Annotated in this window: 57 protein-coding genes (1 of these 57 cut by a window edge); 24 read left to right on the forward strand and 33 right to left on the reverse strand. The window is 62.4% G+C overall.

What is annotated here, in order from left to right; genetic code table 11:
* The 10 genes from NCR40_RS30300 to NCR40_RS30345 form a co-directional block, all read left to right on the forward strand.
* On the forward strand, positions 1–571 hold the 3' portion of the coding sequence (locus NCR40_RS30300; protein WP_244831175.1) for an aspartate/glutamate racemase family protein. It extends 164 nt beyond the left edge of the window; 571 of the gene's 735 nt are visible here — the last part of the coding sequence; its start codon lies beyond the left edge, outside the window; it ends in the stop codon at positions 569–571.
* Between the two features lie 210 nt (positions 572–781).
* On the forward strand, positions 782–2,227 hold the full coding sequence (gene hydA, locus NCR40_RS30305) for a dihydropyrimidinase (RefSeq protein WP_244831174.1): 1,446 nt from the start codon (positions 782–784) through the stop codon (positions 2,225–2,227).
* Between the two features lie 80 nt (positions 2,228–2,307).
* Positions 2,308–3,948, forward strand: coding sequence for an ABC transporter substrate-binding protein (locus tag NCR40_RS30310; protein ID WP_250511704.1), 1,641 nt, complete (start codon positions 2,308–2,310; stop codon positions 3,946–3,948).
* A gap of 73 nt (positions 3,949–4,021) precedes the next feature.
* Positions 4,022–5,062: an ABC transporter permease gene (locus NCR40_RS30315; RefSeq protein ID WP_244831172.1), complete on the forward strand. Its 1,041-nt coding sequence runs from the start codon at positions 4,022–4,024 to the stop codon at positions 5,060–5,062.
* Positions 5,059–5,910 carry an ABC transporter permease gene (locus tag NCR40_RS30320; protein WP_250511705.1) on the forward strand — a complete coding sequence of 284 codons (852 nt, stop codon included), beginning with the start codon at positions 5,059–5,061 and terminating at the stop codon, positions 5,908–5,910. Before NCR40_RS30315 ends, NCR40_RS30320 begins: the two co-directional genes overlap by 4 nt.
* Complete coding sequence (locus tag NCR40_RS30325) at positions 5,907–7,574, forward strand: ATP-binding cassette domain-containing protein (protein WP_244831170.1); 1,668 nt, start codon at positions 5,907–5,909, stop codon at positions 7,572–7,574. The genes NCR40_RS30320 and NCR40_RS30325 overlap by 4 nt, the downstream gene beginning before the upstream one ends.
* The gene (locus NCR40_RS30330) at positions 7,571–8,497 is read left to right on the forward strand and encodes an NAD-dependent epimerase/dehydratase family protein (protein WP_250511706.1); all 927 of its coding nucleotides are present in this window, start codon (positions 7,571–7,573) and stop codon (positions 8,495–8,497) included. Before NCR40_RS30325 ends, NCR40_RS30330 begins: the two co-directional genes overlap by 4 nt.
* A gap of 23 nt (positions 8,498–8,520) precedes the next feature.
* Positions 8,521–9,279: an SDR family NAD(P)-dependent oxidoreductase gene (locus NCR40_RS30335; RefSeq protein ID WP_244831168.1), complete on the forward strand. Its 759-nt coding sequence runs from the start codon at positions 8,521–8,523 to the stop codon at positions 9,277–9,279.
* A gap of 47 nt (positions 9,280–9,326) precedes the next feature.
* Positions 9,327–10,229 carry a polysaccharide deacetylase family protein gene (locus NCR40_RS30340; protein WP_250511707.1) on the forward strand — a complete coding sequence of 301 codons (903 nt, stop codon included), beginning with the start codon at positions 9,327–9,329 and terminating at the stop codon, positions 10,227–10,229.
* A gap of 71 nt (positions 10,230–10,300) precedes the next feature.
* Positions 10,301–11,020 carry a GntR family transcriptional regulator gene (locus NCR40_RS30345; protein WP_244831166.1) on the forward strand — a complete coding sequence of 240 codons (720 nt, stop codon included), beginning with the start codon at positions 10,301–10,303 and terminating at the stop codon, positions 11,018–11,020.
* On the opposite strand, the gene NCR40_RS30350 is transcribed toward NCR40_RS30345, so the two are convergent.
* The 9 genes from NCR40_RS30350 to NCR40_RS30390 form a co-directional block, all read right to left on the reverse strand.
* Positions 11,017–11,826 carry a hydroxypyruvate isomerase family protein gene (locus NCR40_RS30350; protein WP_250511708.1) on the reverse strand — a complete coding sequence of 270 codons (810 nt, stop codon included), beginning with the start codon at positions 11,824–11,826 and terminating at the stop codon, positions 11,017–11,019. The genes NCR40_RS30345 and NCR40_RS30350 overlap by 4 nt on opposite strands.
* Positions 11,826–12,245, reverse strand: a complete 420-nt coding sequence (locus tag NCR40_RS30355; RefSeq protein WP_250511709.1) for a RidA family protein — start codon at positions 12,243–12,245, stop codon at positions 11,826–11,828. The genes NCR40_RS30350 and NCR40_RS30355 overlap by 1 nt, the downstream gene beginning before the upstream one ends.
* Positions 12,246–12,257: 12 nt before the next feature.
* A complete protein-coding gene (locus NCR40_RS30360) occupies positions 12,258–13,025 on the reverse strand; it encodes a transporter substrate-binding domain-containing protein (protein ID WP_244831163.1) in 768 nt (255 codons plus the stop codon).
* Positions 13,026–13,100: 75 nt separating this feature from the next.
* On the reverse strand, positions 13,101–13,829 hold the full coding sequence (locus NCR40_RS30365; RefSeq protein ID WP_250511710.1) for an amino acid ABC transporter ATP-binding protein: 729 nt from the start codon (positions 13,827–13,829) through the stop codon (positions 13,101–13,103).
* A complete protein-coding gene (locus NCR40_RS30370) occupies positions 13,826–14,500 on the reverse strand; it encodes an amino acid ABC transporter permease (RefSeq protein ID WP_250511711.1) in 675 nt (224 codons plus the stop codon). The genes NCR40_RS30365 and NCR40_RS30370 overlap by 4 nt, the downstream gene beginning before the upstream one ends.
* Positions 14,497–15,189: an amino acid ABC transporter permease gene (locus NCR40_RS30375; protein ID WP_244831160.1), complete on the reverse strand. Its 693-nt coding sequence runs from the start codon at positions 15,187–15,189 to the stop codon at positions 14,497–14,499. Before NCR40_RS30375 ends, NCR40_RS30370 begins: the two co-directional genes overlap by 4 nt.
* Before the next feature lie 27 nt (positions 15,190–15,216).
* Positions 15,217–15,921, reverse strand: coding sequence for a substrate-binding domain-containing protein (locus tag NCR40_RS30380; protein ID WP_250511712.1), 705 nt, complete (start codon positions 15,919–15,921; stop codon positions 15,217–15,219).
* 16 nt (positions 15,922–15,937) lie between these two features.
* Complete coding sequence (locus NCR40_RS30385) at positions 15,938–16,600, reverse strand: aspartate/glutamate racemase family protein (RefSeq protein WP_244831158.1); 663 nt, start codon at positions 16,598–16,600, stop codon at positions 15,938–15,940.
* A gap of 11 nt (positions 16,601–16,611) precedes the next feature.
* Positions 16,612–17,556, reverse strand: a complete 945-nt coding sequence (locus NCR40_RS30390; RefSeq protein ID WP_250511713.1) for a glutamate cyclase domain-containing protein — start codon at positions 17,554–17,556, stop codon at positions 16,612–16,614.
* A 312-nt stretch (positions 17,557–17,868) separates the two neighbouring features.
* Here NCR40_RS30390 and NCR40_RS30395 point away from each other — a divergent pair, with 312 nt between their 5' ends.
* Entirely contained in the window at positions 17,869–18,711 is an 843-nt protein-coding gene (locus NCR40_RS30395; protein ID WP_244831156.1) for a GntR family transcriptional regulator, read from the forward strand.
* A gap of 15 nt (positions 18,712–18,726) precedes the next feature.
* Here NCR40_RS30395 and NCR40_RS30400 read toward each other — a convergent pair whose 3' ends face one another.
* The gene (locus NCR40_RS30400) at positions 18,727–20,061 is read right to left on the reverse strand and encodes an aminotransferase-like domain-containing protein (protein ID WP_250511714.1); all 1,335 of its coding nucleotides are present in this window, start codon (positions 20,059–20,061) and stop codon (positions 18,727–18,729) included.
* A 94-nt stretch (positions 20,062–20,155) separates the two neighbouring features.
* On the opposite strand from NCR40_RS30400, the gene NCR40_RS30405 reads away from it, so the two are divergent.
* Positions 20,156–20,770, forward strand: a complete 615-nt coding sequence (locus NCR40_RS30405; protein WP_244831154.1) for a DJ-1/PfpI family protein — start codon at positions 20,156–20,158, stop codon at positions 20,768–20,770.
* Positions 20,771–20,795: 25 nt separating this feature from the next.
* Here NCR40_RS30405 and NCR40_RS30410 read toward each other — a convergent pair whose 3' ends face one another.
* The 4 genes from NCR40_RS30410 to NCR40_RS30425 form a co-directional block, all read right to left on the reverse strand.
* Positions 20,796–22,025, reverse strand: coding sequence for a Gfo/Idh/MocA family protein (locus NCR40_RS30410; RefSeq protein WP_250511715.1), 1,230 nt, complete (start codon positions 22,023–22,025; stop codon positions 20,796–20,798).
* Between the two features lie 48 nt (positions 22,026–22,073).
* Entirely contained in the window at positions 22,074–22,733 is a 660-nt protein-coding gene (locus tag NCR40_RS30415; RefSeq protein WP_250511716.1) for a DUF1275 family protein, read from the reverse strand.
* A gap of 161 nt (positions 22,734–22,894) precedes the next feature.
* Positions 22,895–24,184, reverse strand: coding sequence for an MFS transporter (locus NCR40_RS30420; protein WP_250511717.1), 1,290 nt, complete (start codon positions 24,182–24,184; stop codon positions 22,895–22,897).
* A 221-nt stretch (positions 24,185–24,405) separates the two neighbouring features.
* Positions 24,406–25,413 carry a zinc-dependent alcohol dehydrogenase family protein gene (locus NCR40_RS30425; RefSeq protein ID WP_250511719.1) on the reverse strand — a complete coding sequence of 336 codons (1,008 nt, stop codon included), beginning with the start codon at positions 25,411–25,413 and terminating at the stop codon, positions 24,406–24,408.
* 98 nt (positions 25,414–25,511) lie between these two features.
* Here NCR40_RS30425 and NCR40_RS30430 point away from each other — a divergent pair, with 98 nt between their 5' ends.
* Positions 25,512–26,441, forward strand: a complete 930-nt coding sequence (locus NCR40_RS30430) for a LysR family transcriptional regulator (protein WP_250511720.1) — start codon at positions 25,512–25,514, stop codon at positions 26,439–26,441.
* Positions 26,442–26,464: 23 nt separating this feature from the next.
* On the opposite strand, the gene NCR40_RS30435 is transcribed toward NCR40_RS30430, so the two are convergent.
* Genes NCR40_RS30435 through NCR40_RS30465 form a run of 7 tightly spaced genes read right to left on the reverse strand, consistent with a single transcriptional unit; the run spans position 26,465 to position 32,595 of the window.
* Positions 26,465–27,715: an NAD(P)/FAD-dependent oxidoreductase gene (locus NCR40_RS30435; RefSeq protein ID WP_250511722.1), complete on the reverse strand. Its 1,251-nt coding sequence runs from the start codon at positions 27,713–27,715 to the stop codon at positions 26,465–26,467.
* Between the two features lie 40 nt (positions 27,716–27,755).
* Complete coding sequence (locus NCR40_RS30440; protein ID WP_250511723.1) at positions 27,756–29,012, reverse strand: FAD-dependent oxidoreductase; 1,257 nt, start codon at positions 29,010–29,012, stop codon at positions 27,756–27,758.
* A complete protein-coding gene (locus NCR40_RS30445; RefSeq protein ID WP_244831146.1) occupies positions 29,012–29,392 on the reverse strand; it encodes a RidA family protein in 381 nt (126 codons plus the stop codon). The genes NCR40_RS30440 and NCR40_RS30445 overlap by 1 nt, the downstream gene beginning before the upstream one ends.
* Before the next feature lie 55 nt (positions 29,393–29,447).
* Positions 29,448–30,101 carry an amino acid ABC transporter permease gene (locus NCR40_RS30450; protein WP_244831145.1) on the reverse strand — a complete coding sequence of 218 codons (654 nt, stop codon included), beginning with the start codon at positions 30,099–30,101 and terminating at the stop codon, positions 29,448–29,450.
* Positions 30,098–30,784, reverse strand: a complete 687-nt coding sequence (locus NCR40_RS30455) for an amino acid ABC transporter permease (protein ID WP_244831144.1) — start codon at positions 30,782–30,784, stop codon at positions 30,098–30,100. The genes NCR40_RS30450 and NCR40_RS30455 overlap by 4 nt, the downstream gene beginning before the upstream one ends.
* Before the next feature lies 1 nt (position 30,785).
* Complete coding sequence (locus NCR40_RS30460) at positions 30,786–31,589, reverse strand: amino acid ABC transporter ATP-binding protein (RefSeq protein WP_284507916.1); 804 nt, start codon at positions 31,587–31,589, stop codon at positions 30,786–30,788.
* A gap of 28 nt (positions 31,590–31,617) precedes the next feature.
* Positions 31,618–32,595: an ABC transporter substrate-binding protein gene (locus tag NCR40_RS30465; protein WP_244831143.1), complete on the reverse strand. Its 978-nt coding sequence runs from the start codon at positions 32,593–32,595 to the stop codon at positions 31,618–31,620.
* A gap of 280 nt (positions 32,596–32,875) precedes the next feature.
* Here NCR40_RS30465 and NCR40_RS30470 point away from each other — a divergent pair, with 280 nt between their 5' ends.
* Positions 32,876–33,490 (forward strand): helix-turn-helix domain-containing protein, encoded by a 615-nt coding sequence (locus tag NCR40_RS30470; protein ID WP_244831142.1) that lies wholly within the window; start codon positions 32,876–32,878, stop codon positions 33,488–33,490.
* Here NCR40_RS30470 and NCR40_RS30475 read toward each other — a convergent pair.
* The 5 genes from NCR40_RS30475 to NCR40_RS30495 all read right to left on the reverse strand — a co-directional run bounded on the left by NCR40_RS30475 (position 33,463) and on the right by NCR40_RS30495 (position 38,071).
* Positions 33,463–34,473 carry a helix-turn-helix domain-containing protein gene (locus NCR40_RS30475; protein ID WP_250511725.1) on the reverse strand — a complete coding sequence of 337 codons (1,011 nt, stop codon included), beginning with the start codon at positions 34,471–34,473 and terminating at the stop codon, positions 33,463–33,465. The genes NCR40_RS30470 and NCR40_RS30475 overlap by 28 nt on opposite strands.
* Positions 34,474–34,509: 36 nt before the next feature.
* The gene (eutC, locus tag NCR40_RS30480) at positions 34,510–35,295 is read right to left on the reverse strand and encodes an ethanolamine ammonia-lyase subunit EutC (protein WP_250511727.1); all 786 of its coding nucleotides are present in this window, start codon (positions 35,293–35,295) and stop codon (positions 34,510–34,512) included.
* Positions 35,292–36,686 (reverse strand): ethanolamine ammonia-lyase subunit EutB, encoded by a 1,395-nt coding sequence (locus NCR40_RS30485; RefSeq protein WP_250511728.1) that lies wholly within the window; start codon positions 36,684–36,686, stop codon positions 35,292–35,294. The genes eutC and NCR40_RS30485 overlap by 4 nt, the downstream gene beginning before the upstream one ends.
* Before the next feature lie 121 nt (positions 36,687–36,807).
* A complete protein-coding gene (locus tag NCR40_RS30490) occupies positions 36,808–37,470 on the reverse strand; it encodes an HAD family hydrolase (protein WP_250493884.1) in 663 nt (220 codons plus the stop codon).
* A 16-nt stretch (positions 37,471–37,486) separates the two neighbouring features.
* Positions 37,487–38,071, reverse strand: a complete 585-nt coding sequence (locus tag NCR40_RS30495; RefSeq protein WP_244831137.1) for a hypothetical protein — start codon at positions 38,069–38,071, stop codon at positions 37,487–37,489.
* Positions 38,072–38,270: 199 nt separating this feature from the next.
* Between NCR40_RS30495 and NCR40_RS30500 the strand changes: the two genes are divergently transcribed.
* Positions 38,271–38,807, forward strand: coding sequence for a YbaK/EbsC family protein (locus tag NCR40_RS30500; protein WP_250467837.1), 537 nt, complete (start codon positions 38,271–38,273; stop codon positions 38,805–38,807).
* Positions 38,808–38,820: 13 nt separating this feature from the next.
* On the opposite strand, the gene NCR40_RS30505 is transcribed toward NCR40_RS30500, so the two are convergent.
* Together NCR40_RS30505 and NCR40_RS30510 are read right to left on the reverse strand one after the other, a co-directional pair.
* Positions 38,821–39,186, reverse strand: coding sequence for a glyoxalase superfamily protein (locus NCR40_RS30505; RefSeq protein WP_250511729.1), 366 nt, complete (start codon positions 39,184–39,186; stop codon positions 38,821–38,823).
* Between the two features lie 7 nt (positions 39,187–39,193).
* Positions 39,194–39,934 carry a DUF2278 family protein gene (locus NCR40_RS30510; protein WP_250493880.1) on the reverse strand — a complete coding sequence of 247 codons (741 nt, stop codon included), beginning with the start codon at positions 39,932–39,934 and terminating at the stop codon, positions 39,194–39,196.
* Between the two features lie 121 nt (positions 39,935–40,055).
* On the opposite strand from NCR40_RS30510, the gene NCR40_RS30515 reads away from it, so the two are divergent.
* The 4 genes from NCR40_RS30515 (at position 40,056) to NCR40_RS30530 (ending at position 45,460) form a co-directional block, all read left to right on the forward strand.
* A complete protein-coding gene (locus tag NCR40_RS30515; RefSeq protein WP_250511730.1) occupies positions 40,056–41,726 on the forward strand; it encodes a purple acid phosphatase family protein in 1,671 nt (556 codons plus the stop codon).
* 284 nt (positions 41,727–42,010) lie between these two features.
* Positions 42,011–44,233 carry a TonB-dependent receptor gene (locus NCR40_RS30520; protein WP_250511731.1) on the forward strand — a complete coding sequence of 741 codons (2,223 nt, stop codon included), beginning with the start codon at positions 42,011–42,013 and terminating at the stop codon, positions 44,231–44,233.
* Between the two features lie 60 nt (positions 44,234–44,293).
* Positions 44,294–44,980, forward strand: coding sequence for a Fe2+-dependent dioxygenase (locus tag NCR40_RS30525; protein WP_244831132.1), 687 nt, complete (start codon positions 44,294–44,296; stop codon positions 44,978–44,980).
* A gap of 99 nt (positions 44,981–45,079) precedes the next feature.
* Positions 45,080–45,460, forward strand: a complete 381-nt coding sequence (locus NCR40_RS30530) for a TraR/DksA family transcriptional regulator (RefSeq protein ID WP_244831131.1) — start codon at positions 45,080–45,082, stop codon at positions 45,458–45,460.
* An 11-nt stretch (positions 45,461–45,471) separates the two neighbouring features.
* Here the strand turns inward: NCR40_RS30530 and NCR40_RS30535 are convergent, their stop codons facing one another.
* The gene (locus NCR40_RS30535; protein ID WP_250511732.1) at positions 45,472–46,356 is read right to left on the reverse strand and encodes a LysR family transcriptional regulator; all 885 of its coding nucleotides are present in this window, start codon (positions 46,354–46,356) and stop codon (positions 45,472–45,474) included.
* 144 nt (positions 46,357–46,500) lie between these two features.
* On the opposite strand from NCR40_RS30535, the gene NCR40_RS30540 reads away from it, so the two are divergent.
* The 3 genes from NCR40_RS30540 (at position 46,501) to NCR40_RS30550 (ending at position 48,676) form a co-directional block, all read left to right on the forward strand.
* On the forward strand, positions 46,501–46,968 hold the full coding sequence (locus NCR40_RS30540; protein ID WP_250493873.1) for a cupin domain-containing protein: 468 nt from the start codon (positions 46,501–46,503) through the stop codon (positions 46,966–46,968).
* 171 nt (positions 46,969–47,139) lie between these two features.
* Positions 47,140–47,679 (forward strand): ester cyclase, encoded by a 540-nt coding sequence (locus NCR40_RS30545; RefSeq protein ID WP_250511733.1) that lies wholly within the window; start codon positions 47,140–47,142, stop codon positions 47,677–47,679.
* A gap of 70 nt (positions 47,680–47,749) precedes the next feature.
* Positions 47,750–48,676: a LysR family transcriptional regulator gene (locus NCR40_RS30550; protein ID WP_250511734.1), complete on the forward strand. Its 927-nt coding sequence runs from the start codon at positions 47,750–47,752 to the stop codon at positions 48,674–48,676.
* 18 nt (positions 48,677–48,694) lie between these two features.
* Here NCR40_RS30550 and NCR40_RS30555 read toward each other — a convergent pair whose 3' ends face one another.
* From NCR40_RS30555 to NCR40_RS30565, 3 genes are all read right to left on the reverse strand, one after another.
* Positions 48,695–50,542 (reverse strand): FUSC family protein, encoded by a 1,848-nt coding sequence (locus tag NCR40_RS30555; protein ID WP_250511735.1) that lies wholly within the window; start codon positions 50,540–50,542, stop codon positions 48,695–48,697.
* Between the two features lie 156 nt (positions 50,543–50,698).
* On the reverse strand, positions 50,699–51,487 hold the full coding sequence (locus NCR40_RS30560; RefSeq protein ID WP_244831125.1) for a COG4705 family protein: 789 nt from the start codon (positions 51,485–51,487) through the stop codon (positions 50,699–50,701).
* 76 nt (positions 51,488–51,563) lie between these two features.
* Positions 51,564–52,148: a 4'-phosphopantetheinyl transferase family protein gene (locus tag NCR40_RS30565; protein WP_244831124.1), complete on the reverse strand. Its 585-nt coding sequence runs from the start codon at positions 52,146–52,148 to the stop codon at positions 51,564–51,566.
* A 424-nt stretch (positions 52,149–52,572) separates the two neighbouring features.
* On the opposite strand from NCR40_RS30565, the gene NCR40_RS30570 reads away from it, so the two are divergent.
* Positions 52,573–53,235, forward strand: coding sequence for a response regulator transcription factor (locus NCR40_RS30570; protein ID WP_244831123.1), 663 nt, complete (start codon positions 52,573–52,575; stop codon positions 53,233–53,235).
* A complete protein-coding gene (locus NCR40_RS30575; RefSeq protein ID WP_250511736.1) occupies positions 53,232–54,548 on the forward strand; it encodes an ATP-binding protein in 1,317 nt (438 codons plus the stop codon). Before NCR40_RS30570 ends, NCR40_RS30575 begins: the two co-directional genes overlap by 4 nt.
* 326 nt (positions 54,549–54,874) lie before the next feature.
* On the opposite strand, the gene NCR40_RS30580 is transcribed toward NCR40_RS30575, so the two are convergent.
* On the reverse strand, positions 54,875–55,623 hold a 749-nt coding region (locus NCR40_RS30580), incomplete at its 5' end, for a type VI secretion system baseplate subunit TssF (protein WP_250511737.1).

A 55,623-nucleotide genomic window follows, 5' to 3' on the forward strand; every position in this document is an offset into this window, starting at 1 on the left:
CGGCCTCCTCATGGAAGTGGCGCGCGGCGAGCAAGAAGGCTGCGACGCGTACGTGATCGCCTGCTTCGGCGACCCCGGCCTCTACGCCGCACGCGAACTCGCGCGCGGACCGGTGATAGGCATCGCGGAAGCGGCGATGCATGCCGCGAGCGTGCTTGCGCCGGGCTTTTCCGTGGTGACGACGCTCGGACGCACGCGTGGACTTGCCTGGCATCTCGCGCAGCGCTACGGCATGGAGCGCTTTTGCCGCAACGTGCGCGCAACCGAACTCGCCGTGCTCGAACTCGAAACGCCCGGTTCGGCCGCGCGCGCCACGATCCTCGAAGAATGCCGGCGCGCACTCGACGAAGACGGCAGCGAGGCGATCGTGCTGGGCTGCGCGGGCATGGCCGATCTGTGCGCGGAGTTGCAGGACACGCTGGGCGTGCCCGTCATCGACGGTGTGACGGCCGCGCTCAAGTGGTGCGAGGCGCTCGTCACGTTGAAGCTCAATACCGCCAAGCGCGGGGAATTTGCACGGCCGCTGGCCAAGCGTTACGTCGGGGAACTCGCGGCATTCAGTCCGCTTTGACCCTGTAAGGCTCAACGCCCTTCGCTTCAAACCCTTCCTTCTTCACAAAATTACGCGCGCCCGGACCGTTGAACGTCCCGGCGCGCGCTGCCGCTGATCGGCTGGAAAGCTAGTCAACAACGTTGTTAACAACAAAAGTATTTTTGACACGATATTTTTCGGTGTAGTTTACTTGAACATGTCAACAACGCCCGCTACACCGGAGCATGCATGGACGCAGAATTCGACCTCGTGATTCGCAACGCCCAAGTCGCCACCGCAAGCGATACGTTCCTCTCCGACATCGGTGTGAAGGACGGCCGCATCGTGCAGATGGGTTTGTCGCTCGGCGCGGGCAAGCGTGAAGTGGACGCGCAAGGCCGCATCACCACGCCCGGCGGCATCGACGCGCATTGCCATCTGGATCAGCCCATCGCGCCGCCCGCCCGCATGACCGACGACTTCGAGTCCGGCACGCGCTCGGCGGCCTGTGGCGGCACCACGACGATCATCCCGTTCGCGGCGCAGCAGAAAGGGCAAACGCTGCGCGCGGCCGTAGACGACTATCACCGGCGCGCGGAAGGACGGGCGAGCATCGACTACGGCTTTCATCTGATCGTCTCGGACCCGACGCCGGACGTCATGGCGAATGAGTTGCCGCAGCTCATCGCGGAGGGCTACACGTCGTTCAAGATCTACATGACCTACGACGACATGAAGCTCGACGACGGCCAGATTCTGCGGCTGCTCGCGCTGGCCCGCGCGCACGGCGCCATGGCGATGATCCACGCGGAAAACAGCGAGTGCATTGCGTGGCTCACCGAAAGCCTGCTCGACGCGGGTCTCACCGCGCCGCGCTATCACGCCGCCTCGCGTCCCATGCTCGTGGAGCGCGAAGCCACGCATCGCGCCATCAGCCTGGCCGAACTCGTCAACGTGCCAATGCTCCTCGTGCATGTCTCCGCGCGCGACGCGGTCGAGCAGATTCAATGGGCGCGAAGCCGCGGCCTCAAGGTGCTGTCCGAGACCTGCCCGCAATATCTGTTTCTCACGGCCGAGGACCTCGGCATGGACGACGGCTACGAAGGCGCGCGCTGTGTGTGCAGTCCGCCGCCGCGCGACAGCGATAGTCAGGAAGCGATCTGGAGCGCGCTCGCGGACGGCACGTTCACCGTGTTCTCGTCCGACCACGCACCCTTCTCGTTCGAAAGTCCCACGGGCAAGAAGCCGGGCGGCGAGGAAGTCGCGTTCCCGTATATTCCGAATGGCATTCCGGGCATTGAAACGAGACTGCCGCTGCTCTATTCCGAAGGCGTGATGACCGGGCGCATCTCGATCAACCGCTTCGTCGAACTCACCGCGACCAACCCCGCGAAGACCTACGGGCTGCATCCGCGCAAAGGCACCATCGCGATCGGTTCGGATGCCGATCTCGTGATCTGGGACGAGCATCCCGACGACCCCGTGCGCCTGACCAACGCCATGTTGCATCACGCCGTCGATTACACGCCATACGAAGGCCGCTCGCTCGATTGCTGGCCGGCCTACACCATCGCGGGCGGCGAAGTCGTGTGGGACGGAAGGCGCTACTTCGGCACGCCGGGACGCGGACGCTTCTTGCCGCGCGGCCTGCCCACCATCGTTCCGGCCAAACCTGCCGGCCGCGCGGCGCGATGAAGCGCGACGCGTCTGCTTCGAGTTCGCATCAACGGTTCCATCCGATCCCACCGGTCTCATCTTCACGCAAGGAGCGTGTCATGTCGCAAACCTACGACGCCAAGCCCGCGTCCGCATTGACGCGAGCGGGTTCCATCCAGCTTGCGCGGCTTATCGCGGCGGCCGCCGCGCTCGGCATCGGCGCGCTTGCCATGCCCGCCTTCGCGCAGAACAACAATTCGGTTCTGGTCGTGGCCGGGCCGCGCACGCCGGAGTCGCTGGATCAGGAATATCCGCCGACCGAAGCCAGTCACGAGGCGCGCCGCAACGTGTTCGAACGCTTGCTCACCTATGAGATGAAGCCGGGTGAAAACGGCGTGACCGTCGAGGACTTCAGCAAGCTCAAGGGTGCGCTCGCTGAAAGCTGGGAGACTTCGCCCGACAAGACTTCGATCACCTTCCATCTACGCCCCGGCGTCAAGAGCTATGCGGGCAACACGCTCACCGCCGACGACGTCATGTGGACCTTCCAGCGCGGCTGGAATCTGAAGGCGACGTTCCGCTGGTACATGACGCAGGTGCTGAAGATCACCGACTTCGACACGGCCTTCAAGAAAATAGACGACCACACGGTGAAGGTCACGCTGCCGGGTTCGTCGCCGCTGATCGAACGGCTGTGGGTGAACAACGATCTCGGCATCATCGATTCGGTCGAGATCAAGAAGCACATCACGCCGGACGACCCGTGGGGATCGCGCTGGCTCGCGAGCCATTCGGCATCGTTCGCGCCGTATCAGGTCACGAAGTATTCGCCCGGCCAGGAAGTGGTCTACGAGAGCAACAAGAACTACTATCGCGGCGCGCCGAAGCTCACGCGTATCGTGTTCCGCGAGATGCCGACGTCGGCCAACCGTCTCGCGGCGTTGCAGGCGGGCGCCGTCGATGTGGCCGAATGGCTCGCGCCGCGCGAACAGGCCACGCTCGAAAAAATGCCCGGCGTGAAAGTGTGGAAGGTCTACGGCAACTACATTCAGCGCGTGGAAATGAACAACGCCGTTGCGCCCTTCAACAACGACAAGGTGCGTCAGGCGCTGAACTACGCGGTGCCGCGCGAGCAGATCCTCAAGGCCGTGTTCTACGGCACGGCGCGGCCCACCAAAAGCCCGGTATCGGAGATCTATCCCGCGTACACGGATCAGTACTACCACTACACCGAGGACCTCGACAAAGCGCGCGCTTTGCTGAAGGAAGCGGGTTATGAGAAGGGCTTCAAAACGCAGTTGGGCTATCCCACCGGCGACCAGACCGAGGAAGAACTGGCGATCATCCTGAAGACGGCTTTTTCGAAGATCGGCGTGGACGTGGAATTGCAGAAGCTGCCTGCATCGACGCTCGTCGAGCGCTATTCGAAGGGCACCATTCCCATGTACTTCTTCCGCGACATGGCTATCGTGCCGGATGCCGCGTACGTGACGAATCTCTGGCTCAACAGCGCGTCGCTCATCAACTATTCGCATTACAAGAATGCGGAAGTCGACAAGCTCATCAACGACAGTCTTTCGATGACCGACGAAGCCAAGCGCAAGACTTCGATGGAGCGCGTGCAGCAACTCGTGATGGGCGAAGCACCGTGGGTGTTCCTCATCAATCCGGGTTATCAGCTTGCCACGCGCGCCAACATCAAGGGCTATAGCTGGAACACGACCAACGGCAATACCTGGTACGACTTTTCCAAGAACTGAGGTCCTGACGCCGTGACGCCGCCGCGCAAGCCAGCGGCGTCTTCGCGGCGCGATCATCCTGAAGGAGTTCGCGATGTCCCTCTTCACCGCGTGGCGTTCGGCGCCGCGACCGCTTCGCATCGTCGTCGCGCGGATCGGCATTCTCATCCCGCAGATGTTCGGCGTGATGTTCGCGACCTTCCTGCTGATCCGCCTCCTGCCGGGCGACCCCGCGTTGCTCATGCTCGGCAACATGGCGACGCCAGACGCCATTGCATCGTTGCGCGAGAAGCTGCATCTCAACGGCACGGTGTGGTCGCAATTCGGCGGCTATCTCGTCGCGTTGATGCACGGCGACCTCGGCACCTCGATGTTCACCTCGAACCCCGTCACCGTGGATCTGCTGCAACGCGTGCCCGCCACGCTCGAACTCATCACCTATTCGATGATCCTCACCGTCGTGCTCGGCGTTGGAATCGCCGTGACCTCGGCGGTGCGACCGGGCGGACTGGTGGATCGCGCGAGCCGCGTCTACGGACTTGCCGCCGGCGCGATACCGGACTTCTGGGTCGGGCTCCTCCTCATCTACGCGCTCTTTCATATGGCGGGCATTGCGCCCGCGCCGTTCGGACGCGTCGATTCATTCGTCACGCCGCCGCCCACCGTCACCGGCTTCTACACCATCGACAGCGTGATTGCCGGCGACTGGGAAGCGTGGCGCTCGGCGGTCGCGCATCTGTGGCTGCCGGTGCTCACGCTCACCATCGTCAACATGGGCGGCCTGATGAAGCTCACGCGTTCGACTTTCGAGGGCATCTATCGCAGCGAGTTCATCCGCCATGCGCGCGCGTCCGGGCTTTCCGAGCCCATGCTCGTGCGAAGCGCGCTGCGCAACAGCCTGCCGCCCATCATTACCATGATCGGTTTTCTGTTCGGCTTCCTGCTTGGCGCGGCCGTGCTCGTGGAGACCATCTTCGCGTGGGGCGGCCTCGGGCAATACGCGGTGCAGGCCGTCATGAACAGCGACTATCCCGCGTTGCAGGGTTTCGTGCTCGTCGCGGCGGCCTTCATTCTGCTCGTCTACACGGCGGTGGACGTGCTCTACGGACTCGCCGATCCGAGGATCGAAATATGAAACCGATGAACGCGCTCTCCGCTTTTCGCCAGCGTCTCGACAAAGCGCTGATCTTCGGGCTTGCGCTGCTCGTGTTGCAGATCGTGCTGATCGTATTCGCGCCGCTCATCGCACCGCATTCGCCAATAGAAGCGGACCCGTCCAATATTCTGAAGGCGCCTTCGTGGCACTACTGGTTCGGCACCGACGTATCGGGCATGGACATTCTCTCGCGCGTGATCTACGCAACGCGCATCAACCTGCTGATCAGCGTGACGGCCGTGGCGATTGCCTTCGTGATCGGCGTGCCGATTGGTCTTTTCATCGGCTACTACCGGAATATGTTGAGCACACTCGTGATGCGCGTGTTCGACTTCATTCAGTCGTTTCCGGTGTTCGTTATCGGCATGGCGCTGGTGTCGGTCATGGGCCAGGAAATCTGGAACGTGGCGATCGTGCTCGCCGTGCTTTTCATTCCGATGTTCGCGCGCCTGATCCGCGCCGAAGTGCTCTCGTTGCGCGACCGCCCGTTCATCAGCGCGGCGCGTTGCAGCGGCGCGACGGACGCGGGCATCATGTTCCGCCACATTCTGCCGAACGCGATCACGCCAGCCATCGTGCAGGTTTCGATCAGCATCGGCATGGCGATTCTTCTAACCGCGGGTCTTTCGTTCGTCGGCGCGGGCGTGCGCATGCCGACGCCCGAATGGGGCTTGATGGTTGCCAACGGCGCGCAGCAAATGATTCTCGGCGTGTGGTGGGCGGCGCTCTTTCCGGGCCTTGCCATCATCGTGTCCGTGCTGACCTTCGCCATTCTCGGCGACGCCGTCAAACGTATTGCGGAACCCGTCTCGCGAGGTGAGCAATGAACGCGTCTTCGCGACCCGTGCTGCTGGAAGTCGAACGGCTCACCGTCTCGTTCGGCGATACTCCCGCCCGCCGCGTTCTCGATGAAGTGAGCTTCACGCTGCGCCAGGGCGAGATTCTCGGCATCGTCGGCGAAACCGGCGCGGGCAAGTCGGTGCTGGCGCGCTCGATCATCGACCTGTTGCCGGAGGGCGGACACATCGACGGCGGGCGGGTGATGCTCGCGGGGCAATCCGTGCTCGACATGCCCGCGCGCGAGAAGCGGCGCTTTCGCGGCGGCGAGGTCGCGCTGATCGGCACCAATGCAAAGATGCTGCTCGATCCGGTGGAGACAGTCGGCGCGCAGATCGTGCGCGTGTTGCGCGTGCATAAACGCATTGGACGGCAGGCGGCATGGCGCGAGGCGATCGAACTCTTTAAGCAAGTGGGGATCGTGAATCCGGAAGCGCGCGCGCATGCTTATCCGCACGAACTATCGGGCGGCATGGCGCAGCGCGTGGTCATTGCGATGGCGTTGATCGCCCAGCCCAAGGTCTTGCTCGCCGACGACGCCACGCTCGGTCTCGACGCGACAATCCAGTTGCAGGTGCTCGATCTGCTCGCGCAGAAGGGCCGCGATCTGGGCCTCGGCGTCGTGATGGTCACGCACGATCTCGGCGTCGTCGCCAACTATTGCGACCGCGTGGCGATCATGAAAGACGGCCGGCTGATCGAGCTCGCTTCGGTCGGACCTTTTCTGCGCAGCCCGCAAGAACCGTACAGCCGCGAGTTGCTCGATGCCGCGAAAGCGCGCCCCGCGCCGCGCGAGCCCGATCTGCGCACGGACGCCGACAAGGCCGCCGCGCGCCGTCCTTTGCTCGAAGTCGAACACCTGGTGAAGACCTTCGTCTCGGACCGCAATCATGCCGTCGTGCGCGCGATCGACGATGTGTCCTTCGCCATCGCGAAGGGCGAGACCCTCGCGCTCGTCGGCGAGAGCGGCTCGGGCAAGACGACGACCGGCCAATGCTTGTTGCGTCTGCTCGATGCGGACTCCGGCGTGATTCGCTTCGATGGTGTGAACACGCTCGATCTGTCGGAACGCGCATTCCGGGCCGTGCGACGGCGCATGCAGATGGTCTTCCAGGAGCCTTATGTATCGCTCAATCCGCGCTGGCAGGTCCGCGATCTGATTGCAGAGCCGTTCGCGCTCGGCGAGAAGCTCACGCGCGCCGACCGCGAGGCGCGCGTGCTGCATCTGCTCGATCTCGTGAATCTGTCGCGACGGCGCGCGACTGCGTATCCGCATGAGTTGACGGCGGGCGAACAGAAACGCGTGGGCATTGCGCGGGCGCTCGCGGCCAATCCCGACTTCGTCGTCTTCGATGAATGCACGACCGCGCTCGATATTCGCGTGCGTGCGCAGATCATCGACCTCGTGCGTAACCTGCAGGCGGAGATGGGCTTGTCCGCCTTGTTCATCACGCACGATCTGAACTCCGTGCGCTCGCTCGCGCACTATGTCGCGGTCATGCGCAACGGCAGGATCATCGAAACTGGCGAGGCTGAAACCGTATTCGAGCGGCCGGTCGAAGAGTACACGCGCAAGCTCCTGAAGGCCGAGTTGCCGATAGAGGAAGTCGCAAAGACGGTTCACCATCTCGATGTCGCGGGAGAAAGACAATGAGCGTGCCGCAGAGAATCATCGTAACGGGCGCGGCGGGGCTCGTGGGCCGCGCGGTGGTCCGGCTTTTAAACGCGCGTGGCGATGAAGTCGTCGCGATGGATCGCAGCGGCGGGCTGCGCATAGACGATGTCACCGTCGCCGAATGCGATCTGCGCCACGTGCACGGACTGCATGCGCTGGCGCGCGGCGGCGTGTCGGGCGTCATTCATTGCGGTGCGTTTTCCGGGCCGATGGTCGCGCGCGATAACCCCGCCGCCATGTTCGACGTGAACATCGGCGGCACGGCCAACATGCTGGAAATAGCGCGCATACATGGCGCGCGCCGCTTCGTGTATTGCTCGTCGACGAGCGCTTATGGCGATACGCCGCCTGGTCCCGTCCCCGAAGACGTCGTGCTCGCGCCCGCCAGTCTCTACGGCGCGAGCAAGGTCTGCGGCGAGCAACTCGTCAGCGCCTACGCGCGGCAATACGGCGTGGATGGCGTGAGTCTGCGGCTGTCGTGGGTGTACGGCCCGCATCGCACGACCGACTGCATGATCCGCCGCATGCTTACCGACGCCATGGCGAAGCAGCCGACGCGCGTGCCGTTCGGCTTCGACTTTCATCGCCAGTACATTCATGTCGACGATGCCGCCGCCGCGCTCGTCGCCGCGCTCGATGCGCCGTCGCTGCCGCGCCGCACCTACAACATCACCGGTGGCGTGCGCGCGACGCTCGGCGAAGTGGCGGATATCGTACGCCGCGTGATGCCCGGCGCGGATATCGAACTCGCGCCCGGTCCCGATCCGCTCGACGAGAATCAGGAACGCTTCGACATTTCGGCGGCGGCCACGGACTTGGGTTACAGGCCGCGCCTCGAACTCGAAGCGGGCATTCGCGCTTACGCGCAATGGCTCGCCGAAACATCGGCCGAAACCGCATGATCGAATCAAGGAGGAGCATCAGCATGGAATCGTTCTCGCTGAAGGGCCGCACGGCGTTCGTGACCGGCGGCAACACGGGTATCGGCCGCGCCATCGTGCAACTGTTCGCGGCTCAGGGCGCGAAGGTCGGCATTTCGCATATCGGCGATGCAGCCGGCGCGCAAGCACTCGCCGACGAACTCGCCGCCAGCGGTGCAGAAGCCGCCGTGACCGAATGCGACGTCACCGATGCCAATGCCGTCGCGCGCCTGAACGCATGGAGCCGTGAGCATCTCGGCCCCGTCGATATTCTCGTGAATGCGGCGGGAATCAGCGGCGAGACGCCGTTCGTCGATCTGTCCATCGACGAATGGGACCGCATGATGGCCGTGAATCTGCGCGGCACGTTCCTCGTCACCAAGCAGTTTTTCGCGGACATGATCGCGCGCAAGTACGGCCGCGTCATCAACATCGCCTCGCAACTCGCGTACAAGGGCACGTACGACATGAGCCACTATTGCGCGTCGAAGGCGGGCGTGGTCGGCTTCACGCGCGCGCTGTCCTACGAAGGCGCGCCGCACGGCGTGACCGTCAACGCCATTGCGCCGGGCCCCGTCGAAACCGCGATGCTCGCGAGCTTCACAAACGAATGGCGCGCGATGAAGTTCGCGCAGCTTCCCGCCGGCCGCTTCGGTGAAACCGGCGAGATTGCGCCCACCGCGCTCTTGCTCGCATCGGAAACGGGCGGCGCGTATTTCATCGGTCAGACGCTCTCGCCCAATGGCGGCGACGTGATGCTCTGAGCCCGCTCATCCTTTCGAAACACCACGACACGACACAGGAGTGCAGCATGGATCTCGATCGCGATTTCATCGGTTATGGCGCGCATCCACCCCACGCGCGATGGCCGGGCAACGCGCGTATCGCCATCAACTTCGTGATGAATTACGAGGAAGGCTCGGAGCCTTCCATCGGCGATGGCGAAGCCGCCACCGAGACCTGGTTCACCGAATCGCACGGCTTGAACTCCGGCGTGCGCGGCCGCGATCTTGCAGCCGAAGGTCTCTTCGAATACGGCAGCCGCGTGGGGTTCTGGCGCCTCATGCGGCTTTTTCGGGAGCGCGGCCTGCCGCTCACCGTGTATGGCTGCGCGCTGGCGCTCGAACGCAATCCGCAGGCAGCGGAAGCCATACGCCATTCAGGCTTCGACGTGTGCAGTCACGGCTGGCGCTGGATCAAGCATTACGACCTGAGCGAGGAAGAGGAACGCGAGCATATTCGCCGCGCGATCGAGTCGCTTGAGCGCACGACGGGCGAGCGTCCGTACGGCTGGTATTGCCGCTATTCGCCTTCGATAAACACGCGAAGGCTGCTCGTCGAGGAAGGCGGCTTTCTCTACGATTCCGACTACTACGGCGATGAATTGCCCTTCTGGAAGGTGGTTCAGGGCCAGCCGCATTTGGTGATACCCTACTCGCTGACCACGAACGACGGTCAGTTCGCCGGGTCGGTAGGCACGGCCAATCAGTGGTTCGAATTCATGCGCGACAGCTTCGACATGTTGTATAGCGAAGGCGCGACACAACCGAAGATGATGTCGGTCGGGCTGCATATGCGGCTCATCGGTCATCCGGCGCGCGCGGCGGGTCTCCAGCGTTTCCTCGATCATGTGATGAAGCACGAGGACGTGTGGGTCACGCGGCGTATCGACATTGCGAACCATTGGATCAAGGAACATCCGTTCGTGCGGTAAGCGGTCGGGCGAAGCGAGCCTGACCATCGGCATGTCTCTTTCGACATGCGCCAATCCATCAGACGCGGCACATGCTAAAAACCGTCGGCGAAACGCAGAAACTCAAGCCCCGCAAGACAGGCGACGGCGACAACACCAGCGAAGAGATTTACGAACAGATCTACGTCGCACTACTGGAGCATCGGCTCGTGCCTGGCACGAAGCTCGCCGAAGAACGTCTGGCCAGTATCTTCGGCGTGAACCGGGCACGTGTGCGCGACGCGTTGAGCCGGCTTGCGTATGAACAGATCGTCGAGGTGTATCCGAAGAAAGGCTGGTTCGTCGCGAAGCCTTCGGTGGACCAGGCGCGCGATGTTTTCGAAGCGCGCAGGGTGATCGAACCCGCGGTCATTGCGCGGCTCACGCGCAGCATCACGCCTGACAAGCTCGCGCAAATGCGCGAGCACTTGCGGCTCGAAATGGACGCGCGCGAGCGTTCGGACAAGCGCGCGGTCATCCGGCTCTCGGGCGAATTTCACAATCTCGTGGCGACGCTCGCGGGTAACTCGTCGTTCACGCGCAGCGTGCGCGAACTATCGACACTGACGTGCCTCGTCATCCTGCTCTATAACGCGCCGATAACGTCGAGTTGCCGCGCCGATGAACACACCGCTATCGTCGATGCAATCGCCAAGGGCGACGGCGACAAGGCGGCGGAGTTGATGCTGCATCACCTCGATCACATTCAAAGCGCGCTCAATCTGGATGTGGTCGAGGAGGAAGTGGACCTGGAAGCGATATTCAAGCGCTAGGGTGCTTCTTTGAAGGCATCGAGCCATCCGAGCCCCGCGACCGTCGATTCACGAGGCCGATACTCGCAGCCAATCCAGCCTTCGTAACCCTGCGCCCGGATACTCGCGATCAACTCGTTCCACGGCATGTCGCCGGTGCCGGGTTCGTGGCGGCCGGGTGCGTCGGCGAATTGAATGTGCGCGACGTCGGGCGCATACAAGGCGAATTGCTCGACCACATCGAGGCCGCTCATGCGGCAATGATAGGCATCGAAAAGCAGGCGCACTTTAGGTTGCGCGATCTCCTTCATCAACGCATGCGCCTCTTCGAGGCTGCGCAGAGCATAGCCCGGTACGTCGATCTGATTGAGGCATTCGAGCAGCAGCGTGACGCCGCTATCGCGCGCCGCATCCGCAGCCCACGCGAGATTTTCACGCAACGTATCGCGCACCTGTTCAACGGGCACGCCGCCTGGCGCAAGTCCAGCCATCACGTGAATGAGCCCGCACTTCAGCGCCGACGCGTAATGCAGCGCACGCAACACGCCATCGCGATACCGCGCCCGTTCGCCGGGAATGCATCCGAACCCGTTACCGCCGATACTTCCAGGCGGCGCGGCGGGCGTGTTGATCAGCACTTGCCGAAGCCCCGTGGCATCGAGCGTCGCCTTGAGAATCGCAGGCTCGAACTCATAAGGCGACGCGTACTCGACCGCGCTAAAGCCCTGCTTTGCGGCCGCCTCGAAGCGTTCGAGAAAGGGCAGCTCCGTAAAGAGCCACTTGAGGTTCGCGCAGAACCTGAGCGAAGTACCGTTCGATGTCTGCATCACTTCAGTCCGACGATCAGCTCGACTTCCACCGGCGCGCCATGCGGAAGCTGCTGCACGCCGATCGCGCTGCGTGCGTGTCCGCCGACTTCGCTGCCCAACGCGTCGATGAGTACGCGCGAGGCCGCGTCGATCACCTTGCCCTGCGCCGTGAAGTCCGGCGAGCACGCAACGAAGCCGGTCAACTTGAGCACGGCCGCGATTTTCTCGCGCGAGCCGAGCGCGCGCTCCAGCGCCGCGAGACACGCATGCGCGCAAAGCGCGGCCGCGGCTTCGGCGTCGGGCATCGCAATCTCTTCGCCGACCTTACCGCGATACGTCAGTTCGCCCGCCTCGCGCGGAAGCTGTCCGCTTACGAACGCAAGATTGCCGAATAGCCGTACCGGCGTGACCAGGGTGGAAGCATTCGATGAATTCATGTCACCGCCCGTTCAATAAACGCTGCGCGAAATGTCGATTCCGAAATACTTCTTCCAGACCGCGTTGAGCTTGCCGTTCTGAAGATTGCTCGCAACCCACGTATCGAGCCAGCCTTGCATGGCGGCATCGTTTCGCTTGAGGCCGATGGCGAGCGGGTCTTCGGCCACTTGGAACTGATACTCGAAGTTGGATGCGGGGCTCGTCTCTTTGACGGCAAGCGCATCGGCAAGCGCAGCCACGAAGATGCTCTGCTGACCCGACGACACCGCCGTACGCTCGGTGGCCTCGTCCAGATAGCGGACGATGTTCACGTCCTTCACGCCCTTGTCCTTGATCGCCGCAACGAGATCCAGATCGGCCGTGGTGCCGCGCGCCGTAGCCACCGTCTTGCCGGCAAGACTCTCGACATCCTTCAGCGTGTTCTTGCCCGGCGCGACGACGAAGATCGGCTCGGTGGCATACGGGCGGCTGAAGCCGATCACCTTCTTGCGTTCATCGGTGACGGAGAACGACGCAACGACGATATCCGCCTTGCCCGTCAGCAAGAACGGAATGCGGTTGGGTCCGTTCACGGGGACGATATTCAGCTTCACGCCGAGGTCGTTCGCAATCAGGCGCGCGATATCGAGGTCGGTGCCGGTCTGCACGGCGTTCGCGTCGATCATGCCGTAAGGAGGATGCGTGAAGTCGATACCCACGTTGATGCTGCCGCGCGACTTGATGTCGGCGAGCGTGTCGGCGCTGGCCGCGCTATTAAGCGCGCATAAGGTCAAGGTCATTGCAAGGAATCGGGTCCAGCCGCGCTTCAGGTTCATTTCGCGTGCCTCTGGTTCAAAGGTTGATGAGTAAAAGGGTTACAGCCCGTTGCCTACGAAAACTTGAAGCTCGGCGGTTCTGGGCGCTTCGAGCATCGCGCCGCTACCCGCTTCCCAAACCACGCCGTCGTTCATGAACACCACTTTCTGCGCGACCGAACGCGCAAACGCCATCTCGTGCGTGACGATCAGCATGGTCATGCCATCGCGCGCAAGCCGTTCCATCACGCGCAGCACTTCGCCGGTGAGTTCGGGATCGAGCGCGGATGTCACTTCGTCGAACAGCATCACGGCAGGTTGCATGGCGAGCGAACGCGCAATCGCCACGCGTTGCTGCTGACCGCCCGAGAGTTCATGCGGATACGCCGATGCACGCGCGCCGAGTCCCACCTGATCGAGCACGTGTGCCGCGAGTTCGTCAGCGGCGGCGCGCGCGAGACGGCGCACCTTGAGCGGCGCGAGCGTGATGTTCTGCTTGACGGTCAGATGCGGAAACAGGTTGTAGCTCTGGAACACGATGCCCACGTCGAGCCGCAATGCGCGCAGGTCCACTTCCGTATCGCCGAGCTTGTGCCCGCATACTTCCAGCGTTCCGCCAGTGATGCGTTCGAGGCCGTTCACGCAGCGTAGCGCCGTGCTCTTGCCGGACCCCGAGCGGCCGATGAGCGCGACGACTTCGCCCTTGCGCACATCGAGATCGATACCCTTCAGCACTTCGGTCGAACCGTAAGCCTTGCGCACGCCCTTGAAAGTGACGATGTTGTTCATTGCGTCGAATCCTTGCCGAGTCTCGCACCGAAGCGTCCCATGCGTTCCAGCCGGACACTCATGCGCGCCACGGGATAACAGAGAATGAAATACACGCCAGCCGCGAGCGTGAAGATGACGAACGGCTCGAACGTGGTGTTGTTGACCATGCGCGACGTGTAGGTCAGCTCGCTCATGCCGATGACGACCGCATACGACGTGTTCTTAATGAGCGCGACGACGAAGCCAACTGTCGGTGGCACCGAGATGCGCAGCGCTTGCGGGAGGATCACGTGCACCATGCGCTGCAGATACGAGAGCGCGAGCGACTCTCCCGCTTCCCATTGCGTGGCGGGCACGGCGAGAATCGCGCCTTTCCATATCTCGGCGAGATAGGCGCCGGCGTTGACGGCGAGCGCGACGGATGCGGCAATGACCGGCAACACGTCGAAGCCGAAGAGCCCGATGCCGAAGTACACGACGAACATCGCGACAGGCAGCGGAATGCCCTGCATCACGATGACGTAGGCGCGGCCGAGCCTCAACGCAATGCCGCGTCCCGACACGAGCAAGAGCGCCACGGGCAAGCCGATGATCGCACCACCCACCGCTCCCGCGACCGACAATTCGACGGTGGCGAGCGTACCCTTGAGCATGTAGGCGAGCTGGGCGTCCGTGAGGTTGAAGATCATGAACGTCCTCCGCGCGCACCCGCAAGACCCAGACGCGGAAACATGAACGCGCCTGCCGCAAGCAACGCCCAGCGCAACGCGCTGGCGAGCGCCAGATAAGCGAGCGCGATCACCATGTACGCCTCGAAACCACGAAACGTGATCGACTGAATCAGATCGGCAATGCCCGTGAGTTCCTCCGCCGATATCTGCGACATGATGGAAGTGGCGAGCATCATCAGGATGAACTGACTCACGAGTGCGGGATACATCTTCTCCACCGCCTGCGGAATCTCGACATGCCACAACACTTGCCGCCGCGACATCGCGAGACACGACGCCGCTTCGATCTGGCCTTGCGGCACCGCTTCCAGCCCCGCGCGCATGATCTCCGCCGTGTAGGCGCTGACGTTGACCACGAGCGCTGCAATGGCTGCCTCGAACGCGGGTACGTGCAACTTGATCGCCGCGAGCCCGAAGAAAATCCAGAACACTTGCAGCACGAGCGGCGTGTTGCGGATCACCTCGACATACGCGCGAATGGCACGCGAAAGACCGGCGCCGCCATGCAGACGGCCCACGGCGAGCGCCACGCCCAAGGCGAACCCTGGCACGGTCGCGACGATGGTCATGCGTATCGTCAGCCAGATGCCGTAGAGCAGATCGCCCCAGTACTGCTGCAGGAAGCTGAAATCGAATTGATAGTTCATGGCCGGCGGAAGGCTGTGGCTGCTGAATTAATCGAGACACTCGAGGCCGAACTTCTCGTAGGCATCGCGTGCGGCGGGCGAATCGAGTGCGAGGAGCAAGGCTTCGGTTTCAGGCGTTTCGTCGGCACCCGCGAAGGCGGCGATGGAGAAGCACGTGTACGACTGCACTTCCTCGGGCAGCGGACCGGCGATCTTTACGCCCGACACCATCGCAAGTTCGCTGAGTTGTTGAATGGCCACATCCGCATCGCCGCGCGTCACGCATTCGCCCGTGAATCCCTTGGGGATGACGGTCGCGTTTGTGTCGATCTGCTGCGCGATTCCGAGCCGCCCGAGCAAGGTCGCGAAGTAGACGCCGCTCGCGCCGCTACGCGAATACGCAACGGACTTGGCCGCTAGCAGACAGCGCTTCAACTCGTCGACGGTGCGAAGCGGCGGCGCAGACGCATTGCTCGCGACCGCCACGCCTATCCCGGTGCGCACGATTGCACGCGCCCCGCGCGGGCTCAGAACACGTTGCGCGATGAGATCGTCGATGGCGGAGGTCACCGCGACCATCACGCTCGCACGCTCGCCACGCACGATGCGTTCGAGCAGCACGTTGGTGGGATCGAACGTCGCGTTCACAGCCAAGCCGTGGTGCCTCTCGAAGGCGGGCAGCACGCTTTCTGTAAGCGCGCCTTTCACGGCCAGCGTGCTCATGAGCGTAAGCGGCCTTGTCTCGTGGATCATCGGTTAGCTCCTTCTCTCAAAGACCAAGGCGGCTTTTGAGCCGCCGCACCGCGCTTTGCGGAGCGGCGAACACGGGAACACGCACCGCTTCTGTCACGAGCGCCTGCGCACGCGAAGTGGAGAAATGCGCGAGCAGGATCGCGTCGTAGCCATGCAGCTTCGCGGCTTCCTGGGCCACGAGCGCGTTGTGTGCCGATGCATCACCCGCACGCAGCTTCGTCATGGCTTCGGCGGCCACGAACGTATCGAGCGTCGCTTGCGGATTGATGCGCGCGGCTTCCTCGGCGAACTCGGCTTCCATCGTCGGCACAGCCGGGGCGAAGGTCGCGATCATCGCGAGACGACTGCCGCAGGCAAGCGCGTCCTGAAACATCGCGTCGTTCGGCTTGCAGACCGGCACTGGCAACTCGCGATCCGCTTTCTCTATGGCCGGACCAAACGCCGAACAGGTCGCGAGAATCGCGTCCGCGCCCGCTTCGTAGCCATAGCGCACGAGATTCACGAAGCGCTGCATCAGCGCCGGCGTGAGTTGCTCGTCCGCTGCGCGCGCGGCCGTGAGACCGTCGTCAAGCAGATTGCTCAAGCGCGCTTCGGGCCAGTCCGCTGCGAACGCGCGATGGATAGGCTCCATCGCGACCGGCGTGGCATGCAGCAATACGATCGAAAGATCCTGTCTCATGGCCCGTGCCCCTAGCGCGCCACGCCCGGCGAAGACGAACGCGCGACCAGCGCCTGAATGCCGTCGATGATCGCAACGTGGTCTTCCAGCGGCAACCGGTCGATGGTCATCTGCAGCTTGCCGGGACGATCCACGCGGCTGTCGTCGATGGCCTGACCGATCTCCACGGCCGCTGCCAGCACCTCCTTCTCGAACGCGCCGTTGAAATGCGCGAGAAGCGGCTGTGCCAGCTCCGGCTTCAACTCCGCGACCGCGCCGAGCAAGCCATACGCGCCCCAGTTGGCGACGCCAGACACGATCAGATAGTCGGCCGGCGTGCGCGCGGCGATGAGCGGTCCGTTCGGAATGTCCGTTTCGACGATCTCTTTCGGCAACACGCCCATGCCGATCTCATTGCCGCCGTCGCCGATCCCGATGGTTTTCCACGGCGCCTGCCATCCTTCGTCGGCGAAGAGGTAGTCGAGCGCGGCGGTGTCGTCGGAGATATCCCAGCCATGCTCGCGATGCGCGCGCCCGTCGGAGCCGAGCGAACAACGTTCGATGGCGATCAGATGCGTAATCGGATGCTCCGCCGTTTCGAGGCGCTTGCGCAGATCGCGCACGGCGGTGTCGTCGACATCGACCACTTCGAGCGCGACCTTGCCCGGCAACACGCGCGTCACGGCCCATGCGGCCTTGGCGCAAGGCGCATCGGTAATGACAGTCACGCGCATTCCCGCTTCGACAAAACCCGCTGCCAGTTGCGCCATGCCGTTGAGCCCGTCCGTTTCGGGCGAAGGCGGCTCGGCATGACGCACGAAAAATCCGCAGACGATGCCGATATGCGGCTCACGTTGTCCCGCAATGCTCGCGGCGGCGCGCGCCAGATTGCCCTTCGCGAAGGCGACCAGACGGCTGATGTCGCGCCGTACTTTCTGGCCGACGAGCGTTTCGATTCCTTCTATTGCGTCGCTCAACTCGTTCTCCTTTATTGGTGTGTCGTGCACGAACGGCCTGTTCGCAGGCGTGCCAGGGTCCTTCCGGGTCAGCGCCAGAATGTGTTTGGAACCTGGGTCGTCAGTGAAGAAGCCGGGTGCTTCGAATTGCTCGTCGATGAGCAACGACCCAACCTTAGCATGTGAATATACGTCGCGTATACTTTTCAAAAAAATAGTTGTTCATGCGCGCAAGAGCGTTATTGAGCAAGGCGAAGGCGTAATAGCCGACATCCTATATACTTCGCATATACGAAATTGAACGCCTGCGCCAGGGCGGGAAAGCGAGAGACTATGCCGAAGCTGAAAACCGCCGCCGCGAAGACCGCCGGCAGAACCGTGTCGCGCAAGACGTCGGCGAAAGCCGCGCTCGTGTCATCCGACGATCCATCGCAATCGATACTCGATGCAGCCGAACCCGTCGCCGCCGAAAGCTCGATGAGCCAAACCGATTCGGCCGTGAACGCCATTCGCTCGCGCATCATCGATCTGACGATTTCGCCGGGCAGCCGTATAGACGAACCCATGCTGCTGAACGACTTCATGCTCGGACGCACGCCTGCGCGCGAGGCCATCAACAGGCTGGTCGCGGAAGGCTTCGTGAATATCGTGCCCAACCGCGGCGGGACCTTCGTGCGCCGGCTCGACTTCGAGGAGATCGGCGAGATTCTCGTCGCGCATCAGCTCGCCGAGAATATCCTCGCGCAGATGATGCGGTTCGAACCGGGACTGGCGGAAGACCTGACGACGATTCAGACGCAATACGTCACGCAAGTTCAGGCGCGCGCGTTTCTGAACATCACCGCGCTCAACGAGAAGTTCCACATGCGAATGAATCAGGCCGTGGGCAATGGCTTTTTCTATGAGTTTGCGCAATCGACGCACCGCCATGTCCGGCGGCTTTTAGTGCATCTCTACAAGATGGAAGCCGAATCGACGCCCGAAGAGCAGGACCTGCAGTTCGACAGGAACTTGCGTGAGCACGACAAAATCATCGATATCGTCAAGCGCAAGGACCGCGCGGCGCTCGTGAAGTATCTGCCCGCACATGCGCGAGCGACACAGGACAGGTTCGTGCATCTGCTCAAGAGTCGCAATGCCCCGCCGTTCGATCTCAACGTCAAGCAGTTTCCCTGACGCGCCGGTGCATCTTCAATACGCGTACTCGCCGATCACTCGCCTCACTGTCTCGAGCGAATCGCGCAGCACATCGCGCTCGACGGAACCCAGCGCCAGCCGAATGGCATGCGGCACATGCGGCGAAACCGAATAAGGTTCAGCGGTCGCCACCGAAATGCCCTCGCGCATGAGTGACGCTGCGACCTGATCGGCGCGAACCTCTTCCGCGAGCGGCAGCCACACGAAATACGACGCAGGATGACGGACGCATCGCATGCCCGCGAGGATGTCGGCGGCCATTGCCTGACGATGCTTCGCGTCGCGACGCTTCTCCGCTTCGAGCCGGCGCACGGTGCCATCGGTGAGCCATCCGCAAGCAATTGCCGTCATCACGCCCGGCGTGTTCCAAGTGGTCGCTCTTACAGCGCGTTCGATCGCTTTCATGGCGTCGGCGAATGCCACCACGAAACCCACGCGCAAGCCCGTCGCGACGCTCTTCGAAAGCCCGGAGACATAGACGGTCGACTCGGGTGCGAGCGCGGCCAGCGGTGCGGGAGGATCGTCGACGAGGAAGGCGTATGCGGCGTCCTCGATGATCAAAAGCCCGTGCTTTCTTGCAATCGCCACAAGTTGCTTGCGACGATGCGCGCTCATCACCCAGCCAAGCGGATTGTGCAGCGTGGGCATGGCGTAGACCGCCCGCACGCGGCGCGTTTTGCATAAGTGGTCCAGCGCATCCAGATCAGGCCCGGAGCCGGCCGTTGGAATCGGCGCGAGTTCGAGCCCGTGCGCCTCGGCCAGTACCTTGAAGCCGGGATACGTCAATGCATCGGCCGCGACGACATCGCCGGGACGAAGCAAGCCCACGACGGTCGCCGCGAGCCCCGCTTGCGCGCCGTTGACGATGGACACTTCGTTCGCGCTCACCGCAAGCCCGCGCGCCTTCAAATGTCGCGCCACGATTGCCCGTTCATGCGGACGGCCACCGTGAGGCTGGTAACGAAGCAGACTTTCGAGATCGCCCGAAGCGGCGAGCTGGCGCAAGGCGTTGCGCAGCAACTCGGCCTGACCCGGCAGCGACGGATAATTGAAGTTGAGATCGATCATGTCCGATCCCAACACGTGCTGATCGACACCCAGGCCCGGCGGCAGCGAGATTTCCCGCACGAAAGTGCCGCGCCCGGTCTCGCCGCGCACGAGGCCCATGGCTTCGAGTTCCGCATAGACGCGCGACGCCGTGACGAGAGCGAGGCCCTTCGTGGCCGCAAGCTGGCGATGCGTGGGCAGGCGCGTGCCCGCGCGCAAACGGCCCGCGCGGATATCGGCGGCCAAGGAATCGACGAGCGTCTTGTAGCGGGGCTGGGCCATGCGAAGATGTATCCATGACAATTATTTGATTGTAATGGACTCCTGGTTTAGCATCGGCTCATTCGATCATTCAAACGCTCAACGGTGCGCCATCATGCATATCGCCATTCTCACGTTCGAAGGCTTCAACGAACTCGATTCGTTCATCGCGCTGGGCATTCTCAATCGCATCAAAAAGCCACACTGGCGCGTGTCGATTGCGACACCCGAAACGCGCGTGAAGTCGATGAACGGCGTGGTGATCGAAGGCCACATTTCCCTGCGCGAGGCGAGTGACGCGGATGCGGTCATCGTCGGAAGCGGGTTGCTGACGCGCGAAGTCGTCGCCAATGCAGCGCTCATGGCGCAGATGCGGTTCGATCCGGCGCGGCAGTTACTCGGCGCGCAGTGTTCGGGCACGCTCGTGCTGGCAAAGCTCGGGTTGCTTGGGGGTGTTCCCGCTTGTACCGATCTGACGACGAAGCCGTGGGTCGAGGCAGCCGGCGTCGATGTGTTGAATCAGCCGTTTTTCGCCAACGGCAATGTGGCAACCGCTGGCGGCTGTCTTGCTTCGCAGTATCTGGCAGCTTGGGTTATTGCGCGATTCGAAGGCGTGGAAGCGGCCGAAAGCGCGCTGCATTATGTGGCCCCTGTGGCCGAGAAAGAAGACTACGTTGCGCGCGCCATGCGCAATATCACGCCGTACCTGGCGCTCTCGCCTACGCTTTGATGTGCGGCGAGAGCGCTTCGAATCTTCAAGCGCTCTCGGCCACCGCAATCGGCCGCCCTTCTCGCGCCGACCGATAAATCGCCTCCATCAACACCTGATCGCGCAGACCTTCTTCACCCGGTGTGTCGGGCTGGCGATCATCGCGCACGCACTGCGCGAAGTGGTCGATTTCAAGCATGAACTGATCCTTGAATTCGAGCCGCTGCTCTTCGACCACTTCGAAATCGTCCTTGCGTCGCGCAATGCGCATGCGCTGTCCCTTGTACGCAAACGCGTTCTCGATATCGATCCAGCCTCTCTCAAGACGGATACGCATATCCTTCGATTCATGCGCGCCGTAACTGCTTGCGCATTGCGCAATCGCGCCCGAGGGAAAGCGTAACGTGAACGCGATGGTTTCCTCCACTTCCCGATAGCGTTCGTCATCGGCGGGATTCACGATCTGCGCATAGACCTCGACGGGTTCCTCGCCGAGCACATGACGCACGCCATTCAAACAGTACAAGCCGATATCCGGCAACGCGCCGCCGCCCGCCAGGGCCGACCTCAAACGCCATTGACCGCCGGGACCTTGCACCTGCGCATTGGTCGCCTCGATGATGCGCGCCCTTCCCAGCTCGCCCGATTGCACGAGTTTCGTCGCTGCACTGTTGAAGACTTCGAATTGGCAACGGTAGGCCACCATGAGCTTGACGCCCGCCTTCGCGCAGGCGTCGATCATCTGGCGCGCCTCGTCGGCGGTGTTGGCCATCGGCTTTTCGCATAGCACATGCTTGCCGGCCTTCGCTGCTGCAATGACGTGCGGCAGATGCAAGCCGTTAGGCGTGACGACGTATACCGCTTGAATGTCGGGATTGTCGGCGAGACGCGATATGTCATCGTAGTCATGGACGGCCGCTTCGTTCACGCCGTATTGCGCGGCAACCGCCCGCGCCTTGTCTGGACTGCCCGACACCAGCCCCGCAACCCGCGCGTGCTTACTGTTCACGAACGCCGGCAAAATCTGTTCGAGCGCCAAACGTCCTAGACCGACGATTGCAAAGCCAACACGTTTGTCCGGCGATGTCGGTGCTGGCGGCGGAGGCGATGGCTTGTCCGCATCGCCCTTCCAGTTCGGGAACTCGACCTTGCCGTCCTTGACGCTGCCCACGTCGATCTCTGCGGGCGCTTGCCATTCGCCGGATGCGGGCAGCTTCGGGCCATCGGCGGTGCCAGGGCCGGTGACGGAATAGGGAGTCGTATCGTTGCCAGGCATGAGTAGTTTCTCCATCGTTGAACGATTGCTGGACGAATCGAACAGCAATCAATGCGCGAGCCGTTCCGCGTGCATGGTGCTGCCATACACGGTCGCAGTGAGTGCGCAGGCGAGTGCAACAAGCGCAATGGCCGCCAGCGCACCAGGGCCGAACAGAATATTCAGCACCGTGCCCGCAGCTGCGCCGACGATCCACGATATCCAGCGCAGCATGCCTAGCGCAGCCGCGCCGAACTTGCGGCTAGCGAGTTGCCTGCCGACGCTGATGAACGTACCCGTAATGAACGTGACGCCCGGCTGATCGGCGAGCGCCTGATTGATCGCGCCCATGCCTGCCGCGACGAGACACGTCGTGAGCGGCGAGAACTGCTCGCCCGTGAGCGGCACGGCGCAAGCAAGAAGGATTGCGGTGAGCGTGAGGGACAGGGCGGCGCGCCATCGGGGAAAGCGCGTTCCAAGCCACGCGGCAAGCGTCGTGAACGCAAGAAAGCACGCGATGACGCAGATGAGCGGAATCGTCTTTTCGAACGCGCCTTGAACAAGCGACTGACTCAGCTTGGTGGAATTGCCGGTCATATAGACCGCCAGCCATTCCTTGCTGTGAAGCATGACGAGCGCATCCGTGCCGCCAGCGATAGCAACGAGCACGACGACCGGAAGAGGCGAACGAGCGAGCCGTTCGAGTATCGAAGAATTGGGTGAAGGCAAGGCGATGCTCCGTGACTGGCGGCATGGCGAAAGCGGTGCTCCGCGATGCAGGTGCGCGTGACGAACATCGTTCGCCAGGACCCTTTGCCTTGAGCATCGGGCGCAAGATCGATGCCCGACGCTTACCAGTCAGCTTGGCTTCTACCTTCGTTGTTACTTCTTCAGACTGGCGCGCCACGCAGCCGCATGACTTGCGTTTCACGCACGGCGATCCATAAAATCAGCATGCCGAGTGCCGACAACGCGCTTGCGAGAATGAAAGCCGACGAGTAACCCGCGCCGTACTGAATCAGAAAGCCGGTAATGCTCGGCGAGAGAATGCCCGCGAGATTCGCGAGCAAATGTACGAAGCCGCCCGTTGCGCCAATGCGATCGCGCGGCACGATGTCCTGCAACAGCGACCAGCACGCTTGCGGCGTCATGAAAGCGAAGAGACTCGCCACCGCGATCAACGCGACGGCAGGCGCAAGCGAACTCACGCGCGACACCAGCAACACGCAGATTGCCGCCACGCCAAGTCCCAGAATGATGACCGTCTTGCGCGCGAAGAGCACGTTGCCGGTCTTCTTGTAGAGCGCGTCGGAGATGATGCCGCCGAGCACGAAGCCCGCCGTCGCGCCGAGCCACGGCAGGATGCCGATCACGCTCATGTGCTTGATGTCGAGATGCTGATAGTCCGTGAAGTAGCTCGGCAACCATGACAAGAAGAAGTACAGCACGTAGTTGAACGCGAAGAACGCGGCAGCCACGCCGAGCACCGGCAACGACAGCAAATAGTGCATCACGCCCGCTTGCGAGCCTGCTTCAGCGGAACCTTCCGCGTGATGCGGCACGAGCCTGTCGCTCGCGATATGCGCGGCTTCCTCGCGCGTTACGGCAGGATGATCTTCCGGATGATCGCGAAAGCACCGCAACCAGAACGCAATCCACACGAAGCCGAGCACCGCGATCACGACGAAGGAGATGCGCCAGCCGAACTGCAAAGCGACCAGCCCGACGATCGGTGCGGCAATGGCGGCGCCCAACGGCTGACCAGCGTTCGTGAGACCCACGGCGCGGCCCGCTTCACTGCGCGGGAACCAGTTCGAGATCGACTTGTTGGTCGTCGTGCCCATTGGGCCTTCGGCGACACCGAACGCGACGCGCGCCACCATCAGCGTGGCGAAGTTGCCCGCGAATGCCGTGGCGCCGCAGAACAGCGACCAGAACGCGGCAGCAATGGCGAACACCTTGCGCGGACCAAACTTGTCGGCCGCCCATCCGCCGATAAAGCAGAACACGCAGTATCCGATGAAGAAACTGCTGAACAGCACGCCGAGTTGCGCGTCGTTGATATGCAGTTCGCTCTTGACGAGCGGTGCGACCACGGAGAGCGCCGCGCGGTCCAGATAGTTGAGCATGCCGGCAAAGAACAGCAGCGCGGCGACTATCCAGCGGTAGCGGAATCGCATGTCTTCTCCTTTGGGTGCTATCGAAGCGCGTAGGAATGCGCGCACGCGAGACCTGACGACGAATCTGTAAAGATACGTCATCATACAAGTCCAGTTGCTTGCCTCGCGTCCGTGAAAACCCTACGAACCGCCGGTTTCATGCGGTCCTTCGCACACAGAATGCTTTCCTTACATAGCGCCAAAAGGTGCATTACGATTGACTAGTTGTACGACAACCGGCATCAAGTGACGTCTATCACCACTTTTCCAAAATGGCCACCCGATTCGAGATAGGCATAGGCTTCCTGCGCGGCATCGAAGGGAAAGACGCGATCGATCACCGGTTCGATTCGGGACTGTGCGATCGCCTTGACCGCATCGGCGAGATTGGCCGTCGAGCCAGTCTGATTACCGACAATGCGCAAGGTCTTCACCATGACCTTGAGCAAGGGCATCTTCGTTTCCTCGCCGCCTATCAGCCCGACGACGAAGATCGTTCCACCGATTGCCGCCGCGTTCACCGAGCGCTCGAAAGTCGCCACGCCGACGGTTTCCACGACGAGATCCGCGCCACGCCCTTCCGTGGCTTCGAGCAACGCGACGTCCCACGCGGGCGTGGTCCGGTAGTTGATGGTGACGTCCGCGCCCAGCTTGCGCGCGCGGGCGAGCTTCTCGTCCGATGAAGACGCGATGATCACGCGCGCGCCCGCCGCCTTGGCAAGCGGCAGCGCAAACAGACTCACACCGCCCGTACCCAGCAACGCCACGGTGGACCCCGGCCGCACATTGCCCGCGACGATGGCGTTCCATGCGGTCGTCGCGGCGACCGGCAAACTTGCGGCCTGCACGAACGGCATGGCAGCGGGAATGGCGACGAGCGCGGTAGCGGGCACGACCGCATATTCCGCGAGCGAGCCCGGCATGGTGACGCCGCGAAGACGCTCGCCGTTCGCTACCGTGAGCGGTCCTGCGGCCCAATCCACGATCATTCCGGCGATCACGCGATCGCCCGCCTTCCAGCCTTTCACGCGCGATCCGACCTCGACGATCTCGCCCGCGCCATCCGCACCCGGCACGAAGCTCGCGTCCACGTTGCCGAAGCGCGCGTTCGCCACCATGAGATCGAGATAGTTGAGTCCCGCCGCGCGAATGCGGATGAGCACTTCGTCGCTTTCCGGTACGGGCTCGAGTGCGTTATCGGTCAACGTCAATTCGTAGGGCTTGCCTGCCTTCAGTCGATACGCTTTCACGGTGCGCTCCTTTTTCGTTAAGCACAGAGGTCATGCTAGCGAAGACGCGCCTCTATAATCGACCCATACGGCATAACATTCGTGCGTGGGGTGCATCAATGAACGGCATCGAAACGGATCAGGTTCAGGCGTTTCTCGCGGTGCTCGCGACCGGGAGTTTTACGGCGGCAGGCCGCCAGTTGGGGCGCGACGGCTCGGTCATTTCCCGACGTATCGCGGAACTGGAAACGCGTCTTGGCATTCGTTTGCTCGAACGGTCCACACGCCGCGTATCGGCGACGGAAGCAGGCACGCGTTATCGCGATCGCGTGCGCGAAGCGTGGGACATCATGCGCGATGCGGAAGACGAAGCGCGCTCGCAAGCTGCGACGCCGCGCGGACTCTTGCGCATCAGCTTGCCCGCAGGGTTCGGGCGCATGTGGATTGCGCCGCGCATGCCGGAGTTCCTTGCGCGCTATCCCTCGCTCGATGTCGAATGCACGTACACGGACCGTTATGTGGATCTGATCGAAGAACGTTTCGATGTAGGCGTGCGTATCGGCAAACTGGAAGACAGCCGGCTTGTCGCGCGGCCGCTTGCGACCATGCGGCGCTTACTGTGCGCATCGCCGGATTATCTCGCCGCGCGCGGACGTCCCACGAAGCCCGAAGACCTGATGCGCCATGAATGCATCGGCTTTTCGCGGCTCTCCACGCATCCGGTATGGCATCTGAAACGCGACGACATGCACCGCGCCATTCGCATCAACGCGAGAATGACGACCGATGAGATCGATGCCGTGCTGCATGCGGCGCGCTCAGGCGTCGGCATCATGTATGGGACGGACTGGCTCGTCTGCCGCGAATTGCAGAGCGGAGAGCTGGTGCAAGTGCTGCCCGGCTGGAAGGTGGACGCGGGCGAACAACTCAGCGTGGTGCGCGCGTCTTCCAAGCATGCGGCCGCGAAAACGCGTGCGTTCATCGACTGGGTGGTGCAATCGTTCGAGACGCCGCCGTGGGGGACTACGCGCAGACGTCGAGCGAAGTAAGACGCGCGCGGCGGCAGTATCGATTATTTAAAACGGTCCGCGGAGAAGCGCTCGATTGCGCCGGGACTCTTGCCGTGAATCAATCGCGCGACCATGTCGCCCGTGGTTCCCGCCAGCGTGATGCCGAGATGCTGATGCCCGAACGCGTAGATCACGCGCTTGTCCGCCGAAGATGGTCCGATCACCGGCAAGTAGTCCGGCATGGTCGGCCGGATACCGAGCCAGCTACTGGACACGGGCGCTTTGATATCCACGTTGCGGCGGATGCTTCGTTCGATGAACGCCGTGCGCGAAGGGTTCAACGGTGACTTGATCCCGCTCAACTCGATAGTCCCCGCAGCACGCAGCCGCAGGTCACGCAACGGCGTCATATAGAAGCTCGACTCAACGACGCAAGTCGGCCGCGTGAACATCGGCTTATCCAGCAGGAACTCGACGTGATAACCGCGCTCCGCGCCAAGCTGGATGGAATCGCCCATTTGCGCCGCGAGTTTCGCGGACCATGCGCCGCCCGCAATCACCACTCTGTCGGCGTGTAGCGTTTCGCCGGCAGCGGAACGCAGGCAGATGCCCGCGGTGCTGCTCGAAATATCGCTGACCTCCATGCGTGCGTAACGCTTCTCGTCGATCAGCGGTTTGGCCAGCGCCTGCACGAAGCCTTGCGGATCGACGAGATGGCACGCGGCAGGAAATAGCACGCCGCCCACCGTGCGCTGCTGCATGACGGGTTCCAGTTGCGTGAGTTCGGCCGCGCTTATCACCTCTTGACGAATGCCCAGCAAGCCACGCAGTTTGATATCGCCCGCGGCGCGCTCGAACGCTCCTTGCGTGCGATAAGAGTAGAGACAACCATCGCGCCGAATGAACGACTCAGCGTGTGGATTGTCTTCGAGAAGCGGCGCATATCCCTCGTGCGTACCATGCAGCAACGACGCAAGCGCTTCGCTATTGGCGACATAAGCGCGCCGGTTGCATTGCCCGAGAAACGCAGCGAGCCATCCCGCATAGCTTCCCAGGCGCGACCAGCGAATGGAAAGCGGCGAGTCCGCGCCGAACAGCAAGCCGGGAATGTCGCCCCAGATTTTCGGCTGCGGCACGGGCGTGCATGCGTAGTCCGCAATGGTGGCCGCATTGCCGAACGAAGCGCCGCCCGCTATCTCGCCCTTATCGACGAGCAACACGTCGAGACCCGTTCTTCGCAACCACAGCGCGCACGCAACGCCGACCACGCCCGCACCGATCACGATGACTTCGCGTCTTCCCTCACCCGACATGACTTGCCCTCTTGCATTGACTTGATTATCGCGCTTCGTTTCACCAGAAGCTGCGCGTGAGACTGAACGGCGTGCCGCGCGCATCGCTCCGGCTCGTGATCATCGACGTGATGAGATCCGCCGAGCCGCACGCAAGCGTCCAGCCGAGCGCGCCGTGTCCCGTGTTAACGAAAAGACGCGGCACCGCCGTCGGTGAAATGATCGGCAATCCATCTGCCGCCATGGGCCGTAGCCCGCACCAGGGCCGCACTTCGGCAGGCATCCGGATCTGCGGAAAAAGCCGCGTCAGCGCGCGTTTCAGGTTCTCCACGCGACCGGGCCGCAGCGTCTTGTCGAAGCCATCGAATTCGACGGTGCCCGCCACGCGCAGCATGTCCTTGAGCGGCGTTACGCCGATATGCTCGTAATCGTCGACGATAGGCCGTTGCGGCAGAAATCCCAGTTCGTCGGCACGGAGCGTAAGCGAATAGCCTTTGACGGGCGCCATCGGCAGGCGCACGCCGAGCGGGCCGACGAGCGACGGAGACATCGCGCCCGCGCATATCACGACGCTATCCGCGCTCAGATAATCGTCGGCAAGACGAACGCCGGCAACAGAACCGCGCTGCAGGTCGATACCGCTCACCGCGCTTCCCCACCGAAACGTCACGCCTTCGTGTTCGGCTGCGGCGGCGGTCGCGACACTGAACGCATGCGCGTCGCCCCAGGCATCGGATTCGAGCAGGAGCGCCGTGCCAATGCTATGTGCAATGCCTCCGAGCGATGGTTCGAGCGCCACGCTTTGCGCTGCATCGAGTCGCCTGACCTTTGCGCCCATGCGCTCGAGCATGCGCGCGAACGATTCCGCGCGCCGCTCGGCGTCCTTGCCGCGAATCAGTTCAAGCAGGCCGCCACGCTGGATGCCCGCGTCAATGCGCTTCTGGCCGAGCAGACGCTCCATGGCCGCGAGGCTTTGCTGACCGAACGCGGTGAGCGTCGCAGCCGTCTTGTAGTACTTGGCCGCGCGGCAGTTGGCCAGAAAGCGCACACCCCACATGCCGAGACCGGGGATTGCGCGAGGCCGCAGCAGAAGCGGCGCATCTTCGCGGCCGAGCCATTTAAGCAATTGCATCGGCGTGCCGGGTGAAGACCACGGCAACGCGCTGTTGGCCGCAAGCAAGCCGCCGTTGGCGAAGCTGGTTTCCAGGCCTGCTTCACGGCGGCTGTCTATCACGGTGACGCGGCAGCCCGCGCCCGCAAGCGCGAGCGCGGTCGTCGTCCCGATGATGCCCGCACCGATGACGATCACATGCTTCATCAGGCAACCTTGCTCACATCGGCATGAGCCAGGATTTCGATCTTGCCGCCTTGCACCATGAGATCGGCGATGATGGTCGCGCGGTTCGGATACGGCTTCGTGAAGAAGCGGCGATAGACCTCGTTCATGCCTTCGAAATAGCTCTTGTCCGTGAGAAAGACCTGCACCTGCGTGACGTCGTCCATGGTCGCGCCCGCCGACTCGACGATCTGCTTGAGATTCGCGAACGTCAGTTCGGCTTGCGTGGCGATGTCGCCATCCTCGATCGAACCGTCCGCGCGAATGGGAATGCTCGCCGTGTAGAGCGTGCCGTTCGAGACGGTCGCCCATTCGACCGGCGCGCTTCCGTTGGGCAAGCCGGTTTCGATGACCTTGCGCATACACTTACTCCTTCTGTTCTGTCTTGAGAGACTCTGGTTGGGAAAGACCGCTGTATCAGCCGTGAGCAGGCTGACGTCGCTCGATATGACGCATCAATTGCGACAGCGGATAACACAGCACGAAATAGAACGCCCCTACGGTGACGTAGATTTCGAACGGCATGAAATACTGCGAGCTCAAGTCCTGAGCGCGCAGCATGAGGTCGGGCGCGGCGATGAGCGAGGCCACCGACGTGTCCTTCAGAAGCGAGATGGCGACATTGCCCGAAGGCGCGAGCACCAGCCGAATGGCTTGCGGCAGCACGACCCAGCGCATGGCCGCGCCGCTCGTCATGCCGATGCTCGCGGCTGCTTCGCTTTGTCCGCGTGGCACCGCTTCGATGCCCGCGCGAAAGATCTCCGCGAAATACGCGGCGGCGTTCATGCCGAGACCAAGCACGGCGGCCTGATACGAATCGAAGCGAATGCCAATGGCAACGAAGCCGAAGTACACGAGAAAGAGTTGCACGAGCGCGGGCGTGCCGCGAAACACTTCGATATAGACACGTGCTATACGCGCGGCCATGCCACGACTGCCCATCCTGACGATGGCGAGCACCATCCCGAGCACGACGCCAATAGCGATGGCGCCAAGCGCCAGACGCAGCGTTGCCCATGCCGCCTGAAACAGCTCGTCGTGCATGGAAGACCAGAGTTCGGAATAGTTCATGACAGCGCCGCCCTCGGTTTGCCGAGTCCGCGCTCGGTCGCTGTCGAAAGACGCGACAACGCCAGACTCAGCAGCAGATAGATGATCGCCACGATGAAGTAGATGAGGTTGGTCTGATATGTCTCGCTCACGAGCATCCTTGCGCGGAACACGAGTTCCGGCACCGCGACGGCGGAAGCGAGCGACGTATCCTTCAATAGCCCGATGGCGAAGTTGGCGAGCGCGGGCAAGGCGAGCCGCATCGATTGCGGCAGCACGACGGTTGCGAGCGCCATTGGCCATGTCATGCCGATGGCAAGCGCCGCCTCGCGTTGGCCTCGGTCGACGCCGTTGATCGACGAACGGAACACCTCGGAGAGAATCGCCGCGCCGTTGAGACCGAAGCCGAGCGTTGCGGCCACGAATGCGGGCAGCGTGACGCCGATCCGTTCGAGCCCGAAGTACAGCACGAACAACTGCGTCAGCAAGGGCACGTTGCGGAACAGTTCGAGATAGACGTTCGCCACCGCCTTCAACACGACACTGCGCGACAACCGCATGAGCGCGATCACGAAGCCCAGCAAGAAGGCCACGCAGAACGCGCTCGCGGTCAGCACCACGGTGGTCACCGCGCTCACGCACAACACGCGCACGAAATACGGCAGAAAATGCAGGCTGTGAGCCCACGCGGTGAGAAGCGCCATGTCAGTGCTCCAGCACCGCGCGCAAAAACGCGCGCGTGCGTTCGACCTTTGCATCGTGAAAGATTTGCCGTGGCGGTCCTTCCTCGACGATCTTGCCATCGGCCATGAACACGACCTTGTCGGACACGCTTTCAGCGAAGCGCATCTCGTGCGTCACGATGATCATCGTCATGCCTTCGTCCGCGAGCTTGCGCATGACGCCGAGCACTTCGCCCACGAGCTCGGGATCGAGCGCGGAAGTCGCTTCATCGAAAAGCATGAGCCGCGGCTTCATGGCGAGCGCGCGCGCAATGGCCACGCGTTGTTGCTGGCCGCCCGACAATTGATCGGGAAACGCGTTGCGCTTCTCGTCCATGCCCACTTTCGTCAGCAACGCACGCGCTTCGTCGATCAACTCGCGGCCGCTGCGCTTCTGCACCTTGCGCGGTCCGAGCAGGACGTTGTCGATCACACTCAGGTGCGGAAACAGGTTGAAGCGTTGGAACACCATGCCGATATTCGCGCGCATGGCGGCGAGTTCGCGGCCCGACATCGCTTGCCAGCCGTCACCGTGACGACGCTCGCCGATAGCCGCGCCGTCGATGAAGATATGCCCCGCGCTCGGCGTCTCGAGAAAGTTCACGCAGCGCAACAGCGTGGTCTTGCCCGAGCCGCTCGGTCCGATCAGCGACACCTTTTGCCCCGGCATCACATCGAGGTCGATGCCCTTCAACACATGATGCGTGCCGAAGGACTTGTGCAGGCGGTCGATACGCACGAGCATGCGCGTATCGACCGAAGGAGTGGCGCTTAGCGTCGCAGACATATCGCGGTGTCCCATGATGATCCGGCCTTCAGGCGAAGGCTTTGCTGAAGTCCCGCGAATCGTGCGCGAACGGGCCGATCAGCGCGCCCTTCGCGTCGCGGTCCACGCCGGTGCGCGGGTCGGTCGGCAACGGCTGCAAGTAGTCGGGATTATCGATCCCGTACTTCGCGAGAATCGGCTTGATCTGGTTGGTGCGCCAGAGCCAGCGCACGCCTTCGTTGATGCCGTCGAACAGATCCTTCTTGTCCGGACTCACGCCCCAGATCGACGCGAACTTGCCCGTGAGGCTGGGGTACGCCGCGTCGAAACCGATGGGAATCTGTTTCAATCCCCACGACGGATTCTGCTGGATCATGTAGTCCACGGTCGGCGCGTCGAGCACGGCAAAGTCGAGACGCCCCGCGACGACATCGCGCAAGCACGAGTCGATACCGTCATACAGTTTCACTTCGACGATGCCCGGAACCTTCTTCATGTCGGGCACGACCGAATAACCCGTCGCCGTGCCGATGGTGTGCCCGCTCAAGTCCGCGATGGCAAGCGAACTCTTCTGCGTCTGGTTTTGCCGCATGATGACGTAGGCGCCCGTGTAGAAAACGGGATCGGTGAGCAACAACAGCTTGGCGCGGATCGGCGTCCACGCGAAGTTGCCGCCGAACCAGTCCACGCGGCCCGACTTTACCGCTTCGATCACGGCGGAAAAGGTCATCTGCTGCACGTCGATCTTCAGTTGCAGACGCTCGGCGATCAACTGCAGCATGTCGAAGTCCGTTCCCACGAGCTTGCCGTCGCGCACGGATGCAATCGGCATGTCGCCGAGGCACGCAGCCGTCAGATAGCCGGGACGCACGGTTTTGATCGGTGCGAGCGTCGGTGCGGCGAGTGCCGCGCGACCGAGCGTGCTTGCGCCGAGTCCCGCGACGACCCCGTAACCCGCCGTCTTGAGAAAGCCTCGCCGGGATGATTTGAGTGCGTCGATGGCGTGGGTGAGAGGATCGTCGAACATGGTGGTCAGCCCTTCCTGAATGGATTGATCGGGTAACGTCGGCAGTTTTTGCGTATATGCAAAACCATGAAAACCATCGTATTGAGCTAAAATTTGATGGTCAAGAAAAACTTTTGCATATACGCAAAAACATGCAAACGCCGGGCGCTTATGTCACCATGTCGTGATGGCGAAGTGGCGGCTCCCCGCATATCGAACGAATACAAGAGACACCATGCAAACAGAAAATCGCCCGCGGAAGGCGGCGCAGAGAACGAGCCCTGCGGCAAAGGCGGCGGTCGTGCGCAAGCCCAAGCGCAAGCCAGAAGCCGAGGCGGCGCCCGCACCCGCGCCTGTTGAAGAAACAAGCGAAGCGAGTCCCGGGGAGACCATCGCGCATCATCGGCACGCGCGGGGCATGACGCTCGCGGCGTTGTCGGAGTTGTCGTCGGTGGCGATCTCGACCATCTCGCGTATCGAGAATGGCCGTATATCGCCGACTTATTCGGTGTTGTCGCGGCTAGCGAAGGCGCTCGATATCCGTTGGCCCGACATGGTCGGCGGCAACGAAAAGTCCTTTGCGCAAGGCTGTCGGGCAGTAAGCCGCGCGGGTCATGGCGTGAAGCATCCGACCTCCACCGGTATCTTTGAATGGCTCGGCGCGGACCTCGTGACGAAGTCGATGGAGCCGACGCTCATCGAAGCCAGTGCCGATACCGGCAAGCATGTGCTCTCGGCGCATGACGGACAGGAGTTCATCTACGTCACCGATGGCTCGTTGATATTCATGATGCGCGACTACGCACCGCTCATGCTCGAAAAAGGCGACAGCGTGTATTTCGATGCAGCCACGCCGCACGCATGCTATGGCGTCAAGATGCCGGCGCGCTATCTGTCGATCGTGGCAAAGCCGTGAGCTCGCGCGGTTGCGGTGTTGAGCGTTTCCGAAGGACGCATGCCGAAAAGCTTGCGATAGTCGAGCGCGAACTGGCTGAGGTGCCAGAAACCCCATGCAGCGGCAGCGTCCTGAACGGTTTGCGTCTTTTGCGCGGCACCGGCATGTCGTAGCTGACGTCGCGCACCGTTGAGGCGTATGGCGCGCAAATAGACATTCGGCGCCATGCCGAATGCTTCCTGAAAACAGTATTGAAGCGTGCGGCGGCTCACATGCAGATGCGTGCACAGTTCGGGCACGTTCACGGCGCGGTCGTGATTTTCGAGCACATAGTGACGCGCTTGCGTTGCGATCGCATGACGACGCGAGGCCACGGGCAGCGCGACCGGCTCGCAGCATTGCAGCGCGCCGCACTCGAAGAGCCACGACAACAAGGACGAGCGCATCGACTCGGTCGGTGTGATTTCGCTTCGTAACATCGTCATGAGCGATGCCGCGAGTCGCGCACGTTCTCCCGCACCCACGACGACGATCTCACCGCGCGACGTGGCGCATTCGAGATCGATATGCTCGACGTCTTCGGCATGACGGCGCAGCGCATCATGCGTTGCAACCACGCCGAGAATTTCGTAGCCGGACGGCGTCAACAGTTCGAACTCGACGCCGCCCGGGCGAACCGCAAGCGCGTTTTCATCGATGGCGCGCGACTGTATGCGCCCGGCGCCATCGCGCAAGAGCGGGATGCCGAACCAGCACGCATCGACCGGCACTTCGCAGCTTTGGCGCAAGGTCTGGCTCGTCGTCTCGCGAAACAACTGCACGTCGTCGAAGTCGATCTCGGCAAGCGTGCCGACGAAGCGTCCGGCGCTCAACTGATCGTAGACCTGCCGCCAGCCGCGCAGATTGCCCGCCTGCTCGTCCGCATCGTGCGAGACGAGCCGATGCACGCACGGACCGCGCGGCGCGTCAGCATTCGGCTTGGATGGTCTCGCTGCGCTTCTCATGGGACGAATATAGATCACCAAAATGAAGTGTGTCGTTCAGGCGTGGCACGCAATCGACGTCAGTGGTTCTTTCGCGGCGATAGCTGCGTCGCTGTCGTCCTTGAGCGCGACGCCAGTAAGGCCCAGACGACGCGCATGCGTCAGCAGATAATGCAGCTTGTACGCGGCCGCGTCGTGGTTCAAACCTTCCGGACGCACGTTGGATATGCAGTTGCGCTCGGCGTCGCTGCGGCCTACCGCTGGCGCGTAAGTCACGTAGATGCCGAGACTGTCCGGCGAGCTCAGGCCCGGCCGTTCGCCGATCAACATCACGACGATACGCGCGCGCATTACTTCGCCGATCTCGTCGGCGAGCGCGACGCGTCCTTGCCGCGCGATCACGACAGGTCCGATGTTCCAGTCGTCGAGTCTCGAACGAATCGCCTGCAAGAAAGGCACGGCCTGCTTCGATGCGGCGAACGCCGACAAGCCGTCCGCGATCACGAAGAGCACGTCATGGTCTCGTGCACACGTTGCGTCGAGCAATGCGCGGCTTTCATCGGCGAGACGGCGGCCAAGGTCGGGGCGACGCAGATAATGCGCGCGATCCGGCGCCGCGCTATGCACATCGACGACGTTCGCAAAGCCGGCATCGGCAAGACGCGCGCGAAGTGCGTCGACATCGAGGGGATGATGCACGGCGTCGCGCGCCTGCGCATGCGCGAGATTGAACGCAAGCAACGGTTCGGTCGGCATGCCACTGCCCGCGCGGCCGAGCGCAATGCGCGCGTTCGTGAATTGCCGCAACGACTGCCACGGGTTCTTGACGAGCGTATCGCTCATGCGGCCCCCATCCATTCGCGCGATGCTTCGAGCAAGGGCTGACGCGTCGCCGAATCGATCAATGCGCCGCGCGCATTGGCTATCTGCATCGTTTCGAGCCAGGTTTCGAACTCGGGCGCGCGGCGCAGGCCGAGCACTTCGCGCGCATAGAGCGCGTCGTGAAACGAGGTGCTTTGATAGTTGAGCATGACATCGTCCGCGCCCGGCACGCCGATGATGAAGTTGATGCCCGCGACACCGAGCAACGTGAGCAGGCTGTCCATGTCGTCCTGGTCCGCTTCGGCGTGATTCGTGTAGCAAATGTCGCAGCCCATCGGCACGCCGAGCAGCTTGCCGCAAAAGTGATCTTCGAGACCGGCGCGCATGATCTGCTTGCCGTCGTAGAGATACTCGGGGCCGATGAACCCAACCACCGTGTTGACGAGCAGCGGTTTGAACTTGCGCGCGACGGCATACGCGCGCACTTCGCAGGTCTGTTGATCGACGCCATGATGCGCGTTCGCCGACAGCGCGCTGCCCTGTCCCGTCTCGAAGTACATCACATTGTCGCCCACGGTGCCGCGTTTGAGCGAGCGCGCGGCTTCGAACGATTCTTGCAGCAACGCGAGCGAAATGCCGAAGCTCGTATTGGCCTTTTCGGTGCCCGCAATCGACTGAAACACGAGATCGACAGGCGCGCCCTTCTCGATGGCCGTGATCGTGTTGGTCACATGCGTGAGCACGCAGGACTGCGTCGGTACGCCGAAGCGCTCGCGAAATTCGTCGATCATCACGAGCAGGGTCGTGATCGCGGCAAGATTGTCGCTGGCGGGATTGATGCCGATGACGGCATCGCCGCAACCGTACATCAGGCCATCGAGCATGGATGCCGCGATGCCCTTCACGTCATCGGTCGGATGATTCGGTTGCAGACGCACCGACATGCGCCCCGGCAAACCAATGGTATTGCGAAAGCGCGTCACGACCGGCCGCTTGCGTGCAACCGCGATGAGGTCCTGATTGCGCATCAGCTTCGACACGGCCGCGATCATTTCAGGCGTGAGACCAAAGGTGATGCGTTCGAGCGCGGCGGTATCGGTCGTGTGGCTCAAGAGCCAGTTGCGGAAATCGCCGACGGTGAGATGCGCGATGTCCGCGAAGGCCTCGCGCGAGTGTTCATCGACGATCAGCCGCGTGACTTCGTCCTGCTCGTAGGGAATGAGCGGTTCTTCGAGGAACCTTTGCAAGGGCACGTTCGCCAGCGCTAGTTTGGCGGCGACACGTTCTTCCTCGCTCGTCGCAGCCACGCCCGCAAGTTGGTCGCCCGAGCGCATAGGGCTTGCCTTTGCCAGCAGGGATTTAAGGTCGGCGAAGCGGTAGGTGCGCACGCCGATCGTTTCGGTAAAGCTCATGGGCGGCTCGCTCTTGGAAGGCCTCGTCGAAGGCAATCCTAGCGGCTCAAAAACCGGGGAGTTATCGAAAATCGGCAAACTTGGGCGATGCGCGCGGCTTCGCCCGAGGTTCATCGCGCGCTTAAGCTTTCAGCTTCTCAACCAGTTCACCGAAGCCCTGCAATACGATATCCGGCTCCATCGCCGTGCAACGCGCCTTGTCGCCGTAGCCATAGGCGGCCCAGCAAGCAATGGCGCCGATGTTGCGTGCAAGGCCCAGATCCGCTTGCGTGTCGCCGACGACGGCAATCTCAGCTCGGGGCACATGCAGATAGCGAGGCGCGATAAGTTGCTCGTAACACGCCGCATCCGGCTTCTTCGGCAAGCCGGGCGGGTCGCATACGAGCATGTCGAAGAAGTGGGCGATCCCGTAATGATCGATTGCCTTCTTCACCGACGCTTCCGCCTTGTTGCTCGTGATCACCAGGGCAACGCCCAAGGTCTGCAACTCCGTGAGCACGCGTTCGACATCGGCGAAAAGCTGCGTATGTTGCAGTCCACGTTCGACGTAATACGCGCGATACGTGGCCGCCCATTCATCCGCTTGAGCCACGCTCAGACGCGAGCCCATGAGCTGCCGCATGGCCTCGGACATGACCACGCCCGCTTCGATCACGTGCTCGACGCGCGCGGCATCGGGCCGCTCCACACCGTAATGATCGAAGGTCAATTCGATGCAGGTGCGAATTGCGTCATGCGTGGCGCACAACGTTCCGTCGAAATCGAGCAGGCAGAGTTTGATCATGCTTGGGTCATGTGCCTCAGGCCTTCACGATGCCCAATGCGACCAGCGCTTGTGCGACTGCCGCGCGCATTGGCCAGCTCCATTCGGCTTCGTGCTCTTCGGTATAGCCTTCGAGCACGCTGCCAGCCGCCACCGCGCCGGGATCGGCTATGGCATACGTAAAGATGAGCGAGTTGTCGCGCGGACGGCGCGGCAGGTCCACCGGATGCTGCTCGTAAATGAGCTTGCCCAGATTGCCGTATTGCACATTGGCGCCGCGATAGCTGGCATAGCCCGCGGCCTTGGCCAACTGCATGGCGGTGATGGTGCGCGCGGGCGCCTGATAGTGCGCGACGAGCATCTTCCGTTGCCCTTCGCTGACGGGCAAGATAGCCTTGAACGCGGCGATGTAGGCGTCCACTGCCGCATCTCCCGCGCCGGTCGCCGGTCCCATTTCCGCATCGATCGCCGCACGCACGGTGCGTTCGGCGTCGTCGAGCGTCTCTCCGGTTTCCTTGAACGCGGCCTTCTGATCCTTCCACGCCCAACATTGCGCCACACCGTTGGACGCGTTCTTGATAACCAGCTCATAGCCCCGGTACGTGACCGTCGATCGACTCATTCCAGCCCCTGAACAAAGATATCTTTTCGAGCGCGAACGCGGCTTGCTTGCCTGTTCGCATTCGATTCCACGAGGGACAAGTATATCCGGTCGATGCTTCCAGCATGGTTGCAGCGCTGCGCGGCTCACTGGATTCGGTTACGCTTGGCTTTTTTTCGGCACTTCGGGCCTTTGCCTGAAGCCTCTTTATCGAACGCTCATGAACACGCCACAAGCCGATTACGCTCTGAATCTCGACATCATGTCCGCCGACGAAGCGGCCGCGCGCCTGCCCGCATCCGTGCTCGCGTCGCTGAACGGCGCAAACGTCGATGTGTTTCGCGTGCCCGACGACGCCTCCGATACCGCCGCCTGCAGCGCGCGCTTCGGTATCGATCTCGACGACTGCGCGAACACCATCGTCGTGCGCTTCAAGAAGGACGGAGGCGAACAGTTCGCCGCTATCGTCACGCTGGCGACGCGCCGGCTCGACGTGAACGGCGCGGTCAAACGCGAACTCGGCGCGCAACGTATTTCGTTCGCGTCGCGCGAAGCGGCCACGGAGTTGTCGGGCATGGAGTACGGCGGCATCACCGCGTTTGGCTTGCCTGAGTCGATGACCGTGCTCGTGGAGGCGTCCGTGATGGAGCGCGAGCGCATCGTGATGGGCGCAGGCATCCGCGAGGCAAAGCTGCTGCTCGCGCCGCAGCGTTTGCTCGCACTGCCGCAAGTGATCGTGGCGGCGTTGGCCGTGTAGCCTGGGATTGCCGTCAGTTCTTCGCCACTTCGCAGAACCGAATGCGATTGCCGAACGGATCGGCGACTTCCATCACGCGTCCCCAGTCCACCGTTTCGACGCCGGGCTTCGCATATCGATACGCCTTCGCTTCCAGCTCGCGATGCAACGTATCGATATCTTCCATCGGCACGAAGATGGTCGAACCGGGTGTTGCATCGCCTTGATGCTCGCTCAAGTGCAACGTGAGGTCCGAGCGCCTGATCTGCGCGTAGAGGGGAAAGTTCTCGCCGAACGTATGCTCCCATTCGAGCGTGAAGCCGAGGAAGTCGAGATAGAACTCCTTGGCCCGATCGACGGCAAAGATGCGGATGATCGGTATGGCAGGATGAATTCGCATGCTGAGTTCAGTCGAGTATGGGATGCGACTCGCCCGGAATCGGAAAGCCGCGATTATCTGTCGGCACGAGTTGCGTTTGAAACGCCACGAAGAGCGCCTGATACTTGCCATCCACTTCGACGATCACGGCACCATCCTGCGACACACCGTTTTCATTCGAATGATCCTTCACGTGGCTACCCTTCATGGGCTTTGGATTGCCCTGATTCATATGCGTCTCGTGAAGCCCGTCTTCTCCCGGCTGAAAGAGAAAGCCGAAACCATAAACCGTGACGTCCTTCGTTGGTTTCCAGCCGCGCCGTTCATCCTTGTAGCTCGGCGTCGGATAAACATAGTTCACCGGATCGGCTGACATATCGAGCTGCAGCATCTCGTTGACGAGCGCGTTGATGTCGTTGTGCTCGCTTGCCGTGTCGAGCGGAATAGGACGCATGGCGCTTAGATCGACGAGGCCTTCTTCGTGCACGTAGTCGAGTTTCGGAAAGCTCGATGTGGTGACGCCCGCATTCAGTTTCGCGAGGTCTGCCGTGATCGCGTTGTCGAAGTTCTGATTCAGCACATACAACACGAGGTAACCCGCAGGACCCGTCAGCGAGCTATCCGACTTCACGTTCGTGACGATGCGAAACTCGTTGCCCTTCTCGTCGTCGCTTACGATCACATAGTGCGGGTCGCCTTTGTAACCGTCCAGAAAGGGAACGCCAAGCCTTACCTTTCCCTTGAACACCACGTACTCGTTGCTTGCCATTCTTCGCTCCTGTTTTCACCTAAGCCGGTCGTGCAGGCCGTTTGTCATAGCCGGGTCATACCGATAGTAATAATGTCTCCGGACACATCGCGTCCTGATCAAACGAGGAGACGGCCCGTCCATGGTAACGAAGAACCCGCAAGACTCCGCATCTATTGCATCGCGCAGAGGCTTTCTCAAGCTCGCCGGTGCGTCCGGCATAGCCACCGCGGCCAATGTCATGAGCGCGACGGCGAACGCGGCATCGCCCGGCCCGGATGGCACGCCCGAACAAGTGCATCTGACTTGGGGCCAAGACCCGACGCGCGAAGTCGTCGTGAGCTGGGCATCGCTTGCGCAGGCCGTGCATCCGCGTGTTCGCATCAGAACGCACGAAGGTCATGCAAGCGTGATTCACGGCGTACAACGCACTTATACCGATGGTCTGAACGGCGAGATTGTCTGCACGTATCATGCGCGTCTTGGCGACCTTCATCCGGACACGACGTATCACTACGAAGTCACCGCCGATAACGACAGCAACGCGGCCCAGCCTTTCAGCGCGAGCTTTCGCACGGCGCCGCGCGGCCGTCGCAAGTTCCGCTTCACGAGTTATGGCGACCTCGCGACGCCGAACACGGGCTGGGTGTTGTCGTCGCCGCAAAGCCGTTTCGCGGTGCAAGCTGTGGAACGTTTCGACCCGCTCTTTCACTTGCTCAACGGCGATCTTTGCTACGCGAATCTCAACGCCGCTCATCAGCCTGAAGTGTGGCGCGACTTCGGCAATAACGCGCAGGTCTCTGCCGCGAATCGTCCGTGGATGCCTTGTCCGGGCAATCACGAAGTCGAGTTCAACAACGGCCGCCAGGGCTTCGATTCCTATCTCACGCGCTACACGTTGCCCGACAACGGCACGCAGTTTCCGGGGCGCTGGTATAGCTTCCGCGTGAGTTCGGTGCTGTTCGTTTCGCTCGATGCCGACGACGTCGTGTATCAGGATGCCGCCGCATTCGTCGCCGGTCCCGCTCCGCTCGTGCCGGCCGCGAGCACGGGCAATCCGGCCATCGAACCGGGCACGTCGTTCTACATTCGCGGCTACAGTCAGGGCGAGCAGACGCGCTGGCTCGAAAAGACGCTACGCGATGCGTCGCGCGACGACGACATCGACTGGATCATCGTGCAGATGCATCAGGACGCGCTGAGTTCGTCGAAGACGGGCAATGGCTCCGACAAGGGCATTCGCGAAGCATGGCTGCCCTTGTTCGACCGATACGGCGTGGACCTCGTGCTGTGCGGCCACGATCACGATTACGAGCGCAGCCATCCCGTGCGCGGTTGCAATCATCACGCAGGCCGCGATGCGACGACGGGCGAACGCGTCGACACCTTGCAACCGCGTCCGGTGATGACAGCGCAGCGCGCGAACGATCCTATCGATACTTCGCACGGCACGGTCCATCTGATTCTCGGCGGCGGCGGCACCAGCGCGCCGCTCGACGTCTACGGCACGGATGCGGGCACGGGCAATCCGCAAGCGCAGGTCTTCACGAAACGCAACCGGCCCATTCCGGGCGCGACGGCGGGCACGTTCGTGCGTCCCGTAGCGGATGCGGTGGAAGACGCCATCTGGTCCGCGCAACGCGATACAGGCACGGGCTACGGCATCGCCGTTTTCGACTGCGATCCGGGCGAGCATGGCGGCAAGACATCGATCACGATGAACTACTACCACGCGCCGGGCGCGGACCAGACGCCCACCGCGGACTACGAGCTGTTCGAAACCATCGTTCTCGAAAAAGGATGCCGTCGCTGATTGGCCCGCATTCACGCCCGCAGCGCCCGCGCGTTGCGGGCGTTTTGCTTCTTACCCATCTAGTACAGGCACTGTACGCACCCTTACAATAGCCTGACTATTTCGGAAAAAGTTCCCTGGAATTGTGAAATTCTTTCCAAATATTTCGGCCTTTGTGTAATGATAGTGATTCGCATTCACCTGAATTAAGGGCTTATTTCTGATTCGTGGATGCCGAGCCAAGAACAAGTCAATTGCGCATGCGTCAGCGACACGCATGCGGTCGAAAAAATTTGAGGAACGACATGTTGAGGAAAACACCGCTTGCCGCGGCGTTGGCCGCGTTTACCGTTGCGCCGATTGCGGCGCCGCTTTACGCGCAAACCGCCCCGCAAGTGACGCAGACGACCCAGGCCGATGCCCCGGTGAGCAACGCATCCGCACCGGAAACCGCCACGCTGCCGGCGGTCAAGGTCACGGGACAGGCCGATCAGCAAGCCGACTTCCAGCCGGAAGTCTCGAGCGTCGGCGCCAAGGTTCCGACAGCGCTGCGCGACATTCCGCAGGCCGTCGTGGTCGTGCCGAAAGCAGTGCTGCAATCGCAAGCGGTGAGTTCGTTTTCCGACGCCTTGCGCAATGTGCCGGGCGTAACCCTCGGCGCGGCCGAAGGCGGCCAGATCGGCAACAACATCAACCTGCGCGGCTTCACGGCGCGCACCGACATCTATCTCGACGGCTTTCGCGACCGCGGCCAGTACTATCGCGATACCTTCAATCTCGAATCCATCGACGTGCTGTATGGCCCGTCGTCGCTGTACTTCGGGCGCGGTTCCACGGGCGGCGTCATCAATCAGGTCAGCAAGCAGCCGAACCTGAAGCCTCGCGCCGATGTTTCCGTGCAAGCGGGCACGCACGACCGCTATCGCAGCACGGTCGACATCAACCAGCCGCTCACGGATACCTCCGCGTTCCGTATCAACGCGTTCGGACAGGATCTCGGTTCGACCCGCGATCAGATGAAGAACAAGGATTACGGCGTGGCCCCGGAAGTGAAGTTCGGCATCGGTACGCCTACGCAGGTGACCTTGTCCGCGCTGATCCAGCATAACTACGATCAGCCCGACTATGGCATTCCGCCGCTGAACGGCCATCCCGCGCCGGTCGATAGGAAAACCTTCTACGGCTTCACGGACGACCGCACGATCCAGGACGTGCAGACGGTGAACGCGCGTGTGGAACATCGCTTCAACGACATGTTCACGTTGCGCAACCAGACGCAGTTCAGCCACTACAGCACCGAGGCGCGCGCGACCAACGCAGCGGCCGTGCTGACGGGTCCGCTCGGAACCTCGACCGCGCTTGCGAACGGCAACTACACGGCACTGCCGCTGTCGTCGCTATTCGTGCGGCTGCAGGGCAAGGACCGCAACATCAACGATCACTCGGTCTATAACACGACCGATCTTCAGGGCAAGTTCGCAACCGGCTTCCTGAAGCACGACATGCTCGTCGGCGTCGATCTGAGTCACGAGACCTACAGCAACCAGAGCTTCACGGCGACCACGCCCGGCCTGCCTTCGAATACGCTCGCCATCGTGCCGCTCGTCGATCCGGCATACGTGCCGCGCCCGGCGAATTATCGTGAAGTCGCGACGAATCTGGCCGAATCGAGCGCGAACGGCATCGGTCTTTATTTGAACGATACGGTGTCCATCGGCGAGAACTGGAAGTGGATTGGCGGTGTGCGCTGGGACCGCTATGAAGCGTCGATCAACAATTCGATCAACGCGCCCGGTTACGCCACGCAGACCAACTTCTTCACGAGCGTGCGTACCGGCGTGGTGTGGCAGCCGGCCGACTGGCAATCGTATTACGTGTCGTACGGGACGTCGTTCAACCCGTCGCTCGAAGCACTGACGCTCACCAACAATCAGCAGAACACGCCGCCTGAAAAGAACCGTTCGTACGAAGTTGGCTCGAAGTGGGACTTGCTGAACGGCGGCCTTTCGGTGACGCAGTCGCTCTTCAACATCGAGAAGACCAACGCTCGCACGCAGGTTTCGACCGGCGAATACACGCTCGATGGCGACGTCCGCGTGCGCGGTTATCAGTTGGGCGTCGCGGGCCACATCACGAAGCAGTGGCAGATGTTCGGCGGCTACACCTACATGGACGGCACCGTGCAGAAGGCGCTCGACGGCACGACCGGCAACACGCTCGCCAACACGCCGCATCACATGCTCAACTTCTGGACGACCTACGACTTCACGCCGGCATGGCAGATCGGCGGCGGGCCTTCGTATGTGTCCTCGCGCTATGCAGCGAACAACAATCTCGTTCAGGTGGGCGGATACGTGCGCTGGGACGCGATGGCCGCCTATCATCAGAAGCGTTACGATATCCAGTTCAACGTGCTGAATCTGACGGACAAGCGTTACTACGACGCGCTGATCCCGTCGGATGGCGGACGCGCGGTGCCGGGCTACGGCCGCACCTTCCTCGCGACGTTGAATTACCGCTTCCGTTGATGTGCCTGCGCGCGCCACGCCGAATTAAGGCGCGGCGCGCGCAGTTGAAAAGCCAGAACGATGATCCTCTCCATACCCGGCGTTCTCACGCCCGAAGATGCCGCCGCCATGCGCGCACGGCTTGAAGCCGCCACGGACTCATGGGTCGACGGCCGCGCAACCGCTGGCTATCAGGGCGCGCCGGTCAAACATAACCGGCAGATCGCGGAAGGCTCGCCCATTGCGCATGAAATGGGCGACGCCATCGTCGGCGCGCTCGAACGGCATCCGCTCTTCATCAGCGCGGTGCTGCCCAATCGCGTGTATCCACCGCTCTTCAATCGCTACGAAGGCGGCATGCACTTCGGCAGTCATGTCGATGGCGCAATCCGTATCGTGCCGGGTCATGGCGCACGCGTGCGTACCGACGTCTCCGTCACGCTCTTCCTGTCCCGTCCCGAAGACTACGATGGCGGCGAACTCGTCATAGAAGACACGTATGGCGTGCAGGAAGTGAAATTGCCCGCGGGACATGCGATCGTTTATCCCGCGACGAGCCTGCATCAAGTACGGCCCGTGACGCGCGGCGCACGCGTGTCGAGCTTCTTCTGGGCGCAAAGCCTCGTGCGCGACGACGCTCAACGCGCCCTCCTCTTCGATCTCGACAACTCCATTCAACGCCTGAACGCCACGCAAGGCGATGAAGCCGCAAAGCGAACGCTCGTCGGCTGCTATCACAATCTGCTGCGCATGTGGAGCGAGACCTGAGCGGCCCTGCTTTTGTCGGAGCACGGCCACGAACAAGTTGCCTTGACAATGCCGACTGCCGAAGCGTACGTTTGATGAACACTTACTCGAGGCACCATCATGGCCACCGACGAAAACGGCTTGAGTGACGAGTTCATCGCAAAGCAGCGCGAACGTCTGGAAGCATTGCAGCGCGAATTGCTCGGCAACGAAGAAGGCACGATTGCGAGCGAGCGAAATCTACAGGAAGAACAAGGCGCCGAAGCCGAGGAATACGAAGACGACGCACAGCGACGCGAGCAATACGTATCGAATCAGGCACTGCGCAACGTGAACGACTTGCGTATCGCCGACATCCAGCGCGCGCTGCAAAAAATCGAGGAAGGCAGCTACGGTCTTTCCGACGAAAGCGGCGACCCCATTCCCAAGGCGCGCCTCGAGGTCATGCCCGAAGCCATTCTCACCGTCGCCGAGCAGAGCAAGCGCGAAACGGGCCATTGAGGCTTTGCGCGTCAGGCACTTGCCGTGAATGCTTCGATCAACGCGCGTACCCGCGCGGGCCGCACACGCGAGCCCGGCAGCACGAGATTCACGGCAAGCGGCGCGGGGCGGAAATTCGCCAGCACTTCGACGAGCGCGCCCGCCGCGAGATACTGACGCGCGAAAAACTCGGGCATCTGCGCAAGACCGATACCGAGCAACGCGGCCTCCGCCAGCGCCTCGCCGTGACTGATGCGAAACGGCGCTTGCGGTTCCACCGATACCTTTTCTCCGTTCTCGATGAATTCGAGCGGCCGGTCGCGCCCGTTCGTCGGCAGACGAAACGCAATCAACGTGTGATCTTCGAGGTCCCTCACCGCGCGAATTCTTGCGTGCCGCGAGAGGTACGTCGGACTCGCGCACAACACGAGCGCCTGTTCGTCGATCTTTTGCGCAATCAGCGACGAGTCTTCGAGTTCGCCGAAGCGGATCGACGCATCGAGTCCTTCGTCGGTGAGACTCACGCGTCCGTCGGAAAGACGCAGATCGAATTCGAGTAGCGGATAACGTTCGCGCAGACGCGCGAGCACCGGCAACACGACACGCACGCCATAGCCTATCGGAGCGCCAATGCGCAGCACGCCTGCGGGCTCGTCGTTGTCGCTGACAGAGTCCAGATCGAGCGCTTCGATTTCTTCGAGCAAGCGCGCGCTTTTCGCAAACAGCGCGCGTCCTTCTTCGGTGAGCGTGACAGCGCGCGTGGTCCGGTGAAAAAGCCGCGCCCCGAGATCCTTTTCTAAGCGTGCGACGCTTTTCGCCACGGATGAAGGCGCAAGCCCGAGTTCACGTGCTGCTTGCGCAAAGCTGCCGTGGCGCGCGACAGCAGAAAAATTAACGAACTGGCTGAGATTCTTCATGGCGTCATTCGCGACAGATTAGCGTGAAAGACGTGGCACGACTGCCTCCAATGCATGGCCGATATTCGCTTAGAGTAGCGCGGTGAGAGTGATTTCGGCTCATGTCTCATTAGTACGCCATACGAACTATATGGAGAATTTTGCATGTTCATGTTGAACGATAACCCGGTCGAATACGATTTCGGCGGTTCCCGCGCTCGCCTGCTCGTGTCCGGCAATCATACGGACGATGCTTACTGCATGCTGGAAATGTTCTCGCCTGCCGGACGCGCCACGCCCATGCATCGTCACGAGAATGAGGAAGAGACGCTGCTGATGCTGGAAGGCGAACTGGATGCCATCGTCGATGGTACGCGGCATCGCTTGCTGGCTGGCTCGACCGTGGTGCTGCCGCGTGGCTCGCAGCATCAGCTCATCAATTCCGGGGCGCAGACAGCCCGTTATCTCGTGATCTGCACGCCCGCAGGCTTCGACCGCTTCGTCGATGCTTGTGCCGATGCGCAAAGCGGCCAGGTCGTCCCGCACGACCCGACCGACGCGGACAAGGCCCGCATGCGCGAGGCCGCGTCGCGCTTCGGCATCACGCTTTATCCGCCGGCCGCGAAGGCTTGAAGACGCGCGGCACTTTTTGGTTTCGCAGAAGAATCATTCAAGAGGCAGACCCATTATCAAGCGACATCGATGAACGCAGAATGGCTTTCATGCAAGGCGCATTGCAAGCAATAACCGAGTCCGCGTTGCGCCGCTTAAACCTCATACGAACAGCCATTCACGGAGAACATCATGTCGCTCTTACGTATCGTGTCCGCTGCTCTTGGTGCAGCACTTGTTGCAAGTGCGCTGCCGGCGTCCGCCGCCGACAGCCTCGTCGAGCCGCAGACGCTTATCGTCGACAAAACTCTGTCGAAGCAGCAGGCGGCGCGGCAGATTCACGCGGCCCGCACCTACGACACGTTCTGGACTACCGGCGACGAAGCTCAGGCACGCGCCGCGCTCGCCGACGACTTCACGGACCGCACGCTGCCGCCCGGCCGCCCGCAGGGCATTGCCGGGCCGCTGGCTGCATCGAAAACGTTTCATGCAGCCGTGCCGGACGTCCACGCTTCGGTCGAACAGATGATCGTCACGGGCGACCGCGTCGTCACGCACCTGCACTTCACGGGCCATTTCACCGGCACGTTCAACGGCGTGCAGGGCAACGGACAGCCGGTGGATTTCATCGCGACCGATATCTACCGTATCCGCGACGGCAAGATTACCGACAATTGGCATCTCGAAGACAACCTCGCGTTCCTGCAGCAACTCGGCGTGGTGAGCAAATAAGGGCGCGGGTATGATACCCACGCGCACCTCGGCGCGATCGTCCCACCTACCAAACCTGGAGCGGCAGCGCGTGGATAACCTGGGTGACATCCGGCTTTTCGTCGAAGCAGCGGCGCTTGGCAGTCTTTCGGCGGCCGGCCGCAAGCTCGATCTATCGCCGGCTGCGGCCAGCGCGCGGCTCGTGCGACTCGAAAGCGCGCTCGGCGTGCAACTCTTCGAGCGCACCACGCGCAGTCTGAGACTGACCGACGAAGGCCGCACATACCTGTCGCACTGCCAGCACGCGCTGCAAACACTCGACGACGCCCACGCCGCGCTGCACGCCGGACGCGCCGTGGTGAGCGGCAAGTTGCGCGTCTCGGCCACGTCGGATTTCGGCCGCCATGTCCTCACGCAATGGCTCGACGCCTTCAACGAGATGCATCCCGAGGTCAGCATTGCGTTGGTGTTGTCGGACTCGCTGTCGCATTTGCTACTCGACGATATCGACCTCGCGATCCGTTTCGGCGTGCCCGCCGACAGCACGATGATCGCCAAGCGCATGGCGCCGAACCGTCGCACGCTATGCGCGTCACCGGCTTATATCGAGGCGCATGGCAGGCCGGAGAACGTCGCGGCGCTCGCTCAGCATCGCTTCATTTTGCTGAGTTCAGCTGCTGGCGTGGCGAACGAATGGCGTTTCATGCGCGATGCCCACAGCGAGAATTTCACCGCTCCGCTCACGCATGCACGCGAGACGAACGATGGCGCACTCGCGCGGCAATGGGCGCTCGAAGGACACGGTGTGGCGATGAAGTCCATATGGGACATCGGCGCGGATCTGCAGGCTGGCAGGCTCGAGCTTCTGCTGCCCGAATGGCGTTGCCCCGACACGCCCGTGCATGCGTTGTTTCAGCGGCGTCAGTACATGGCGCCGCGCGTGCGGGCGCTGCTCGATTATCTGAGCGCCAAATTTGCGGATGCGACGCGAGACCTCGCGCCTTATCTCGACAATTAACCGCACGTGCCGTCTGCCTCAATGGAAGCCGATTCGCGCCCGTAACGAAGCAAGCGTGCGCCACGTGACGGAGATATCGCGGCTGGCTTGCGCATCGCGAATGCGTGACGCAAGCATCGCGACGGCGCCATCGAGCGAGACGAGCGCATCGCTGGTGCGGGTATCGATAGGCAGCGTGTTACGTATCGGCCGTGCATAACGCGCGCGTACGCTTTCCAGCCGCGCCATCACCGAGCCGAAGCTGTGTTCGCTGCCTGCATCCTGTCGCGTATCGGAGCGCTCGCTGAGCATGGCGCGCACGTTGTGGACGCAGCACTGCAAGGCTCCGGCGATCTGCTCGTAACGCGGCTCCCAAACAAAGACGCGCTGCGGACGCAATGCAACGCGGAAGTCGTGCCATTGACGATCCAGCGCTCTGACCGCGGCGGCGGCCCGTCCCTGGTCTTCATCCGCATTGGCTGAAGCCGCGCTCACGCCTTCGATCAAGGCATCGACCACGCCGACGAAGCGCGCCTCGATATGGCTCGCGGTATCGAGCGGCTTGACGGTGAACGCGGCGATCAAGGCGGCGAGGCATCCTATGGCCACTTCTTCGATCCGCAGTTCGACGAGCGGTTGCACGGCAAGGCCGAGACCGCCATAGACCAGACCCACGAGCACGGTGATGAAGAACACGCCCGGCCCGTATGCGCTCATGATGAAGTACGCCCAACCGAAAACGCAGAGCAGCATGGCGGCTGCAATCGCGGCGGGCTGATCGTGCAGACTCGTCACCAGAAGCGCGCTGACCAGTCCGCCCGCGAGTGTTCCGGCAATGCGCTGCATGGCGCGATACAGCGTGTCGCCGCGCGAACGCGTACCGAGGAACACGACGAACACCGTGATGACGGCCCAGAACCAGCGCTCCGACGACAGCACGTGACCCGCGAGCATGGCCATCAGCGCTGCCGCGCCCGTGCGCAAGGCGGGCAGCCACGAAAGGCTCGTGCGTAGCTGGCTCATGTCGATTCTCTTGCGCGGCGGCGGCGCGTTCTTGCGCTTCGAATCCGTCGTCTCAATGCCTTCGAGCTTCGCAATCGCCGAGCGGAAGGCGCTTTCGCGTGCGGGGCGGCTCGTTGCATCGAAGACATATTGGCCTGCGGCGACTTCGAGTTCCACGAGCGCTTCGCGCAGCGCGCCGGCTTCGTCCGGGTCTAGAAGCGCGAGCCGGTCTTCGAAGGCGATGGCCGCTTCGTTCATCGAGGACAGCGCCGTGTGCATGCGCCCCGCGCGGTGCGTTTCGCGGAGCACGTCTCTTGCGCGCAAGGCGACGGTGCGAATCGCCAGTTGTATCGCGGCGATACGGCGTTGCGGCACGATTCCGCGCGCGACGCACACGATCACGCACGGCGCCACCATCGACAGCGCGAGGATCAAAGCAGCCTCGTTCGACGATGGATGCAGATACACGCCAAAGTAAAAAGCCACGATGCCGATCAGCGCGCTGCCAAGCGCTCGAGGTCCGCAAGCCTGCACCAGCATGCCGGCGAAGAGCAGCGCGATGAACACCGCATCGGCGACGAACGGCACGACATCGAGCGCGGCCGCCGTGGCGAAGCTCGACACGGCGACGAGATAGAGGGAAGAGAGGGAGACTAACCAGCCGTGCAGCGTGTGATCGCGCAAGAACAGCGGGGCGATCATGCAGAACAGCACGGCTAGTCCGGCGACCACCGGCGGTGACCCGAATCGCGCGGCCACTTCGATGCAGATGAAGGCGCTAATCAACGTGGCGAGCGTCGCACGAAGCGCCGTGACGAAGCGCGCGAGGCCGGGATCTGCTACGAGCAGGCGGTCAGCCGCTCGTCGAAAGACGATCGCAATCATGGGTCGACATCCGGTCGGAGATCGGACACGGCTTTTGGCCGGCGCCGATGCAAAGGGACAATGCCGATTCGTCGTCGGCCGGGATCGCCGGCACTCGGACAAATACGGGTTTTCCCGGATGATAGCGCGTCAAAATTCTTTTTTGCGTGACTCAGGTCACGGATACGCCGCTGCCTTGCGCTTATCAACTCGATCCGTGATCCACACAGCCGCGACCATCGCCACGATGAGGACGACCGAAGCCGTAAAGCGGCTGAAAGCGAGTCCGCCCTGGTCGACGGGTTTATCGAAGAAATCGCCCAGCGTGGCGCCGAGCGGCCGCGTCAGCACGAACGCGAGCCAGAAGAGCAGCGTGTGGGAAATCTGCGTAAAGAAGTACATCAGGCACACGGCAAGCAGCAGCGTGCCGAAAATCAGCGCGCTCACTTCGTAGCCGAGGCCGAGACCGCCGCGATCGTCGCCTGCGAGCCAGTCGCCGACGGCGGTGCCCAGCGTTTGCGAGAACAGGATCGTGATCCAGTAGAACCATTCGGCGCGCGGTGTGGTCACGCTCGACACCGCGACCGTTCCTTCCACGCGATACCAAAGAAAGATGCACAGCACCAGGCACACGACGATCAACGAGACGCCGCCCGGATAACCGAGCCCAACGGAGCGATCGGCAAAGTCGGCGAGCGTGGTTCCGAGCGTCGTGGTCGCGACGATGGTGATCCAGTAGAACGACGGATGGAAGCCCTTCGCCCGCACCTGCGCCATGACGAAGCCGACGAACAGGATCGCGAAAATCGCGGAGCCCACCAGATAGCCGAGATTCAGCGACATCGTGACCCAATCGCCGCCGGTCTCGCCGAGCGTCGTCGCCGCGATCTTGATGAGCCAGAAGCCGAGCGTGACGGCGGGCACCTTGAGGTCGTGTCGGTCCTGCGTTTCCGTATTGATTTGCATGTCGAAGTATTCCGTGAGAGCCGTGAGTCTCCGCAGAATAACAATCGATTCCTTAGCGGACGCTTAGCGCCGTTGATCAGATTGCATCGAACGGACGCTCCCAGCCAAACGCTCGCACGCGTTCGAACGGTCTTTCGAGCACGACAGCGCCACGCGCTTCGCCCGGCAAGAGCAGCGGAAGCGTATGCCATGTCGTCTCCTGCGCGGCCCGCTCTTGCAGCGATCGCACCTCACCGCGTTCCGCGCGCGCTCGTGCGGCTGCGAACAAATCTTTCGTATCGCGCGGCGCGAACAGATTCGGCGCTATCTTCAGCCCTACTCTGTCAGCCGCCATCGCAATGACGATCCAGATACCGCAATAAGCGATGTCGACGCCGACCGACTGGCCATCGCGCAGATTCGCCACCACGATGCGTTCCTCGGGCCCTTCCTCCAGCTTCACTTCGTGTTGCCGGCACGCGAGCACCCCGGAAAGCAGCAGCCGAAGCGTCGCCCGTCCGACGCCGAAGCGCCGTCCCACCGCCGCGTTTGGATGAATGCGCGCGCGTTTGCGCTCGGCGACCGTGAGCCAAAGACCGACGTTCGATGCGGACACGAAGCGGAATTCGGTAGGCACGAGCCAGAGCGCGAGTTCGCCCGGCGCGGGGAGCCGTTCGAACATGACATTCGATTGCGAGAGATCGTAATGTTCCCACGCCAACGGGCGGGCGAGAACGGCGGACGGCGGCCGTCGCGGGGCTTTTTTCGTGGGCGCGGTGGTGGTCATGTCTGTCTTATGGGCGAACGGGCGGGCGATGATTCCGTGCAGAGCGACACCGTTGCAGCCGAGACTTAGCTCAAACTTAGGATTGGCGGCGATGCGGGTTTTCGCGGATGGCATGGCCCGTCGAGCAAACGATTCGCCTGGTCTTTTATTCCTAAGCACCAGCTAAGTCTACGCTTCGAGACTTCAGACTCAGTCAAGAAGACGCATCCTCCATGCCGATGTCCCCATCCCCCTTCTCACTCGGTGTAAAGTCGCTTTTGCCGCCCTTTTCGCAGATGTTTTGCGCGCGGGGGCGAAGGTGAGCCCACGGAGAAATGGCATGAGGGTGTTGCTGGTCGAGGACGACCGCATGATCGGCGAAGCTGTGCAAGACACCCTTAAGGACGGCAGCTACGCCGTCGACTGGGTGCGTGACGGCCGGCTTGCGTTGACAAGCTTGGAAACGCACAGCTACGACGTTGCCCTGCTCGATCTGGGCTTGCCGGGCAAGGACGGCATCGACGTGTTGCGCGCGGTGCGGGCCGGCGGCAATCTGGTTCCGTTACTTATCATCACCGCGCGCGATGCGGTGGAAGAGCGTATTCGTGGCCTCGATGCAGGCGCGGACGATTACATCCTCAAGCCCTTCGAGATGTCCGAACTGCTCGCGCGGATGCGCGCCGTGGTGCGGCGGCGCAGCGGTCAGGCGGCGCCCGTCATGTCGAACGGCATCATCTCGCTCGATCCCGCCACGCGCGAAGTCACGGCCGCGGGCAACGTCACGCGTCTGTCGAGCCGCGAGTTTGCGTTGCTTCAGGCGCTCATGCTGCGCCCCGGCGCCATTCTCTCGCGCACGGAACTCGAAGACCGCATCTACGGCTGGAATGAGGAAGTCGAAAGCAACGCCGTCGAATTCCTGATTCATTCGCTGCGCAAGAAGCTCGGCGCGCAGGCGATCAAGAATGTGCGCGGCGTGGGCTGGATGGTCTCGAAGCAGACATGAACCGTTCGCTCCAGTTTCGTTTGTCGGCATGGCTGTCGGTGTTGATCGTGGCGATTGCGCTCATCGGCGGCTTCATCGCGTTCAAGACGGCTTTTCACGAGGCGAACGAGTTGCAGGACGGGCAGCTCAAGCAGATCACCGCGCTCGTGACGCCGCGCAGTCTCGCCGTCATGCGGCGCGAAACGCTTGCCGATGTGCCGGGTGTGGACTTCGCATCGAAGATCGTGATTCAGACACTCGATGAACGCGCGCCGCTCGCGCTCTCCGCCGACCTGCGGGACGGCCTTCAGTATGCGAACGTGGCTGGCCTGCGCTGGCGGATCATCGTGAAGACGCTCGAAGACGGCGTTCGTGTCGTGGTCGGACAGAAGACCATGGGGCGCGACGAGATCGCGCGCAACAGTGCGCTTGCCACCGTCATTCCGTTCGGCACGCTCGCGGTGGTTTTGCTCATCACGCTTCATTGGCTCGTGCGCCGCATGTTTCGTCCGCTCGCGCTTTTGGCGGGCGATCTCGATCAGCGTCCCGAGCACGATCTCTCGGCGCTCACGGAAGATACGGTTCCTTCCGAGATCACGCCGTTCGTCGTGGCGATCAATCGCCTGCTGATCCGCGTGGACATTTCGCTGGCGATGCAACGCCGCTTCGTCGCCGATGCCGCGCATGAACTGCGCTCGCCGCTAACGGCGCTTTCGTTGCAGGCCGAGCGCCTCGACGCCTCGGAGATGCCCGCCGCCGCGCGCGAACGATTGTTCTCGTTGCGGCGAGGTCTCGCGCGCACGCGTGCGCTGCTCAATCAGTTGCTCACGCTCGCGCGCGTGCAGGACAAGACCGTGGGCAAGCCGAGCAGGCTGCGTGTACAGGAAGTTTTTCGCAACGTGCTCGAGGATTTGATGCCGCTTGCCGAGGCGAAGCGTCTGGACATCGGCGTGTCGAGTACGGAGGATGACGTGGTGATCGACGTGCCCGAGGCCGAGCTTTCGATCTTGCTGAAGAACCTGGTCGATAACGCCATCCGCTATACGCCGGAAGATGGGCGCGTGGATTTATCGGCCGGCGTGATCGATGGCCGCGCGTTCATTCGCGTGGAGGACTCCGGCGCCGGCATTGCGGCGGAAGAAAGGGAGCGTGTGTTCGATCCGTTCTATCGCGTGCTCGGCACGGATACCGAAGGCTCGGGTCTTGGTTTGTCGATCGTCGCCACGGTGGCGGCGCGGATCGGCGCGGAGGTTGTGTTAAGGGATGCGGAACCACATGGGCTGGTTGTGGTGGTCAGGTTCGCGGCGGAAAAGGAAGTGCGGAGAGCGGCTTGAAGCGGTCTCTCACGCGAGCACGGACAGTGTGCGACGAAGCCGTCGTCGACCGGCAGCGCCACGCCACAATTCCAGACAACACAGGTATTGCGCAAGCCGCCGGCAGACGTCGCGGGCGACGACCGTAGTGATTGACGCGCTGCGGTAACGCCCGTGACGATCGATGAGCGGCTCTCATGAGCGTATGCGGTCGAACGGGTTTATCGATAGGATCGAAGTTTTATCGCACCTGGCGTCGACATGCTTCGCCTTCGAAACGCACAACGTAAAGGAGCCGGCCCGGCAGCTCAAAACAGGGCCAAGCAGGGCAAGCTCCATCACGCGAATCAAAATGGCGCCCCCTCGAACTCCATCACCGGATACACAGTCTGCTTACCCTCGACGTCCAGCACCAACCGCATCGCATGATGAAAACTTGCATAGCGGCCCACGAACCGGCTTAGCACATCACCGAACAGCGCTGCGTCACCCGGCCCGTCGAATGCCCTAGCGTCGAGGCGCACGTACACGCGAACCTCGCGTCGCATATGTCCTTTGCCCACCGACTCATGCTCGGCCAACCACACATCTTCGATAGCATCGATGCGCCGCTGAGTACTGTCGTCAGGCGACCAGTCGTAAAGCTCCAGCGCCTCGCGAAATGCCGGTGCGCCCACCATCCCGATCATGTTCAATTCATTCGCGCCGCCCGCCGTGAAATGGCCGAGCAAGCGCCAGTCGTACTCCGGGTGATGGCGCGGCGGATACAACGGCAGCGTCGGCGCGCTCAGGTTGCGCACCGACGCGATACCGGTAAAGCCCGACACTGTCTCGGTGATCGTCGCCTCGGAAAGCGCCATGCGCGGCAAGCGTCCATTGTTCGCCAGTGCCCTCACCGTCAGATGGCGATCCGGTTGCGGACGGTTCTCATCGTGCGCAGCGTCCGCGTGGAGACGCTCCCACAACTGCCCGGATAGCGTCAGCCAAAGCTCCCGGCCCGTCACGCCCAAACGCATCGAGGTATGGAAATAGCGCTCTGGCTTCTCGTACTGCAGCGTCCAGCCGCGATGGCGAAAGCTCGTGAAGGCGCTATATG

This window comes from Caballeronia sp. GACF4 (assembly GCF_023631025.1).
Classification (GTDB): domain Bacteria; phylum Pseudomonadota; class Gammaproteobacteria; order Burkholderiales; family Burkholderiaceae; genus Caballeronia.

What these genes read in the sequence shown, in the direction of transcription:
- hydA (WP_244831174.1), top strand. Translation starts at nt 782, where the DNA reads ATGGACGCAGAATTCGACCTCGTGATTCGCAACGCCCAAGTCGCCACC.
- NCR40_RS30310 (WP_250511704.1), top strand. Translation starts at nt 2,308, where the DNA reads ATGTCGCAAACCTACGACGCCAAGCCCGCGTCCGCATTGACGCGAGCG.
- NCR40_RS30315 (WP_244831172.1), top strand. Translation starts at nt 4,022, where the DNA reads ATGTCCCTCTTCACCGCGTGGCGTTCGGCGCCGCGACCGCTTCGCATC.
- NCR40_RS30320 (WP_250511705.1), top strand. Translation starts at nt 5,059, where the DNA reads ATGAAACCGATGAACGCGCTCTCCGCTTTTCGCCAGCGTCTCGACAAA.
- NCR40_RS30325 (WP_244831170.1), top strand. Translation starts at nt 5,907, where the DNA reads ATGAACGCGTCTTCGCGACCCGTGCTGCTGGAAGTCGAACGGCTCACC.
- NCR40_RS30330 (WP_250511706.1), top strand. Translation starts at nt 7,571, where the DNA reads ATGAGCGTGCCGCAGAGAATCATCGTAACGGGCGCGGCGGGGCTCGTG.
- NCR40_RS30335 (WP_244831168.1), top strand. Translation starts at nt 8,521, where the DNA reads ATGGAATCGTTCTCGCTGAAGGGCCGCACGGCGTTCGTGACCGGCGGC.
- NCR40_RS30340 (WP_250511707.1), top strand. Translation starts at nt 9,327, where the DNA reads ATGGATCTCGATCGCGATTTCATCGGTTATGGCGCGCATCCACCCCAC.
- NCR40_RS30345 (WP_244831166.1), top strand. Translation starts at nt 10,301, where the DNA reads ATGCTAAAAACCGTCGGCGAAACGCAGAAACTCAAGCCCCGCAAGACA.
- NCR40_RS30350 (WP_250511708.1), bottom strand. Translation starts at nt 11,826, where the DNA reads ATGCAGACATCGAACGGTACTTCGCTCAGGTTCTGCGCGAACCTCAAG.
- NCR40_RS30355 (WP_250511709.1), bottom strand. Translation starts at nt 12,245, where the DNA reads ATGAATTCATCGAATGCTTCCACCCTGGTCACGCCGGTACGGCTATTC.
- NCR40_RS30360 (WP_244831163.1), bottom strand. Translation starts at nt 13,025, where the DNA reads ATGACCTTGACCTTATGCGCGCTTAATAGCGCGGCCAGCGCCGACACG.
- NCR40_RS30365 (WP_250511710.1), bottom strand. Translation starts at nt 13,829, where the DNA reads ATGAACAACATCGTCACTTTCAAGGGCGTGCGCAAGGCTTACGGTTCG.
- NCR40_RS30370 (WP_250511711.1), bottom strand. Translation starts at nt 14,500, where the DNA reads ATGATCTTCAACCTCACGGACGCCCAGCTCGCCTACATGCTCAAGGGT.
- NCR40_RS30375 (WP_244831160.1), bottom strand. Translation starts at nt 15,189, where the DNA reads ATGAACTATCAATTCGATTTCAGCTTCCTGCAGCAGTACTGGGGCGAT.
- NCR40_RS30380 (WP_250511712.1), bottom strand. Translation starts at nt 15,921, where the DNA reads ATGATCCACGAGACAAGGCCGCTTACGCTCATGAGCACGCTGGCCGTG.
- NCR40_RS30385 (WP_244831158.1), bottom strand. Translation starts at nt 16,600, where the DNA reads ATGAGACAGGATCTTTCGATCGTATTGCTGCATGCCACGCCGGTCGCG.
- NCR40_RS30395 (WP_244831156.1), top strand. Translation starts at nt 17,869, where the DNA reads ATGCCGAAGCTGAAAACCGCCGCCGCGAAGACCGCCGGCAGAACCGTG.
- NCR40_RS30400 (WP_250511714.1), bottom strand. Translation starts at nt 20,061, where the DNA reads ATGGCCCAGCCCCGCTACAAGACGCTCGTCGATTCCTTGGCCGCCGAT.
- NCR40_RS30405 (WP_244831154.1), top strand. Translation starts at nt 20,156, where the DNA reads ATGCATATCGCCATTCTCACGTTCGAAGGCTTCAACGAACTCGATTCG.
- NCR40_RS30410 (WP_250511715.1), bottom strand. Translation starts at nt 22,025, where the DNA reads ATGCCTGGCAACGATACGACTCCCTATTCCGTCACCGGCCCTGGCACC.
- NCR40_RS30420 (WP_250511717.1), bottom strand. Translation starts at nt 24,184, where the DNA reads ATGCGATTCCGCTACCGCTGGATAGTCGCCGCGCTGCTGTTCTTTGCC.
- NCR40_RS30430 (WP_250511720.1), top strand. Translation starts at nt 25,512, where the DNA reads ATGAACGGCATCGAAACGGATCAGGTTCAGGCGTTTCTCGCGGTGCTC.
- NCR40_RS30435 (WP_250511722.1), bottom strand. Translation starts at nt 27,715, where the DNA reads ATGTCGGGTGAGGGAAGACGCGAAGTCATCGTGATCGGTGCGGGCGTG.
- NCR40_RS30440 (WP_250511723.1), bottom strand. Translation starts at nt 29,012, where the DNA reads ATGAAGCATGTGATCGTCATCGGTGCGGGCATCATCGGGACGACGACC.
- NCR40_RS30445 (WP_244831146.1), bottom strand. Translation starts at nt 29,392, where the DNA reads ATGCGCAAGGTCATCGAAACCGGCTTGCCCAACGGAAGCGCGCCGGTC.
- NCR40_RS30450 (WP_244831145.1), bottom strand. Translation starts at nt 30,101, where the DNA reads ATGAACTATTCCGAACTCTGGTCTTCCATGCACGACGAGCTGTTTCAG.
- NCR40_RS30455 (WP_244831144.1), bottom strand. Translation starts at nt 30,784, where the DNA reads ATGGCGCTTCTCACCGCGTGGGCTCACAGCCTGCATTTTCTGCCGTAT.
- NCR40_RS30460 (WP_284507916.1), bottom strand. Translation starts at nt 31,589, where the DNA reads ATGTCTGCGACGCTAAGCGCCACTCCTTCGGTCGATACGCGCATGCTC.
- NCR40_RS30465 (WP_244831143.1), bottom strand. Translation starts at nt 32,595, where the DNA reads ATGTTCGACGATCCTCTCACCCACGCCATCGACGCACTCAAATCATCC.
- NCR40_RS30475 (WP_250511725.1), bottom strand. Translation starts at nt 34,473, where the DNA reads ATGAGAAGCGCAGCGAGACCATCCAAGCCGAATGCTGACGCGCCGCGC.
- eutC (WP_250511727.1), bottom strand. Translation starts at nt 35,295, where the DNA reads ATGAGCGATACGCTCGTCAAGAACCCGTGGCAGTCGTTGCGGCAATTC.
- NCR40_RS30485 (WP_250511728.1), bottom strand. Translation starts at nt 36,686, where the DNA reads ATGAGCTTTACCGAAACGATCGGCGTGCGCACCTACCGCTTCGCCGAC.
- NCR40_RS30490 (WP_250493884.1), bottom strand. Translation starts at nt 37,470, where the DNA reads ATGATCAAACTCTGCCTGCTCGATTTCGACGGAACGTTGTGCGCCACG.
- NCR40_RS30495 (WP_244831137.1), bottom strand. Translation starts at nt 38,071, where the DNA reads ATGAGTCGATCGACGGTCACGTACCGGGGCTATGAGCTGGTTATCAAG.
- NCR40_RS30500 (WP_250467837.1), top strand. Translation starts at nt 38,271, where the DNA reads ATGAACACGCCACAAGCCGATTACGCTCTGAATCTCGACATCATGTCC.
- NCR40_RS30505 (WP_250511729.1), bottom strand. Translation starts at nt 39,186, where the DNA reads ATGCGAATTCATCCTGCCATACCGATCATCCGCATCTTTGCCGTCGAT.
- NCR40_RS30510 (WP_250493880.1), bottom strand. Translation starts at nt 39,934, where the DNA reads ATGGCAAGCAACGAGTACGTGGTGTTCAAGGGAAAGGTAAGGCTTGGC.
- NCR40_RS30515 (WP_250511730.1), top strand. Translation starts at nt 40,056, where the DNA reads ATGGTAACGAAGAACCCGCAAGACTCCGCATCTATTGCATCGCGCAGA.
- NCR40_RS30520 (WP_250511731.1), top strand. Translation starts at nt 42,011, where the DNA reads ATGTTGAGGAAAACACCGCTTGCCGCGGCGTTGGCCGCGTTTACCGTT.
- NCR40_RS30525 (WP_244831132.1), top strand. Translation starts at nt 44,294, where the DNA reads ATGATCCTCTCCATACCCGGCGTTCTCACGCCCGAAGATGCCGCCGCC.
- NCR40_RS30530 (WP_244831131.1), top strand. Translation starts at nt 45,080, where the DNA reads ATGGCCACCGACGAAAACGGCTTGAGTGACGAGTTCATCGCAAAGCAG.
- NCR40_RS30535 (WP_250511732.1), bottom strand. Translation starts at nt 46,356, where the DNA reads ATGAAGAATCTCAGCCAGTTCGTTAATTTTTCTGCTGTCGCGCGCCAC.
- NCR40_RS30540 (WP_250493873.1), top strand. Translation starts at nt 46,501, where the DNA reads ATGTTCATGTTGAACGATAACCCGGTCGAATACGATTTCGGCGGTTCC.
- NCR40_RS30545 (WP_250511733.1), top strand. Translation starts at nt 47,140, where the DNA reads ATGTCGCTCTTACGTATCGTGTCCGCTGCTCTTGGTGCAGCACTTGTT.
- NCR40_RS30555 (WP_250511735.1), bottom strand. Translation starts at nt 50,542, where the DNA reads ATGATTGCGATCGTCTTTCGACGAGCGGCTGACCGCCTGCTCGTAGCA.
- NCR40_RS30560 (WP_244831125.1), bottom strand. Translation starts at nt 51,487, where the DNA reads ATGCAAATCAATACGGAAACGCAGGACCGACACGACCTCAAGGTGCCC.
- NCR40_RS30565 (WP_244831124.1), bottom strand. Translation starts at nt 52,148, where the DNA reads ATGTTCGAACGGCTCCCCGCGCCGGGCGAACTCGCGCTCTGGCTCGTG.
- NCR40_RS30570 (WP_244831123.1), top strand. Translation starts at nt 52,573, where the DNA reads ATGAGGGTGTTGCTGGTCGAGGACGACCGCATGATCGGCGAAGCTGTG.
- NCR40_RS30575 (WP_250511736.1), top strand. Translation starts at nt 53,232, where the DNA reads ATGAACCGTTCGCTCCAGTTTCGTTTGTCGGCATGGCTGTCGGTGTTG.